A 56431-nucleotide genomic window follows, 5' to 3' on the forward strand; every position below is an offset into this window, starting at 1 on the left:
GAATCATCATTTCAGCCAGGTCCGCATAGGTATCAGCCGTGGCGCTGTCTTCGGACAGCTCGATCACCTTTTGCTGCGCGGTGTACCCATCCTTGAAGTTGCCCGCATTCGTCTCGTGTTGCGCCAGCAACATCTGACCCTGCAAATCGTCCGGCCGGCTCGCAACGGTTTCGCGCAACTGCTTCAGCAGGTTGGCATAGCTTTCTTCCAGCTGCGCAGGTCGAGGTGGGGTCGCCAGTTCTTCCGCGGCGCTTTGGGATGGCCGGTTGGCGCGCACTTCCTTGGCCAGTTCAAGCCGTGCGGTCAGCGGCATGTCAGGCAAACCCACGGCCCCGGTGCGATGATACATCGCCAACGCTCCACCGATCAGAAGCAACGAGATTGCCAGGATCGACAACACCGAAACCGCACGAGATGGCCCGGCGCCGGCACCCTCTTTCTTCATTTGGTCATCTGCGGCCAGAATGCGACGGGAAATTTCCGTGCGCACCCGTTCGGCGTCGGCCTCGCCAATGACACCGCGCGCCAGATCCCGGTCCACACCGGCCAACTGTTCGCGATAAACCCGCAGATCGTATGCCGCCGCGGGTTCATCCCCACGGCGTTTGCGCAGCAGGGTAAAGCTGAGAAAAGCTGCGATCAGCAGCGCGACAAGAAAAATCAGAACCCAGAACGTCATGGTCCCTCCGAGGATGCTGCCCTGACTTAGACCTGTGAGGCGTCCGACAAAAGGGACAAATGGCCGCGAATGAGCGACATGTCGCAATAGTGCGATATTGCGGCGTTGCACGGCAGGGTTAAAATGCCGTCACACGGCATATCTGCGCCCAATCACCGAACCGGATGGATTCGCACATGAAACACTATTCAGCCTTTGCTGTGGCGCGGGAAGCTCTGCGCTATCACACCGGATGGGAGCGCGCCTGGCGCTCACCCGAACCCAAGAAGCGCTATGACGTCATCATCGTTGGTGCTGGCGGTCATGGTCTGGCGACCGCGTATTACCTTGGCAAGAACTATGGCATCCAGAATGTCGCGGTTATCGAAAAAGGCTGGCTGGGCGGCGGCAATACCGGTCGCAACACGACGATCATCCGTTCGAACTATCTGCAAGACCCGTCGGCGGCGATCTACGAGAAAGCGCGCAGCCTCTACGAGGACCTGAGCCAGGAATTGAACTACAACATCATGTTCAGCCCGCGCGGTGTCATCATGCTGGCGCAGACCCAGCACGAGATCCGCGGCTATCAGCGTACGGCCCATGCCAACGCTTTGCAGGGCGTGAAAACCGAATGGATTACGCCTGAGCGTGTCAAACAACTGGTGCCAATCATCAATCTGGACGGCCCCCGGTATCCGGTTCTGGGCGGCCTTTGGCAGGAACGCGGGGGCACTGCGCGCCATGATGCGGTGGCGTGGGGCTATGCGCGTGCCTGTTCGGCGATGGGGATGGATATCATCCAGCAATGCGAAGTCACCGGTGTGCGCTCGGACAACGGGCGCGTTGTCGGGGTCGATACCACCAAGGGTGCCATTGATTGTGACAAGCTGGGCATCGTCGTCGCCGGCCATTCGGGTCAGTTGGCCGAGATGGCGGGCTTCCGCCTGCCGCTGGAAGCCGTCGCGTTGCAGGCGCTGGTGTCCGAGCCCATCAAACCCTGCATGGATGTGGTCGTGATGGCCAACACCGTGCACGGCTACATGTCGCAATCCGACAAGGGCGAAATGGTGATCGGGGGGGGGACCGACGGGTTCAACAACTTCACGCAGCGCGGGTCTTTCCATCATATCGAGGAAACGGTGCGGGCGCTGGTCGAAACCTTCCCGATGATTTCGCGCCTGAAAATGCTGCGCCAGTGGGGCGGGATCGTGGACATGACCGGTGACCGCTCGCCCATCCTGTCGAAAACACCGTTGCAGGGCTGCTTTATCAATGGCGGCTGGGGCACCGGTGGTTTCAAGGCGATTCCGGGCTCGGGCTGGGGGATGGCGCAGTTGATGGCGACGGGCCATTCACCGCTGACCGAAGCCTTCTCGATGGACCGCTTCAAAGAAGGCCGCTTCATAGACGAAAGCGTGGCCGCCGGGGTGGCGCACTAGGGAGATTCCCGAAGGTGCCAGAAAACAGAATTCAGGTCGGCCCCCGCGCTGACCGACCGCCAAAAGGATGACAACATGCTAATCCTGAATTGCCCCTATTGCGGCGTAGACGCCGAAGAATCCGAACTGGCCGCCGGTGGCGAAGCGCATCTGAAGCGTTTCGGCCCGGGCTCGTCGGATGACGAATTCCACGACTATCTGTTCATGCGTGAAAACCCGAAAGGTGTTCATTTCGAGCGCTGGCGACACGCCAATGGTTGCGGCAAGTGGTTCCACGCCGCGCGCTGCACGCAGACACTCGAAGTGTTCGGAACCTACACGGCTCAGACCTCCGAACCGCCGCAAGACATCAAGGATGCCATCACTGCCAAACGGCCCGGCTGGACGTGGAGAGAGTTCTCCTGATGCTTCATCTTTTCAATAATACTCCCGCCGGAGGCTTTGACGCCTCCACATGCGAAAGGTCCGCACAATGAGCACCCGTCTCGCAAAACAAGGCCGGCTGATTGACCGGTCGAAAAAGGTCACATTCACCTTCAACGGAACCTCGATGCAGGGCTATGAGGGGGATACGCTTGCCTCGGCCCTGTTGGCCAATGACCAGATGATGGTTGGCCGGTCGTTCAAATACCACCGTCCCCGCGGCGTTGTCGCCAGCGGCGCGGAAGAGCCGAACGCGCTTGTCGGCCTGGGGCAGGGCAACCGGTTCGAGCCGAACCAGCGCGCCACGACGACCGAGGTGTTCAACGGCTTGACCGCGATTTCACAGAACCATTGGCCAAGCCTTGAATATGATATCGGTGCGGTGAACACGGCCTTTGCCCGGTTTCTGCCGGCCGGCTTCTACTACAAGACGTTCATCCACCCCAAACCCTTCTGGAAACACGTCTACGAACCGTTCATCCGGCAGTCGGCGGGATTGGGCAAGGCGCCCAACAAAGACAACCGGGATGCCGACACTTATGAACATTTCTACGCCTTTACCGATGTTCTGGTGATCGGCGGCGGTGTGGCTGGTTTGCAGGCAGCCAAGGCGGCGGCACAATCCGGTGCCAAGGTCCTGCTGATCGAGCAGACCGCGCATTGGGGAGGTCGCGCGCCGGTTGACGGCGGCACCGTGGATGGTGAGCCTGTGGATAAGTTCGTGGAACAATTGGTTTCCGAACTCGAAACAATGGACAACGTCATCATGCGCACGCGCTGCATGGGAGCGGGTGTTTATGACCATGGTTATGTGCTGGGATACGAACGTCTGACGGACCACACGCCGGGCGTGCAGGGCCCGCGCCATCGTTTGTGGCGCATTCGCGCCAAGCAAATTGTAACGGCAACGGGTGCAATTGAAAGACCATTGTCCTTTGCTGGCAACGATGTTCCGGGCGTGATGCTGGCATCGGCCATGCGCGACTATGTCGTGAACTGGGGGGTTACCCCGGGCGAACGTGTCATCGTCGCCACCAACAATGACGACGCCTATCGTACCGCGATTATCCTGAAACAGGCAGGTGTGGATGTTTTGCGCATTGTTGACGCCCGGGCAACGGCCGGACCTTTGGCGGAAGAAGCCCGCCAGTTGGGTATCCGCGTCGATCCAGGCAAAGCCATTGCCAAGGTCAAAGGCGGCAAGCGCGTCAAAAAGGTAGCCATCTGCAATCAAGAGGGCGTCGGCGGCGCGCGTGAAGAGGTTGAGGCGGATGCAGTCGCCATGTCCGGCGGCTGGTCTCCGGTCGTGCACATGTGGTCCCATTGCGGGGGCAAGCTGATCTGGGATGAGGCAAACGCGCATTTCCGGCCGGATCCCGAGCGTCCGCCGCTGGGGGTAGACGGCAAAGGGTTCGTTGTTGCTGCTGGCGCGTCCAACGGCCCTCTGGCGTTGCAGGATGTTCTGACAGACGCCCATGCGGCCGGTAAGGCGGCCGCCAAGGCGGCTGGCTTCAAGCCCAAGAACACCAAGGCGCCCGCAGGGGACACAACCGCCGAAGCGCCGATGGAAGCGGTCTGGCTGATGCCGGCAAATGCAGAAGTCCAATTGCGTATGAAATCCTGGCTGGATTTCCAGAACGACGTCAAGGTTTCAGACGTCCAACTGGCCGCGCGCGAAGGGTATGAAAGCGTCGAACACACCAAGCGCTATACCACGCTGGGCATGGCGACCGATCAGGGTAAGTTGAGCAACATCAACGGATTGGCGATCCTTGCTGATGCTCTGGAATCCGAAATTCCCAAGGTTGGGACAACCACTTTCCGCCCGCCCTATACGCCTATCTCGATGGGTGCGATCGGTGGTGAGGCACGGGGTGAGGTCTTTCAGCCGATCCGTCGGACACCGATGCACAACTGGCACGACAGGAACGGCGCCGATTGGGAGCCGGTCGGCCACTGGCGCCGGACCTATGCCTATGTCCGCCCCGGCGAATCCGTGCATGACGCGGTGAATCGCGAGGTGAAAAACACCCGCGAGAACCTCGGCCTGCTGGATGCATCGACGCTGGGCAAGTTGATCGTCAAAGGCCCGGATGCCGGCAAGTTTCTGGACATGTTGTACACCAACATGATGTCCACGCTGAAGGTCGGCAAATGCCGCTATGGCCTGATGTGTTCGGAAAACGGCTTTCTGATCGACGACGGCGTTGTCGCCCGCATCGATGAAGACACCTGGCTGTGCCACACCACCACCGGCGGGGCCGAGCGTATCCATGGTCACATGGAAGAATGGCTTCAGACCGAATGGTGGGACTGGAAAGTCTATGTCGCCAACGTGACCGAGCAATACGCGCAGGTCGCCGTGGTCGGCCCCAATGCCCGCAAGGTGCTTGAAAAGCTGGGCGGCATGGATGTTAGCAAAGAGGCGCTGCCCTTCATGGAATGGCGCGATGGCAAGATCGGAGGCTTCGATTGCCGGGCCTACCGCATTTCCTTCTCGGGCGAGCTGTCTTATGAAATCGCCGTTCCCGCCAGCCAGGGTCAGGCGTTCTGGGATGCCTTGATGGAGGCAGGCAAAGAGTTCGGCGTGATGCCTTACGGAACCGAATGTCTGCACATCCTGCGGGCCGAGAAGGGCTTTATCATGATCGGGGACGAGACCGACGGCACCGTGATCCCGCAGGATCTGGGGCTGCACTGGGCGCTGTCTAAGAAGAAAGAGGATTATCTGGGCAAACGCGCCCATTCGCGGACCCACATGGCGGATCCCGAGCGCTGGAAACTGGTCGGTCTCGAGACTGTGGACGGATCGGTTCTGCCGGATGGAGCTTACGCGGTGGGCGAGGGCGTCAATGCCAACGGTCAGCGCAACATGATCGGCCGTGTGACGTCGACATATTACTCGGCCAATCTGGGCAAAGGGATCGCCATGGGGCTGATCAAACACGGCCCCGACCGCATGGGCGAGATCGTCGAGTTCCCGGGCACGGACGGTAAAACCTACAAAGCCAAGATCGTGGACCCGATCTTTTATGACAAGGACGGGGAGAAGCAGAATGTCTGAACCCATCAGCGCATTGAACCACGCCAGCTATGACGGCATCGCCAAGGTCCAGGAATGCGGCCTGCAAGGCATGATAACCCTGCGCGGCAACCTGTCCGACAAGGTGCTGGCCAAGGCCGTCAAGGATGCAACCGGTCAGAAAGTGCCGGGTCAGCGCGAGGTGCTTGTGACCGGCGATACCGGCGTGGCTTGGATGTCGACCGACGAGTTGCTGGTTCTGGTGCCTTATGCCGAGGTCGAAGCCAAACTGGCCGACATGGTCGGTGCCCTGAGCGGCACCCATGCTTTGGCGGTCAATGTCTCGGATGCCCGCGCCGTCTTCAGCGTCTCTGGTGCCAGCGCAAGAGAGGTGCTGGGCAAGGTCGCGCCCGTCGATCTGTCGGCGGATGCATTCCAGCCCGGCCAGATTCGCCGCTCGCGTCTGGCGCAGGTGGCTGGTGCTTTTTGGATGGATGATGAACAGACCTTCCGCGTGGTCTGCTTCCGTTCCGCTGCGGATTACGTGTTCAAACTGCTCAAGGTGGCAGCACAGCCCGGCAGTGAGGTTGGGATCTACTGAACAAAAAAAAGCCCCGGTTCATCCGGGGCTTTTTCTTACTTGACTGTTGAACAGGTCCCGACTCCGAAAGGTTTGTTCGCGAAATTTCCCTGAACGAATGCCATGCGGACGGCGACCGTATTGTCGGTTGTTTTCAGGTTCGCCTGATATCGAACGCGGACATTGCCGCCGGCAACCATTTTCTGATCGAGATTCCAGATAATACGATATCCCTTGGCGCCGCGGTCTTTGAATTTTGCCTTGGCCCAATCCTGGTACGAAGTGGCGGCCATCGCCGAAGATGCGGCGGGGTCGATCCGGAACGCATACTCTGGCGCAATCCAGCCATGGGCGTCCTGTTTGGACATCTTGCAATGATAGGTAACCGTTTCTGCCGCAGCGGTATGTGCAAGAAATGCGGCGACTACAATCGGTAAAAGTCTTTTCATTTTATCTACTTGGGTATGATTCTTGGTGTCTGCAATCAAACTGATACACCTCAATGCCGCAAGCGGGACCTCGCGTGAACGAAGAAAAAAATGCCAGACGTTCTACCCATGCAAGAGAACGGTGTGAAAACGGCTCAGGCCATCTTCGGTCAGCAAGTCCGAAATCTCTACAGGCTGTGACTTGTCATCCGACAGGTTTGCGTAATAACCCAGTTCATCCATCAATGCGCTGACACGTTCGTGCCTCTGGTCTTCCGGAAGCAGAGGTGCGTGAAGAGACAGAAGAAGGGCGGGGCGGCGTTCCTTCAGCCACGCGGACAAAGTGGGGGCAACAATGAATTCCGCGCCCTCGATGTCCATTTTGACCAGCGAAACCCGTGACAGGTCGTTTGTTTTTTCGAATTGGTCCCAGGCGATCGTCAGCGCATCAGACCCATGCGCCCCGTCGTGCAGAAGCGAACTGGTGGAATCCCCGGGTTCACCGCGCACAGAGGCCATGCGTGCCACGCCAAATCGATCTGACAGGGCGACCCCGAATGCCGAAACGTTCTGAATACCGTTCAGATCAAGATTCCATGCCAGATGCCGAAACGCGGTCGGGTCAGGCTCAAAACACCAGACATGCCGTGCCCTTCGCGCACCGTACAGCACCGTCGGGCCAATCCACGCGCCGATGTCCAGATAGTCGCTTTGAGGGGACAGGAACCGGTCAAGAACTGCAAATGTTTCAGGCTCCCAAGCGCCCGCAGTGGCCTTGCGCCAGAATTTCGAATGGTACGGGTCCAGACGAAACGGCTCGCCGTTCAGATTGCCCGCATAATATCCGCGGGCGCGATAGAACATCTTGCGCGCCTGTGTCAGCATCGCCTGCCTCCGGGTTTTCTTGCCACGCCCCTTGACCTGCGGCGGTTGCCAAAGCATTTAACCTTGGGAACCGCAACTTACATTTAAACAGGGGGCCGACATGGCTTTTGAACTTCCTGATCTTCCTTATGCACATGACGCGCTGGCAGCCAAGGGTATGTCCGCGGAAACGTTGGAATATCACCACGACCTGCACCACAAGGCCTATGTCGACAACGGCAACAAGCTGATCGCCGGCACCGAATGGGACGGCAAGTCGCTGGAAGAGATCATCGTTGGTACATACGACGCAAACGCCGTGGCACAAAACGGTATTTTCAACAACATCAGCCAGTTGTGGAACCACAACCAGTTCTGGGAAATGATGGGGCCGGGCGAGTCCAAGATGCCGGGCGAGCTGGAAAAGGCGCTGACCGAAAGCTTCGGTTCGGTGGATGAATTCAAGTCGCAATTCAGTGCCGCCGGTGCGGGTCAGTTCGGTTCGGGCTGGGCGTGGCTGGTCAAGAACGCCGATGGCTCGCTGGCCGTCACAAAAACCGAGAATGGCGTGAACCCACTGTGCTTTGGTCAAACCGCGCTGCTGGGTTGCGATGTTTGGGAGCACTCCTACTACATCGATTTCCGCAACAAGCGCCCGGCCTACCTGTCGAACTTCCTCGACAATCTGGTGAACTGGGAAAACGTCGCATCGCGGATGTAACGTATTGAACCGACGTCGGTTCATAAAGGGCCTGCTGGCGGCGACGCTGGCAGGCCTTGTCACGGCCGCCTACGGGTTCATTATTGAACCCGCGGTTCGGCTGCGCGTGCGCAAATGGCGCATTCAGCGGGACGACTGGACAGCGCCGCCGCTCAGAATCGCCGTACTGTCCGATATGCATGTGGGCGAGCCCTATGTCGGCCTGAACCGCGTAAGGCAGGTGGTCCGCCGAACCAATGCGCTGGCTCCGGACGTGATCCTGCTGTTGGGTGATTTCTTTGCAAGCCACAAAGGTGTCTCGGACACGGTCAAGATGCAGGACCTGGCCCCTGTGCTTGCCGGGCTTGAGGCGAAGAATGGTGTCTTTGCCGTTCTGGGCAATCACGACTGGTGGGATGACAGGTCGGCACAGCGGCGCGGGTCCGGGCCCAATCGCTATGCCGAAATTCTGGAACAGAACGGAATTTCGGTGTTGTCCAATGCCGCGATCAAACTCGAAACTCAGGGCATCTGGCTGGCCGGTCTCGAGGATCAGCTGGCGATCTGGCGCAACGGCAAGCCGCAAGGATTGGACGATCTGGAAGGTACTCTGGCGCAGATCACCGATGACGCTCCGGTTGTGATGATGGCGCATGAGCCCGATGTGTTTCCCACTGTGCCCGGGCGGGTGGCCTTGACCCTTTCAGGGCACACACATGGTGGCCAAGTGCGCCTGTTCGGCTGGTCGCCCGTGGTGCCATCGAAATTCGGCAATCGCTATGCCTATGGCCATGTACGCGAAAATGGGCGCGATCTGGTCGTTTCGGGCGGTATCGGCTGTTCGATCCTGCCGGTTCGTCTGGGCGTGACGCCCGAAATCACCGTTGTCGAGATGTCCGCCTAAAGGGTTGATGACCAGCCGGTGAAAACCCGCCGATACGTGCCCTTTCTGCGTGACGGTATCTTGTTTGCTGTTTTCCAGTACACATCTCTGTAGGGTAGAGGGAGAAACTGCATATCAATTCAAACAATGATCGGGCTGCGCACTGTTCGTGCGTCAACGAACCCGCATGTCCAGCAGGTCGAGGGATACCCAGAACACAACCTAATCAGGAGATCGCAATGGTCGCACTTACACAGGGAACTTGGGTTATTGTTGCAGATGGAGAGAAAGCGCTGGTGATGGAGAATATCACCGATGCCGACGATCCCAATTTTGTCGTCGTCGCTGTCGAAGAACAAGACGGCCCGACCGGAAAACCGACGGACCGCGCAGGTCGTCGCAACGACGGCGGACCAAAACAGAAATCGGCAATTGAAGAACCCACGTGGAAGGCGCACGCAAAATCTCTGTTCGTGCAGGATCTGGCGAACCTGTTGAATCGCAAGGGGCTGAAAGGCGCCTATGATCGGCTGGTTCTGGTGGCCAGCCCCCATGTTCTGGGTCTGTTGCGGCGTCGGTTACACAGCGAGGTGCTGGGAAAGGTCGTGGCCGAGGTCAACAAGACCCTGACCAATCATCCTTTGCACAAGGTCGAGCAGGTGGTGCGCCTCAGTCTGCAACCCAAAGCCAGACTTGCCTGATGAATACGGCGGGCGGTTCAACCGCCCGCACGGTTTCCCATCCTCAGGTCAGCTTGTCCCGCAGGGCGATCATGGCTGTATCGGCGTCTTCGACCCAGGTGATGAAATCCGCCAAAGACGTGTCGGCAAAGCCTTGCCCGATCACCTGATCCAACAATGTGTGCAACGCGTCCCAATAGCCGTTCACATTGACCACGACGATCGGCTTGTCATGCAGGCCAAGCTGGCGCCATGTCAGCGCTTCGAACAGCTCGTCCAGCGACCCCGGACCGCCCGGCAGGACCACGACGGCGTCGGCGTTCATGATCATGACTTTCTTGCGCTCGTGCATTGTCTCGGTGATCACGAAGTGGGTCAGATCCGTTTTTCCGACCTCGCGCTTGACCAGATGCACCGGAATGACGCCGAAGGTTTCACCACCGGCATTCTGCGCGGCGCGGGCCACTTCACCCATCAAACCGACATCTCCGGCTCCGTAGACCAGCCGCCAGCCTTCCTGCGCCAGCAGGCTGCCAAACTGCCGTGCAGTTTCAGAATAAGCCTTCTCGGCTCCATTGCGTGACCCGCAGTACACACAGACTGATTTCTGAGACATCAAAGGGGGGCTCCGGGGTTGTGTCAGGGGTTTTGACCCGTGATAGCGGGATTGATAGATTGGCTCAACTGTCCGTCGGAAAGCTTTTCAACGCATAGCTTTTGCCCGGCGGAGTGAAAGGAAAATAATGGACGCCAAATCGGGAAACGGAAGCTCGGGCAATTTCATCTGGGGGGTGATTGCGGGTCTTGTTGCGATATTGGGCGCGGGTGGATTGTATCTGTCCGGCGTCTTCACCAAAACGCCCGAGCCGAGCGCCCCGCAGGAAACCGCCTCTGCCGTAGCCCCGGAACCTGTAGGGCAGGGTGCGCAGGTTTCGGAACCGGAAGTGGTTGAACAGGCGGCTCCTGCGGATGAAGGGCCCACGACCGAGCCTGCCGAGGACACTAGTGAAACGGCCGACGCCTCTGACGCGGACACCGCCGTTGCCAAGACGGAAGATATCGCGCCCCAGCCAGCGGCCCCTCCGGCCCTGGATCAGATTTTTGTTGAGCCAGATGGCAGGGCGCTGTTGTCCGGCGATGCCGAGCCCGGCAGCCGGATCGAGGTGCTGCTGAACGGCGAAACCCTGCACAGCTTTACCGTGGACGGCAGCGGCCAGTTTGCCGAATTTGTTTCGATCCCGTTCAGCGACGCGGCTCAGGGGTTGGTCCTGCAAAGCAAGGATGGCCAACGGATCACACAGTCCGACGACTATCTGATTGCGGCATTGCCAAAGCCGGTCGAAGAAGCGCCTGTAACTGAAGAATCGCCGGCATCCGATCCGGACACGACGGCCGACGCCGAAGACGCCACGATCGCGACAGCCGATGCAGACGTTGAGCCCGAAACGGCGACCGAAGTTCCAGCGCCAGAAACTGATGTGACCGGAACCGAAACCACCGTGCCGGAGGCCGAGGAAACGCAAACCGCCGACTCGCCGCCGCAGACACCCGAACCGGATCAGCAGATTGCGGTGCTGCGGTCCGGCGAAGAAGGGGTTGAACTGGTGCAGCCGCCTGTGGTGCGGGATACGCCCCCTGATCAGATCGCACTGGATACCATCGGGTACTCTGATACCGGCAATGTCCAGCTGACCGGGCGTGTGCAGGACGGTGCAGCCGTTCGACTGTACCTGAACAATCGCCTGATCGCCGATCTCGACCCGAAAGAGGATGGATCCTGGCGCAGCGATCTGGAGGGGATTGATCCGGGTGTCTACACGCTGCGCGTGGACGCGGTGAATACGGACGGGACGGTGCTCAGCCGGGTCGAAACCCCGTTCAAGCGAGAGCCGGTTGAAGTTCTGGATGCCGCCGTCGCGGCAAGTCAGGCCAACGCGCAGGGCGAAGCAGCTGCCATCCGTTCGGTTACGGTTCAACGGGGCGACACGCTGTGGGCCATCTCGCGCGACCGGTTTGGCGACGGGGTCCTGTATGTACGGCTGTTCGAGGCCAATCGCGACCTGATCCGCGATCCGGATCTGATCTATCCGGGGCAGGTCTTCACCATACCTGAATAAGCATCGCCTTTGGCCCAAGCGGGCCGGGGTCAATCTCTGACCGCAGTTAAGGTACGTGATGAGACGAACACCTACTACGACCCCGGACGATACGGTGCCGCGTGACGAGCGAAGCTCGGGCTGGCGCACGATCCGCAAAGTGGCACCCTATCTTTGGCCACAGGATGAACCATGGGTAAAGCGCCGCGTGGTGATTGCCATGGTCATGCTGGTTCTGGCCAAGCTGATCGCGGTCTATACGCCAATCCTTTACAAAGGTGCCGTTGACGCGCTGGCAGGTGAGGGCGTGCCGCCGGTGGCGCTGGGCGCGGTCGGGCTGACGGTCGCCTATGGCGTGGCGCGGATGCTGACCGTGGGATTCCAACAACTGAGGGATGCGGCCTTTGCGCCCGTAGGGCAAAGGGCTCTGCGGGCGTTGGCGCTTGAGACCTTTCGGCACATTCACAACCTCTCGATGCGTTACCACGTATCCCGCCGTACCGGAGGGCTGAGCCGCATCATCGAACGGGGTGTCAAGGGCGTCGAGTTCCTGTTGCGCTTTCTGCTGTTCTCGATCGGGCCGCTGATCCTGGAACTGCTGCTGGTGGCGATCATCCTGATGTGGCTGTTCGATGTCTGGTATCTGGTGGTCGTCGCCGTCACAATCGGTCTGTATATCTGGTTCACATTTGCCGTGACCGAATGGCGGGTGAAGCTTCGGCGCGAGATGAACGATCAGGACACCGAAGCCAATCAGCGCGCCATCGACAGCCTGCTGAATTTCGAAACTGTCAAGTATTTCAATGCCGAAGCGCGCGAAGCTGAGCGATATGATGTGTCGATGAAAGCCTATGCCGGGGCGGCGCTGAAAACGGCATATTCGCTGGCATTTCTGAATTTTGGCCAGTCATTCCTGATCACTTGTGGTTTGATCGGTGTGATGGTTCTGGCTGCCATCGGGGTTCAGAGCGGAAACCTTACAGTGGGCGATTTCGTCATGGTCAACGCTTACATGATCCAGATCACCGTACCGCTGAACTTTCTGGGGACGGTCTACCGGGAAATCCGGCAATCGTTGGTCGATATGGGCCAGATGTTCGATCTGCTTGAACAGCCCGCCGAAGTCACCGACAAACCCTGTGCGCCCAACCTCAAGGTGAATGGCGGCGAAGTCGCGCTGGACGATGTGCATTTCGGCTATGACCCTGAAAGGGAGATCCTCAAGGGTGTTTCGTTGACCGTTCCTGCCGGGCAGACCGTGGCCATCGTGGGGGCAACCGGGTCTGGCAAATCAACCATCGGGCGGCTGCTTTTCCGGTTCTACGATGTGACCAAAGGATCCTTGAAGATCGATGGACAGGATGTGCGGGATGTGACGCAGTCCAGTCTGCACGCGGCCATCGGCGTTGTGCCGCAGGACACGGTATTGTTCAACGACAGCATCCGGTACAACATTGCCTATGGCCGTGACGACGCCACCCCGGAGGAGGTCGAGGCCGCAGCCCGAGCTGCGCAAATTCACGATTTCATCACCTCGCTGCCCGAAGGCTATGACACTATGGTCGGTGAACGCGGGCTCAAACTGTCAGGTGGTGAAAAACAAAGAGTCGGCATCGCGCGGACTTTGCTCAAGAACCCGCCGATCCTGTTGTTGGACGAGGCGACCTCGGCCTTGGACACAGATACCGAGCAGGACATCAAGGATGCGCTGGCGCGCGCAGGAGAGGGTCGTACGGTTATCACCATTGCCCATCGCCTCAGCACCATTGCCGAAGCGGACCGGATCGTGGTTCTGGAAGCGGGCGAGGTCATTGAACAGGGCACGCATGACGAGTTGCTGGCGCGGTCGGGGCGGTATGCCCAATTGTGGAACCGGCAGCAATCGGACGGGGAAGCGGCCTGAAGATCCAAACATGGAGCGAAACAGGGTAGAATACAAAAAAAACCAGAAGGGTGCCTGTCATGATGAAGCGATTGAAGTCACGACTATCGTCTATTGCGATCGCGATTAGTCTGCCGGTCATTGTGGCGGCCGATCCCATCGTGGGTGTCTGGAAGACTGAACCTGATCGCAAGAACCTGATTTCGCACATCAAAATCACGGCGTGTGGGGATAAGTTCTGCGGTCGGATCCTTTCGGCCTATGACTCTTCAGGCAAGGAAGTCCAAACACCGAATATCGGTAAGAAACTGTTCTGGGACGTGGCGGGTGAAGGCGGAGGAAAATACGGCGGCGGCGAATTCTGGGTCCCGTTGATCAACGTGGATGCGGTGCCACAGATGACGTTGCAGGGGGACAAGCTGCTGGTCAAAGGATGCGAACATGCGATTTGCGCGCATCAGACGTGGTCCCGGTTGTGATGATGGCCAAATGAAAAAGGACCGGAACTCCCGGTCCTTTTCGTTTATTCAGCAGCTTTCAGCGGCGGGCCAGAGGGGCGACCAGACTGATCTGATCGACTGTCCTGTTCTGATCCTTCAAAACGCGAGTCGTCCTCCCACACAATTTCAGTGGCCTGCATCTGCCGGGCAGAGCGCCCTATCGCCATGTCCTGCGCGATCTGGCTGGACCGGCCTGCCGTTACACGGGCCAGAACTCGGCTGAGCCAGATCGCATAGGTTGTCACCCAGACCCGCAAGGCCAGAAGCGATGGGGTGACGATCAGCGTCAGAACAGTTGCAATGCCCAGGCCAAAGACCACCGCTGTGGCCAGCTGTTTCCACCACAGTGCGGTGGGGCTGTCGATGGAATAGCCGCCATTGATGAAGTCCAGCGACAGGCCGAACATCATCGGCGTCAGACCGGCCATCGTTGTCAGCGTGGTCAGCAGCACCGGGCGGATACGGGATTCCGCGGTGCGGATGATCGCCTCGATCCTCGGCATATAGCTGCTGTATTCCTGATAGGTGTCGATCAGAACGATATTGTTGTTCACCACGATACCGGCCAGGGCCACGATGCCGGTCCCGGTCATGATGATCGAGAAGGGCTGTTCCATCACGATCATGCCGATCAGAACCCCGGTGGTGGACAGAACCACCGCCAGCAGCACGAGAACTGAATTGTAGAACGAGTTGAACTGCGCCAGCAGGATCACGAACATAAGCCCCAGAGCGCCCATGAACGCGTTCACCAGAAAGGCGCCGGATTCTTCCTGCTCTTCCTGATCACCAGTCCATTCCCAGCTGATCGCGTTGGCGAACGGGCCGGTTTCCAGCCATTCCGTCAGCACCGCAATACGCTCGTTCGGGTTGATCAGCGCAAACTGAGCATCCCCGTCTTCGATTGCGCTGCGCAGCTGGTCGACACTTTCTGCGCCGGTCAGTTGAACCAGTTCATATGACTTTCCACCCGTACCATTCAGAACGGTGCCGGTCGGTGTGTAGCCTTCCGTCACTTCACGCATGACGGCCAGCCGCACCTGTTTTCCATCGGGGCCTTCGGTCACAACCTTGCTCAGCCCCGGTTCGACATCCGCTTTGACGTCGTAGTATCGCTGCTGGTCGACGCGGTTGATCTCGGCCAGCTTGGCCACGGGTTTGCGCGTTACGAAGTTCGACAAGGGCACCAAACCGTCCGGGGTACGGACCTTGAGTGTATCCAGTGTCGACAAAACGCGGTCTTCTTCGGGCAGGCGAACGCGAATTTCGATCTCTTCGTCATTGCTGTCCGGGCGCATCTCGCCCAGCAATATGCCGCGCGTGACCAACTGGACCATGGCGCCGACGGTTGCCACGTCGGCTCCGAACCGACCGGCCTTGGCGACATCCACGTCAATCTGCCAGTCGATGCCGGGCAGAGGCAGGGTATCTTCGGTCTTGATCAGGCCCGGCGTGGTGTCGAAAACCTCGCGGGCGGTGATCGCTGCCGAGGTCAGGTCTTCCCACCCGTCACCCTTGATGCGCAGATGCACAGGCTTGGCCGAAGCAGGGCCTTGCTCCAACGGCAAAATCTCGACGATGATGCCGGGGATCGTTGCAAGTTGGGTATTCAGCTCATCAATCACGAAGTCGCCATCATATTCGGGCGCCACGAAGTGCCGTTCGAACAGGCCCCACAGGGCCGATTCCGAAACGTTGGGGCGGTCTTCCCAAGGGATGATTTCGAACTGAACCCGGCCCACTGTATCGGCCGGCGCCTGAGCGCCACCGTTATTCTGGTTCAGGCCACCTTCGCCCGCAAAGGCAAAGACGTTGATGACCGCAGGGTGAGTTCCGATGATCTCTTCGGCGGCAAGAACCATCGCGTCTTTTTCCGCCAGGGAAAGGTTCCCGCGGGCACGCACATATGCGGTGGCCTGTTCAGGTTCGCTTTCCACGAAGAATTCAACCCCGCGGGATTCCTGAGGAAACCAGACGAAGGCCACGAAATACACCGCCGTGAAAACCGTCAGCAGGGAAACGATCGGCATGATCGGATTGCCGACAAGGAACCGAACGACGTGGCCAAAAAACGTGTGTTCGTCCGCTGTATGAACGTGGTCCTCTTCGGCGCGTTCCATTTTGGCCGCGCTCAGGGTTACGGACCCGGCAAACGCCCCGAACAGGAACAGCAGCGCCCCGGCGATCGAGCCACCGGGCAGCAGGTAGTTGGGGTTCAGAACCTGCATCGCACCCAGAAAGATCATGTACAGCGACGGCGGCACCATCAGCACCCGGACCCACCATGGCGTGCGCGCCCGCAACCAGGTCGAAGACCGATCGAAGAGGCGGCTCAGGCGGCCGGACACACCGCCCATGACTGGCAGATAGATCAGCGCCACGATCAGCGACGCCGACAGAACGAAGATCAGCGTGACCGGCAGCATTCCCATGAACTCGCCGGGAATACCGGGCCAGAACAGCATGGGCAGGAACGCGCAGAGTGTCGTTGCGGTCGAGGACACGATGGGCCAGAACATGCGCTGGGCGGCCTCGACATAGGCGTGCATCGGGCCCACGCCTTCCTTGATGCGTTTGTCTGCGTATTCCACCACGACGATGGCGCCATCCACCAGCATCCCCACCGCCAGGATGAGGCCGAACATCACGATGTTCGAGATGCTGACACCCATGACTGCCAGAAACGCAAAACACAGCAGGAACGAGGTCGGGATCGCAAAACCGACCAGCAGGGCGGCCCGCGTACCCAGCGAGGCAAGAACCACGATCATCACCAGCGCAATTGCGGTCAGAACCGAGCCTTCAAGCTGGCTGACCATCGAGCCGACGATGCGGCTCTGGTCGTTCGATGTACCCAGATCAACCGCCGCCTGAAGTTCGGGCGGCCACTTGGTCTTTGCATGCGCAATGGTTTCCTTCACCTGCGCGACGGTGTCGATCAGGTTATAGCCCTTGCGCTTGACCACCTGCAATGCGACGGTCGGTTCACCGTTGAAACGGGCCGTCCCTTCGCGGTCTTCGAAAGTGTAGTTGATCTGTGCCAGTTCCCCCAAGGTGACGACCCGATCACCGTTGACCTTGATGGGCAGGCCGTAAACATCCTGTGCGGTTTTGAACGACGACGGTATCTTGACCGAGAAGGTGCCCTGCGCGGTTTCAACTTCACCGGCTGCAATCAACTGGTTGTTGTTCCGTACCACGTTGATCAGCTCGTCCGCCGTCACGTTGTAGGCTTCAAGCCGCAGCGGGTCGATCACGACCTCGAGCATCTCGTCGCGATTGCCTGCGATACCGGCTTCGAGAACGGAATCCAGAGCCTCAAGATCGTCCTGTAGATCCTTGGCGACACGGGCCATCGTGCGTTCGGGAACGGGACCGGTCAGGTTCACGATGACGATCGGGAATTCGGAAAAGTTGATCTCGGTCAGGGAATATTGTTCTGCGCCTTCGGGAAAGTCCGCCTGAGCTGTGTTCATCGCGTCACGCACATCGGCCATGATCGCGGTCTTGTCCCAACCGAAGTCAAATTCCAGCGCGACCCCCGCATAGTTTTCGGCAGCGGTCGATGTCATTTCCTTGAGCCCGTCGAGATCCGCCAGTTCGGTCTCCATCGGCTTGATGAGCAGGTTTTCGGAATCCTCTGCGGAAATCCCGGGAAACTGCACGGATACAAACAGGGCAGGGATTTCGATATCCGGCTCGCCTTCTTTCGGAAGCGAGACATAGGCAAATCCGCCGATAACCAGCGAAATCGCGATAAATGCCAACACCATGCGGGCTCGATCAGCGGCCCATGCGACAACACCGGTCATTGTGACGCTTCCCGATAAGTCGGCGCTACGGTCACACCGCGTGTCACGAACTCTTGTCCGACAATGATTATGTCGGCTGTTTCGGGGAGACCGTCGACCCAGACACCCTCGGCCGTGTCACGCAGAATGCGGACAGGCAGGAAATTCACCACATTGCCGGTGCCGACAGTACGGACACCCAATTGACCCTCGTTGCTTAGGGTCAGGGCGGATTGCGGCAGCAGATGTGCCTTTGTGCCTTCGGCTGCGATGCTGATGGTCGCGGTCTGACCGTCGCGAATGGTCAGATCCGGGTTCGGAACCGTGATTTCAACTTCGAACGTGCGCGTTGTTTCATCAGCCGACCGGCTGAGGAACGTGACGCGGCCGCCAAGCTGCCGACCGGTGACCAGCGTTGCCGATGCCTCGGACCCCACCTGAACACGGTTGACTTCGGTTTCCGGCACGAACCCGACCAGTTTGATCGGATCAAGCTGAATCACGGTTGCGCACAGCGATCCGGGCTGCATCAGGCTGCCCAATTCTGCGGTGTCGCTTTCCAGCAGGCCCTTGAACGGGGCTTTGATGGTCAGGCGTCCGACCTCTCGCTGCGCGGCTTCAACTGCGGCTGCGGCTGCTTCGATTCCGGCCCGGGTCGCCTCCAGCTCGGCTTCGGCGGACTTTACACCTGCTTTGGCAGCGCTCATCGCGGCCTCGCTGGAAATTCGGCGGGTTTCCGAAGCAAACCCGGTTTCCGCCAGTTTGCGCGAAGCCGTCAGATTGATTTCGGCCTCGGCCACACGGGCATGCGCCTCTTGCAAGCGGGCTTCAGCCTCGGGAATGCGGCTTTCGGCTTCGAGTTTTCCGGCCAGCGCCTCGGCCAGTTGCGCCGGGCGCGTGCCGGGGTCGAGTTCACACAGAACATCCCCGGCCTCGACAAAGGCACCTTTGCGCATGGGTTCCGAGATCACCGTGGATGTGGTTTCAGACAAAACCTCGACCTGCCGGTTCGCCTTGGTTTGTCCTCGCAGCAGAACCGCACTGTCAATTTCGCGCGCCTGCGAACGCAGGGCGACCACGCCAACGGCATCAATATCGGTCTCGTCGGATTCGACGGCTTCGGTCTGTACCGCTTCTTCTGCTTCGCCACGTCCGGCGAAAGCAAACAAAGAGTCGCGCTCAAAAACAAGAAAATACAACGCAACAATAACCAGAAGGGCGTTGATGAAAGAAATCAAACGCATTCAGTGTTTCTCCTAGAATTCGGTGCCAACAAAAGCGGGGCCGTCTTGGTATGAAATGGGGCGTCGGCTGTGTAATTTCTACACTAAACTGAATAGTTCGGTTTAGTTTTTTTCGCAAGTGAGAAGCCAAGCGGTGAAAATGCGCAAAATCCGACCCTTGGCTTGGCGTTGGTGCCGGGGTATGACATGGCGCACTTATGCAAGACACACAGCCCAGGGGGCAGGAATGAGCGACACCGACAGTTTCATTGATGAGGTCACGGAAGAGGTACGCCGTGATCGGATGTATCTGCTGCTGCGCCGCTGGGGTTGGGTTGGTGTGGCGGCGGTCGCGCTGATTGTCGGCGGGGCGGCGTTCAATGAATACCGCAAATCCCGCGATACGGCGCAGGCGCAGGATCTGGGTGACTCGATTCTGGCGGCTCTGTCGGAAAACGATTCTGATGCACGGGCGGCCGGTTTGCGGGAAACCGAGGCGCAGTCGCCGGGCGGGAATGCTGTTCTGAACATGCTGCTGTCTGCGTCTCAGCTTGAAGCGGGATCGCGCGAAGAGGCGGTCAACAGTCTGAACGCGGTTGCCGTGCAGGGGGATTTGCCCGAGATCTATCGCGCGATCGCAAGCTTCAAGGCGCTGTTGTTGCAAAGCGACACCTTGCCCGCCGCTGACCGTCGACAGCAGTTCGAAGCGCTGGCGGCGCCGGGTGCGCCCCTTCGACTGCTGGCCGAGGAGCAACTGGCCCTGATCGACGTGTCCGAGGGCAATGTCGATGCGGCACTGGACCGCTTGCAGGCGCTGCGTCAGGACGCCGAGGTCGGTATTGATCTGCAACAACGTGCGGCCCAACTGATAGTTGCGTTGGGCGGCGAACCCGAGCCATTGGTGGCACAGCAGGGCTGACCAGGCGGGACAAAAGACTTAATGACAGGCGAGTTCGGAACATCATGGTAACAAGACTAATTTCCCGCGCGGGATTGCCGGTTGCGGCACTGGCTTTGACCGCATTGACCGCCTGTGAACCTCCCGAAGCGATTTTGCCCGGAGAACGTGAAGACATCCGTCCGGCGTCTGATCTGGAAACAGTGGAAAAGAGCGGCTCTCAGCCCATCAGCCTGCCAGCTCAAAAAGCGAATGCCAGCTGGCCGCAAAGCCCGGGGACGGCTGCTTTCCGAACCACGAACGCGGCACTGCGTGGCTCGCCACAGCGGGTCTGGTCTGTGTCGATCGGGCAGGGCGACTCGCGCAAGCAACGTATCACCGCCGAACCGGTGGTTGCGGGCGGGTTGATTTATACACTGGATGCGGGGGCGACGGTGTCAGCGGTCACGCCGCAGGGCCAGTTGGCTTGGGATACCGATCTGGTTCCGCCAAGTGACGGTGATGCAGACGCCACCGGTGGCGGCTTGGCCTATTCGAACGGCGTTCTCTACGTGTCGTCCGGGTTCGGGCGACTGACCGCATTGGATGCAAAAACGGGCGCCGTGCGGTGGCAGAAGCGATTGGACGCAACCGGAAGCGGCTCTCCGATGGTCAATGACGGGTTGTTGTACCTTGTCGCGGGGGACGAAACCGGGTGGACCATCAACACCAAGGACGGGCGTATCGCCTGGCAAATCGAAGGCACGCCCAGCGTCGGTAACGTTCTGGGCGCACCGGCACCGGTGATTGCCTCGGACCTGGCAGTGTTTGCATTCGGGTCCGGCGATGTTGCGGCCACCTTCCGCCGTGGGGGCATCCGTCGCTGGAATGCGTCGGTCGCAGGCGGGCGGCGGGGACGGGCCGCCGCGCAGATCGTTGACGTGACCGGCAGTCCGATGGTTGTCGGAAACACAATCTATATCGGCAACCATTCTGGCCGGACCGTTGCCTTTGACGCCGCCACCGGTGAACGCCGCTGGACCGCCGATGAAGGTGCGGTTGATACTGTCTGGCCTGCAGGCAACAGCATCTTCCTGATCAGTGACCGCAGTCAGCTGGTGCGCTTGAATGCGGCCGATGGCTCGGTCATCTGGGCGCAGGATCTGCCAAGCTTTGTCAAGGACAAGCGAGGCCGCCGCGGTCCGATCTTTGCACATTACGGTCCGATCCTGGCCGGAGGCCGTATTGTGATTGCGTCCAATGACGGGTATCTGCGCTTCTTCAATCCGGTTAACGGGGCACTGGTTCACCAGGTCGAAGTTCCCGGAGGTGCAACTACGGCTCCGGTTGTTGCCGGGCAAACGCTGTATGTCGTTTCCTCCAAGGGAGATCTACACGCTTTCCGTTGACGGCAAGATGCGCTAAAGGGCGCTTCTTGAGTCTTGAAAGTTGAGTATCATGTCGCTGACCCTCGCCATCGTGGGGCGCCCGAATGTGGGCAAATCCACCCTGTTCAACCGCCTTGTGGGCAAACGTCTGGCCCTGGTCGACGACCAGCCCGGCGTGACGCGCGACCTGCGCGAAGGCGAAGGGCGTCTGGGCGATCTGCGCTTTACCGTGATTGATACGGCGGGTCTTGAGGACGCGACGGATGACAGCCTTCAGGGGCGGATGCGCCGTCTGACGGAACGTGCCGTGGACATGGCTGATGTCTGCCTGTTCATGATCGACGCGCGCGTGGGTGTGACACCAACGGATGAAATGTTCGCAGAGATCCTACGCAAACGGTCCAAGCACGTGATACTTGCGGCCAACAAGGCCGAAGGCAATGCTGCGGATGCGGGTGTTCTGGAAGCTTACAACCTTGGTCTGGGTGAACCGGTCCGCTTGTCGGGCGAACATGGTGAAGGGATGACGGACCTTTATGCGCAGCTGATGCCTCTGGCAGACGCGGCAGAGGAAAAACAAGTCGAGGAAGCCCCGCAAACGGACATTGAACTGGACGAAGACGGTGAGGGCGAGACGCCGCTGATCACCGCAGCCAAGCCCTTGCAGGTTGCGGTGGTGGGGCGTCCAAATGCGGGCAAATCCACCTTGATCAACAAGATCATCGGCGAAGACCGTCTGTTGACGGGGCCAGAGGCCGGGATCACGCGTGACGCAATCAGCTTGCGAATCGACTGGGCTGACCCGGACGGCCAAAGCACGCCGATGCGGATCTTTGACACCGCAGGGATGCGCAAGAAAGCAAAAGTACAGGAAAAGCTGGAAAAGCTTTCCGTGTCCGACGGCCTGCGCGCGGTAAAATTTGCCGAGGTCGTCGTTGTGTTGCTGGACGCCGCGATCCCGTTTGAACAGCAAGATCTGCGGATTGCCGATTTGGCCGAGCGTGAAGGCCGGGCCGTTGTCGTCGCCGTCAACAAATGGGACATCGAAGACAACAAGCAGGAAAAGCTGCGCGAGTTGAAAGAGTCGTTTGACCGGCTGCTGCCGCAACTTCGCGGCGCGCCGCTGATCACGGTTTCCGCCAAGACGGGCCGGGGTTTGGAGCGTTTGCGCGACGCGATCCTGCGCGCCCATGACGTCTGGAACCGCCGGGTGCCGACTGCCGCTCTGAACCGCTGGCTGACGGCCATGCTGGAACAACACCCGCCGCCAGCCCCACAGGGACGCCGGATCAAACTGCGCTACATGACGCAGGCCAAGACCCGACCTCCGGGGTTTGTGGTGATGTGTTCGCATCCCGACAAAATGCCTGAAAGCTATACCCGTTACTTGGTGAACGGTTTACGGCAGGATTTCGACATGCCCGGAACACCGATCCGCCTGACGCTGCGCGGGCAGGGGGACAAGAACCCCTACAAGGGTCGGCGCAAGAAAAACGCGGGCGCATTGGCCAAGCATCTGAAGGGGCGCGGGTAAACTACGCACCAGAATCAGGGCTTTGATGACACAGGCGGACTGACTCAATCGTGCCCAAGTACGAATGCGCGGTTCGCTTCTGCGGCATTGGCGATACCCTCTGACGTCCCATTGCCCTGTTCAATGGCCGTCGCCAGTTCGGTCGCGGCTGAACCTGTCGTAAAGATCGATGCAATTCGCGTCCGACCTCCGAAAAGACCTTTGGAAGCGTCGGCATTGTCATAGGTCAGGTCAAATGTCGAAACCAAACTGACCGCCTCATCATTGGGTCGTTTGTTTTGATCGCGCGATATGGGCGGAACCAGCGTTGTCACGCGGCGCTGTACACCTGCATTGACCTCGACGGGCAGCGCCTTGGCGGGATCAGAGCGCAAGGCGATGTTCACACCGCTGCGTTCCCCATAGACCAAACTGCGATCCTGAATCGAGGTGCAGCCGACAAGGCCAAAGCCCCCGATTGCCAGGAGGATGATCCAAGAAAGTCTTGGGTTGTCAGCCATTGCCATTTCCTCCGGTCGATTGGTTGTCATTGCCCTGTTCATTGCCGGTGTCCTTGTCTTTTCCCTCTTTGTCTTCACCGCAGGTGACCAGTCTCGCGGCACCATCGGTTCGGTTTTTTGTTCCAAGCGTCTTTGCAAGTTTGTTTGCGGCGTCTCCGGTGGAAATGACGTCTGAGTATCGGGTCAAGAAAATGCTCTTGGTTTCCATCCGTGTGCAGCCGAATACGGCCATAGCCTCGCGATCTGTGCGCGATGTGCCGTCGGGACCGACCTTGCCTGGTTCAATCACGGGAACCACGGCAGCGAAATCTCTGTCATAACCGATCACAACCTAGCCTTGCTGCCGATTGGCGCTGACGGCGGCATTGATACCGACAACTGTATCATGCGCGACATTAAGCGTATCGCCACATCCCCAAACACTGCTTAACCCACAAAAAATAAATAATTTTTTCACGTCCCCGTCTCCTTCGTGCACAGAGTGTCATCCTGTTGATCTACGCTGGTTGCCGACAGGTCAGTCAGATCCAGATGCAGGCTGCGGGAGATTTCGGCGCCCTGTGGCACATCCACCAGAACAGCGGCCTGATGGCGGCCAAGGGTCAGGCCGCTCCATCTGCGGCCAAGGGCGATCTCCAGCCCTGTCGTGTCTGTCACGGATGCTGCAAGAGTTTGGTTTTTGATCAGTGCCTGACGGTCTGTCAGCCTTGCCGGGCCATCTTCGCAATTTCCGGCAAAAACCAGAACCTCGTGATAGATGCCCAAGCTGAAGATTGCCGTGCCGCGCATCGTAGCAACATGCAGCCCGCGACCGCGCAGCTCGTGCACAATTGCATTGCCAGTCACGATGGCGGCTGAAGATGAAGTGCCGAAACCGTTATAAGAGCACCCAGCAAGCGAGGCGCAGAACAATGGCGCCAATGGCAATATATTTCTCGAATAAGTCAATCAACATGCCTTAAAACACTGCTTCTTACTCTGACTGGAAGTTTCCCAAGCGTCAACTCAAAGGGAGGTTTCCGAATACTGCTGAAGTGTTTCGCGATATTGCGGGGCTGTTTTCCCGGGCGCTTCCTACTTGCCAGGGCGCGTTATTCGGCGCTGGTGATCGTCACGCAAGCGCGTAACTGCGCCAATTTTCAGCGTTTTCGCTCTGAGGGCGTGACAGCCCCTGTTCTGCGCGCTAGCATTCACGTGTGTGCATCTGTCAGCACATGCATTGCCTGCACGCGGTCAAGCCGCGCCTGGATTTTTAACAGATTAAAACAGGGCCATCGTGGGGAGCGGACTGGATGGATCTGAGAGAATACACAAGACACTACGCAGTTCAGGACAACAGATTGGCTGCACTGAGCTATTTTGGCACGTTCGCGGTGTATTTCGCATCGCTGTCTCTAGCGATCGTGTTCGTGGACCGCTGGTACATCATGATCCCGGCCGGGATCGTCTTCGCCTTTTCGGCGGTACGCCTTTATGTGCTGCAACATGATTGCGGGCACCATTCGCTGTTTGAAACGCGAATGCAGAACGAATGGGCAGGGCATGGTCTTTCGCCATTCACCTTTGCACCGTTCGAGGTGATGAAACAGAACCACAATCTGCACCACGCGGGGATCGGAAACCTCGAGCATCGTGAGACCGGTGAAATTCACACGATGACATTGCGGGAATGGCAGGACGCGGACTGGAAAACCCGTTTGTTTTACAGGTTGTATCGAAACCCTTTCATCCTGGTGCCGGTCGGTGCGCTGTTCACATATTTCATTCGCTATCGCTGGCCCAAGAACACTGTTCGTTTCGGTGTCGCAGGCGTCTTGCTGCACAATGCATCGATCATCGTATTTTTGGGCCTGTTGTACCTGGTGGCGGGCTTGACCGGTATTCTGGTCTGGCTGGTGTTTTCGTTTCTGGGCGGAATGCTGGGTGTGTTTCTCGTGTATCTGCAACACAATTTTGAAGATACCTATTGGGATCGCCGTCCTGACCTGAACCCGCAGACCGCAGCGTTGCATGGATCTTCCGCACTGGATTTCGGATGGTGGTTCGATACCGCCGTCGCCTGTATCACGTTACATGACATCCACCATTACAACGCGCGTATCCCATCGTACCGGTTGCGGGCCTGCCACTATAATCTGCCGCCTGAATTCACGCCTCGTCGGATCAAGTTCCCCGAGGCTGTAGCGGCTTTGAACCTCAAGCTTTGGGATGAGGATGCGAAACGCCTCGTGCCATTCCCGAAAAATGACCGAACCGCTGGGTTGGCGCATAGCTGATCCATTGGTTCCGAGAAGGCAAGTGCTGAACTTGCGGATATGCATATCCAGTGTATATGCGATGAGGCAGGGCGATGGAGAAAGGACCTTTGGATGACTGTAGTGACCGACGTAAAAGGTGTGGGAGAGGCGCTGAAAAAAGCCCTTGCAGCCAATGGCTTTAAGACCGCAGAAGCGATAGCGAAGGCGTCACCCGCAGATCTGGTCAAGGTTCCTCGGGTCGGTGAGAGCCGCGCCGCCCTATTGATCGAAGCCGCAAAAGCGGCAATAGCCGCAACGCTTGCCGCCGGTAAGTCTGGCGCGCGCAAGGCGCCGGCACGAAAGCCAGCGGCACGGAAACCAGCAACCGCAAAACCAGCCGCCCGAAAGCCGGCGACACGAAAAGCCGCCCCGCGCAAGACCGTGGCCGCTGTAGCGGCAGAAAAACGGGCGGAAGAAGCTGCACGCAAAGCGGCAGAAGAACAAGCGGCGGCCGAAAAAGCCGAAGCCGCAGCCAAGAAAAAGGCCAAGGCCAAGGCGAAAGCTGAAAAAGCCGCCAAGAAACGCAAAGAAATGGAAGCCGCGTTTTCCAAAGCCAAGGATAAGGTGAAAGCAAAGTCCAAGAAGGACAAAAAATCGAAAAAGGACGAAAAGAAAAAAGACGCCAAGAAGGGCAAAAAAGACGCCGAGAAAGGCAAGAAAAAAAGTGACAAGAAGAAAGATAGCAAGAAGGACAAGAAAAAGGCGAAGAAATAAATTCCTTCGCCCCGTCTTGCATTGTGAACCGGCGCCTCATGGTGCCGGTTTCGTTTTTCAGGCTAGTGTGCCGTCCAGTTGCAGGGTCAGTTTGCCGCCCAGATAGGGGCTTAGGACTTCGGGCAGGGTCACGGTGCCGTCCGCGTTCTGGCCATTTTCCAGCACGGCAATCAGGCAACGCCCAACAGCCAAACCTGAACCGTTCAGCGTATGGACGTATTCCGGCTTGCCGCCACCTTCGGGGCGGAACCTAGCGTTCATGCGGCGGGCCTGGAAATCACCGCATGTCGAAACCGAGCTGATCTCGCGATAGGTGTCCTGACCGGGTAACCAGGCCTCGATATCATAGGTGCGGCGGGCGCCAAAGCCCATGTCACCGGTACACAGGATGACAGTGCGGTAAGGAATGCCCAGCTTTTCCAGAATGCCCTCGGCGCAGCGCAGCATGCGCTTTTGTTCTTCATCCGATTTGTCCGGATGCGTGATCGAAACCATCTCGACCTTTTCGAACTGGTGCTGCCGCAACATCCCGCGGGTGTCTTTGCCCGCGGATCCGGCCTCGGACCGGAAGCACAGGGAATGCGCGGTGTAGCGGCGGGGCAGATAGCTTTCCTCGATCAAGCTGTCGTTTACGATATTGGTCAGCGACACTTCGGAGGTCGGGATAAGCCACCAGCCTTCGCGGGTCTGATAGCTGTCTTCGCCAAATTTCGGCAATTGGCCGGTGCCCTGCATCATCTCGGACAGAACCAGAACCGGGCCATTCACCTCGGTCAGCCCGTTTTCGGTGATATGCGTATCCAGCATGAACTGCGCCAAAGCGCGATGAATACGGGCGACGCCACCGGACAGCAGCACAAATCGCGAACCCGAGAGTTTGGCTGCGGTTTCGAAATCCATGCCGTGCTGAACGGCTTCGATCTCGAAGTGTTCCTTGGGCGCAAAATCCAGCTCAAGCGGTGTGCCCCAGCGGCTGATCTCGACATTGTCGTTTTCATCCACGCCATCCGGCACATCCTCGGCGGGCAGATTTGCGATCCGGATCAACTGATCCGTCAGCAGGGCATCCAGATCCTTGGCCTCGGTCTGCATCCGCGCGATTTCGGCTTTTTTCTCGGCAACCAGCGCGCGCAGGCGTTCGAATTCGGCTTCGTCGCCTCGAGCTTTGGCAGCCCCGACTTCCTTGGACGCCTTGTTCTGTTCGGCTTGCGCTGTTTCGGCCGCCAGAATCTTGGCGCGGCGGCTTTCGTCCAGCCTGAGCACATCTGACGACACCGGCGCGTCCCCACGGCGCGCTAAAGCGGCGTCGAAAGCGGCAGGGTTTTCGCGAATGGCGCGGATGTCGTGCATGTCTCAGATCCTTGAATGCGTGAATCACTGAAACCGCTTATGCACCATCTGTGGGGCAGGGTGTAGCGCCGGTTACGACTTATCCGCTTCCTCGTGCGATTCATGTGCCAGATGTCCATCCCATTCATCCGCCGGGATTTTTGGTTCTGGCGGATCAGCCATGTAAGATGGCGTCATGATCTGCACTTTGTTCTCGTTGAAAACGGCGACAATGTTGCGATGCAGGTCCGAGCGGATTTTGGGAATGATGCTGCCGCGGGTGGTGTAACCGTTGATCTGATAATTGATGGCGTAGTCGGCCAGCGCCGTCCACAGTACGAAAGGTTCAGGTTTGGCCTTGATGCCCTTGGTGCGGTTGGCCGCCTCGATCAGCATTGCTTCGACCTTTTCGGGCGGTTCTTCATATCCGATGCCAACCGTCGTGTGCAGCAGCAACCCACTGCCATCGGTTTTCTTCGAGAAATTCACAACATCCGAATTCATCAATTGAGCGTTCGGGATCGAAATCAGCTCGTTCTTGATGGATTTCAGATGCGTCTCCATCAGTTTGATTTGAACCACGTCGCCGATATGGTCCCCGATCTGAATGCGGTCGCCAATTGACGTGGAGCGGCGATAGATCACGAAAAGCCCCGCCAGCATGTTGGACACGACCGAGTTGGCACCCAGCGACAGCATGGCGCCGACCAGAATGGTCAGACCCTGGAAGGCGGCCGAATCCGAACCGGGAATGTAGGGAACGGCAAAGACGAGCGCGATCAGAATCACGATAACCCGAGCGATGTTGAACGTCGGATTGACCCAGTGTATTTCAAAATCGCCCATTTCGAACGAACCGGCTTCGACCGCGTCGAAGAACACGCGCATGCCCTTGATTATGTACAACGTGACCCATGCGATCAGGCTGAGCATAATCAGGTTTGGGATATAGCTGAGTATTCCCTTGAATATCAGCAGTACCGGTTCTGTCAGATAGGTCAGCAGCAGTTGCGCGAAATAGCGTGTTTCCGCAAAGGCCAGTAGAACGAAGGACAGGTAGTAGTAGAAGCCGAGAAAGAAGATGACCAACAGGGCAAAATTCAGCCCGTATCGGATCAGGGCGGCGATTGCTTCGGCCTGAACGCTTTTGGCCGTCGCCGTTTCGACATCCTTCAAATAACGCTTTACTAGTTTCAGAGTGCGCCGCCTGATCCGCCGGTGAAGCCAAAGGATAACCAGCACGAAGACGACAAAGCCTAAGGTCCATCCAGCGGCCTCAATCGCTCCGGATACCCGGGCTTGATCTGTACGGTTGGAGCGGTAGGCAAGGATGGCCTCTTCGATGGCCTGACCATGCAGTAAGCCGAGGACGTCCAGCTCCATCTGATCCAGTTCGGCGTCTGCAAGCGTCACGATCGATACGATTTCACCGTCGGCGCGAATGCGTATGCCTAGGTCGGTTTCTTCAAAGGTGATGTCGACGGTGGGGCTTTCAGAGGCTTCGGCCACCTCAATAATCTTGTTCTGCACGCTTTCGGCACGTTCCGGCGCGGGCAGAGCGCTGGAGCCGCGCAGGAAGAACAACATGTCGCCGTCCACGATGACGGGCGCCTTGAAACTTTCGGTTTCTTCCGCCTCGGGTTTGGTGGCTTCGGCAGGCAATTCCTGGGCCTTCACCGGCGCGGCCAGACACAGGATCAAGCTCAGCAAGGACAGCAAAAGCGTCAACGATTGGAATGGTTTGTATCTAGCTCTCATTGCCCCCCCTGATGTTCGACTATAGCCAATTTGAAATACCTGCATAGGACATATCTGCAACGATTTACCGGTTCGTGTGGCACCTTTCTCAGGTTGCGGCCGATCACATGACCACCTTTGCTTGCAAACACGCATTTCAAAGCATAGGTTCCGGCAAAATTTGCGGAACGGTGCCGCAAGATCTGAACAAAGGAATATCCCATGGAAGGTGGCGCAATCGCCCAGTTTCTCCCGCTTATCCTGATCTTTGCGATCATGTATTTCCTGTTGATCCGTCCGCAGCAGAAGAAAATGAAGGAACATCAGGCCATGGTCGATGCCGTGCGTCGGGGGGATCAGGTTGTCACCCAGGGCGGGCTGATCGGCAAAGTGTCGAAGGTCAAGGAAGGCGATAACGAGATCGAAGTCGAGATCGCCGAAGGTGTCAAAGTGCGTGTGGTCAAATCGACCATCGCCCAGGTTCTGAACAAAACCGAACCCGCGAAATAACACCACCTTACAAATCCTTGAAAAGGCAGGGTAATGCTGCACATTGATACCTGGAAGCGGGTTCTGATCTGGCTGGTCTGCGTGACTGGCCTGATCATGGCCCTGCCAAATGCGTTTTACACACGGGTCGAGCAATCAAACGACGCCAAAACCGCGATCGAGCTGGGCGTGGATACGCCCGAGTTGCAGGTCGAGGCGGGGCAATGGCCGAACTGGCTGCCCTCGTCGCTGGTCAATCTGGGCCTTGACCTGCGCGGCGGTGCACATCTGTTGGCCGAAGTTCAGGTGCAGGACGTCTACGAATCCCGGATGGAGGCGATGTGGCCAGATATCCGTGACGCCCTGCGCGATGAGCGCTCGACCGTCGGGACGGTCCGCCGTCAGGAATCGGCCCCAGATGAGATTCGCGTGCGCATCAGCCAGCCTGAGGGCATGGCGCGGGCACTGGAGGTCGTGCGCGGTCTTGCCCGTCAAGTGCAGACCCTGACCGGTGTCGGGGCAACGGATATCGAGGCACGTGCCGAAGGCGACACGATTGTCGTTCAGTTGTCCGATGCAGAAAAACTGGCCTCAGACGACCGCACAGTGCGTCAATCGTTGGAAATCATCCGCCGCCGGATCGACGAAGTGGGCACCCGAGAGCCGACCATTCAGCGTCAGGGTGCCGATCGTATCCTGATTCAGGTGCCTGGCATCGGCAGCGCGGGTGAGTTGAAAGAGATCATCGGTACGACGGCGCAACTGACCTTTAACCCGGTCGCCGGACGCGGCACCAATCCGGATGCCGTTGCAGGCATCGGCGAAGAAATTGTGCCGTCGATTGACGAAAGCGGTGTTTACTACACCATTGAATCCGCTCCGGTCGTTACCGGAGAGGAACTGGTCGATGCGCAGCCCGCATTCGACCAAAACGGTCGCCCTGCGGTCAATTTCCGGTTCAACACGTCTGGTGCGCGCAAATTCGGGGATTATACCCGCGACAATATCGGAGCCCCCTTTGCCATCGTTCTGGACGACGAGGTAATTTCGGCCCCCGTGATCCAAAGTCATATTCCGGGCGGTTCAGGCATCATCACCGGCAACTTTACGGTTGAGGAAAGCACCAATCTGGCCGTCCTGCTGCGAGCGGGCGCACTGCCTGCCGGCCTGGAATTCCTCGAAGAACGTACCATCGGACCCGAGTTGGGGCAGGACAGTATCGACGCGGGCAAAGTCGCCACAATCGTGGCCTTTGTGGCAGTACTGGTTTTCATGGCGCTCAGCTATGGTCTGTTCGGGATCTTCGCCAACATCGCGCTGATCATCAATGTGGGCCTGTTGTTCGGTCTGCTGTCCATGATCGGAGCAACCTTGACCCTGCCGGGTATCGCGGGGATCGTATTGACAGTCGGTATGGCGGTGGACGCCAACGTGCTGATTTTTGAACGTATCCGCGAGGAACTGAAATCCGCCAAAGGTCCGGCGCGCGCAATCGAACTGGGCTATGAAAAGGCGCTGTCTGCCATTCTGGATGCGAACGTGACCACATTCATCACCGCCGTGATCCTGTTTGCCATGGGCAGTGGCCCGGTGCGCGGCTTTGCAATCACTCTGGGCCTCGGCATTCTGACCTCGGTCTTCACCGCGATCTTCGTGACGCGCCTGATGGTCGTGATGTGGTTCGAACGCCGCCGTCCGAAAACGATCGAGGTTTGACATGAGACTGAAACTCGTACCCCAGAACACCTCGTTCGATTTCTTCAACCGCTGGAAGGTCTGGTTGGGCATTTCCGGCCTGATGATGGTGATTGCCTTCACCTCGTTCATGCTGCAAGGGCTGAATTTCGGTATTGATTTCCGCGGTGGCACGACGATCCGGACGCAAAGCGCGGTCGAGATCGATGTGGGCACATACCGAGATGCCATCGCCCCGCTGGAACTGGGCGATGTGACCATCACCGAGATTTTCGATCCAACCTTTGCGGATGACGAAAACGTCGCGATGATCCGCATCCAGGCGCAGGAAGATGCCGAGGCTGTCGAAGCAGCGACCATCACCGCCGTCGAGGACGCGTTGCAGCAGGTAATACCTGATATTCAGTTCGTCTCCGTAGAATCCGTCGGCCCCAAGGTCTCGGGCGAGTTGATCCAGACCGCCGTCATCGCGGTGGCTTTGGCGATTGGCGCGGTGCTTGTCTATATCTGGCTACGGTTCGAATGGCAGTTTGCGCTGGGGGCCGTGGCGGCACTGGTTCACGATGTGATCCTGACCATCGGCATCTTCTCGGAACTGCAAATCCGGTTTGATCTGGCCATTATCGCGGCCCTTCTGACCATCGTCGGTTATTCGCTGAACGATACCGTGGTCGTTTTCGACCGGGTGCGTGAAAATCTGCGGAAGTACAAAAAGAAAGACCTCAAAGAGGTGCTGAACATTTCGATCAACGAGACCCTCAGCCGGACCGTCATGACCTCGGTCACCACGTTGCTGGCGTTGATCTCACTTTATGTTCTGGGCGGCGATGTGATCCGCGGCTTCGTGTTCGCGATGATCTGGGGCGTGATCGTGGGCACTTATTCATCGGTCTTCGTCGCCTCGACCATCCTGTTGTGGCTGGGGGTCAAGCGCGACTGGTCCAAGCCGTCCAACACGGCGGGCAACCAGTTTGCCAATATTGATGCCTGAGGCGTTGCAACAGGCCTTGTCCCTGCCGGGGCTGGGTTGGTTGGTTCTTACCATCGGAGCCGCGGGACTTGTCCGCGGCTTCACTGGTTTTGGCACCGCGATGATCTTTGTTCCGGTGGCCACTCAATTTCTGCCGATTGCCGATGTCGTCTTTCTGATGGCAGCCACTGGGATCGTATCGACCTTTGCGCTGGCGCCGCAGGCATGGCGTGAATGCGACAAGACCGAAATCAGCACTTTGGGCGTTGCAGCGGCATTGACCGTGCCGCTTGGCCTTTGGGTCATGGCACAGGCCGACACGGTCGTTCTGCGCTGGATTGCCTGCGGTATCACCGGCGTGACCCTGTTGGCGATCGTCACTGGCTGGCGCTGGCAAGGACGGCTGGGTGTGCCCGGACGGATGGCCATCGGAGGCAGCGCAGGCGTGATCGGTGGCATGACCGGACTGACCGGCCCGGTCGTTATCGTATTCTATCTGGCCAGCTCTTCAGATGTGCGCAAGATTCGTGCCAACACGATCATCTTTCTGGCGTTGCTGGACGTGGCCATCGTCTTCAGCATCCTGATCGGAGGCGCTGCGGATCTGTCGATCCTTTGGATTGTCCTGCTGCTGGGCTTGCCCTATCTGACCACGACACTGATCGGCAAGGCTCTGTTCGATCCAAAGCTCGAACGGATCTATCGCACTGCGGCTTATTCGGTCATTCTGATAGCAGTCGTGTCCGGTTTGCCGATCCTGGATTGAAGGAGGGAAGGAATGCGCCTCAACCAAGTTACGTTTTCGGATGCCAAGCCGGTTGATGGCTACGGCCCCGGTTTTTTCCGCATTGGCGGTGATGTGTTCGAAGGCGCAGTTCTGACCGGCCCCGCAGGACCTGCCATCTGGGGCGGTTATGAAGATGCGCAACCACTTCTGGAACTGGCTGATGAAATTGACGTTCTGCTTGTCGGCACTGGCAAAGACATGGCCCACATTCCCCAGTCTTTGCGCACCCGGTTGGAGAGTGCCGGTGTCGGCGTCGAAATCATGAATTCTCCGGCTGCGTGCCGCACCTACAATGTCTTGCTCTCTGAAGGTCGCCGAATAGCGCTTGCTCTGATCCCGGTCTGACGGGATCCCTTCATCTGGCCGAAAATATCCCGGGGTGTGTGAGGGGCCGGCCCCTCACTCGGACCTCTTTGCTCAAAGCTCCCACAGCCGAACTGCGGCAAATCCCACCTTTTGCCTCTGATGACATTCCGATAAGCGGGTCTCATGACTCTGATTGTAACCGACCTGTCGATCACCCGTGGTGGCATTCCCGTCCTGGAACATCTCAGCTTTCAGCTGCCTCCGGGCAAAGCGCTGATTCTGCGCGGACCGAACGGGATCGGCAAAACGACCCTTCTGCGAACATTGGCCGGGTTGCAGCCGCCGCTGAAGGGGCAGATCCAGGGCGCAGAAGATCAGATTGCATATGCGTCCCATTCGGACGGGCTGAAACCGACGCTGACTGTATCCGAGAACCTGACGTTCTGGGCTTCTGTCTTTGGCACCAACGGCATCCAGACGGCGCTGGACGCGTTCCAGTTGAACGAGCTGTCGGATCGCCATGCGGGGTACCTGTCGGCCGGTCAGAAACGGCGGCTGGGGCTGGCACGCATGCTGGTCACCGGGCGGCCGATCTGGATGCTGGACGAGCCGACCGTTTCGCTGGACAGAAATGCGGTGCAAATGTTCGCCGATGCAGTCCGCGCGCATCTGGGGCAGGGTGGGTCAGCCCTGATCGCGACCCATATCGACCTTGGTCTGGATGGCGAGGTTCTGGACGTCGGCCCGAACAAGGCCAAACCCAAACCCATTGACGATTTCGACGGAGGTTTCCTGTGATCGCCCTTCTGCTGCGCGACCTGAAACTGGCCTTCCGAGCGGGTGGCGGGTTTGGTTTGGGATTGGCCTTTTTCCTGATCGTGACCGTGATGGTGCCGTTTGCAGTGGGGCCACAATCGTCACTGCTGACCACCATCGCGCCGGGTGTGCTCTGGCTGGGGGCGTTGCTGGCCTGCCTGCTGTCTCTTGACCGTCTTCTGGCGCTGGACTGGGAGGACGGATCGCTGGACCTGCTGGCCACGGCGCCGCTGCCGCTGGAATCAGTCGTGACCATTAAGGCGCTGGCCCACTGGCTGACCACAGGCCTGCCTTTGGTTCTGGCCGCACCTTTTCTGGGGGTCCTGCTGAACCTGCCTGCGCAGGGGTTCTTCTGGCTTGTCATCTCGCTGCTGATCGGCACCCCGGCCATGAGCGTGATCGGAACATTCGGTGCTGCCCTGACCGTCGGTCTCAAGCGCGGCGGGTTGCTGTTGTCGCTCTTGGTGCTGCCGCTTTACGTCCCCACCCTGATTTTCGGGGCCGAGGTCGCCCGGCGTGGGGCAACGGGGATGGACGTGCAGACGTCTTTGTTGATGCTGGCGGGGATCACGGCGGCCACCATCGCGTTGTTGCCCTTTGCCAGCGCGGCTGTGTTACGTATCAATCTGCGGTGAACCGCCCCAACTTTGACTGATGTCAATTGAGAATACCCCCAACTCGGACTAGATAGGGCCCATGTCGATAGCAGCCAAAGCCAATGCCCTCTGGGAATACGCCAACCCGCGCAAGTTTCTTGCGACCAGTGAACGTGTCCTGCCGTTTTTCTGGATCGTCTCGATCTTCTGCATCGTCGTCGGGCTGGTCTGGGGGTTCTTCTTCACGCCGGACGACTATAAACAAGGGTCGACGGTCAAGATCATCTATCTGCACGTCCCGGCGGCGCTGATGGCGATCAATTGCTGGCTGATGATGCTGGCAACTTCTCTGGTCTGGCTGGTTCGGCGTCATCATGTCAGCGCGCTGGCGGCACGGGCGGCTGCGCCGATCGGGATCGTGATGACCTTGATTGCGTTGCTGACCGGGGCGATCTGGGGACAGCCCATGTGGGGCACCTGGTGGGCGTGGGATCCGCGTCTGACGTCGTTTCTGATCCTGTTCCTGTTCTATCTTGGCTATGTTGCATTGTGGGAAGCCATCGAGGATCCGGACACTGCGGCGGACCTGACCTCGGTTCTGTGTCTGGTCGGATCCGTGTTCGCGCTGCTCAGCCGATATGCGGTCAACTTCTGGAACCAGGGCTTGCATCAGGGCGCATCGGTCATGCGCGCGGCAGCCGTGACCGGGGCCGATACGGAAGAGAAAGTCAGCAATATCTACTTCTATCCGCTGTTGCTGTGCATCATCGGATTTGTACTGCTGTTCATCGCTTTGGTGCTGTACCGCACCGGAACTGAAATCCGCGCGCGGCGCATCAAGGCGTTGCAGGCGCGGGAAAGGGTGGGCGGATGATCCCCGATCTTGGAAAATATGCTGACGCGGTTTTGTCGTCTTATGCCGTGTCCATCATACTGCTGGTGGCATTGATCGTGTTCAGCGTGATGCGAGGGCGAAAGGTACGCACTGAAATGGAAAAGATCGAACAAAGGATTTCGCGAAATGGCTAAGATATCGCCCCTGATGATCGCGCCGCCTTTGATTTTTGGCGCTTTCGCCGTGTTGGCCGGGATCGGTATGTTCCGTGAAGACCCCAATGCTTTGCCCTCTGCCCGCGAAGGCCAACCGGCTCCGCCCGTGGTTCTGAGCGAGTTCCCGGAAAAGAAGCTGTTTGATGATGCCACGCTGCGGGATGGAGAGGTCAAGCTGGTCAACTACTGGGCCAGCTGGTGCGCGCCATGCCGTGCCGAGCATCCCAATCTGGAGGCTCTGGCCGCCGAAGGCATCCCGGTCTATGGCGTCAACTACAAAGACCAGTTGGACAACGCCCAAGCCTTTTTGACCGAGCTTGGCGATCCCTACGCCGCGATTGGACGTGATGAGAAAGGTCGCATGGCATTGGATTGGGGCCTTTACGGCGTTCCCGAAACCTATGTGGTTGATGGCGACGGCACGATCATTTTGCGCTTTGCCGGCCCGATTACGCAGCGGGTGATTGAAAACACTCTGCGTCCGGCGTTGGAAAAGGCTGCGGGCGGTTGAGCAATTTGGAAAACGAGGTTTGAGCCACCTTACAAGCGATAGCCTCCGGTCACGCCCAGGACCTCTCCCGTTACGAATCCCGCCGCGTCCGAGGTCAGAAACCGAACGACCTTGGCGATGTCTTCCGGAGTTCCTATCCGGCCCAGCGCCGTTTCCCTGACGAATAGCGATGTCAGATCGTCAGGGCGGGGGGCTTCGGGGATGTTGATGGCACCCGGTGCAACCGCGTTGACGCGGATTCCGTCCGGGCCAAGCTCTTTTGCCATGGCGCGCGTCCAGAGGTTCAGCGCGGCTTTGCTTGCCCCGTAGGTCGCGGCGTCCCGCGGTGGCAATGTTGCGTTCATCGATGAGATGCTGACGATCGAAGCGCCGCGTTTCAGATGCGGCAATGCCGCAGCAAGCAACGCGGCGGGGGCCAGCACGTTGAGGTCAAGAATGGCGCGATGGTCCGCGGCCTGAAACTGTTGTTTCGGAGTGGAGCGAACAAGACCGGCATTGTTTACGATCACGTCCAGTCGCCCGAAGTGATCAATGACCTTTTCGACCACCCGGGTGGGTTGGTTGTCTTTTGTAAGGTCAGACTGAACCGCCAGAACGTCACCTTTCAGCAATTCTGAATCGGGTTGGCTGGCCAACCAGGTGAAGGCGACACGGTGATCACCGCGCAGGTCTTCGACTATTGCCCGCCCAATTCCACGGGCACCACCGGTTATCAGTGCTACTTTTTCCATGAACTCAGATGACCGGCAAAGCGCCCGGGATTCAACGTTGATTTTTGCGCTGCCGGAATGCGGTCACTTGCGCAGCAATATCCAGAGCATTGCCGCGATGAACGCGAAGGTGACAAGGTTCATCAATGTGTCCGTGAGATCACCGATCAGCATTGCGTTGGCCCTCCTCTCTGAGCCCGCGGAACAGGCACACCATCAGCAGGACCGAAATGAAGACAAAGGGCAATGCGCCAAGCGAGATGAGGATCTTCACCGAGTCCACGGATCCCGAAAGGATCATTGCAACGCTCAGCAGTCCCAGCAATCCCCCCCAGATCAGACGCACACGCGGCGGGGGGTTCTCGTCCCCGCCCGTCGAGAAGGTGCCCAGAACAAAGGCTGCGCTTACGACGCTGGTCACGATGAACAGAAAGGCGGCCAGTACCGTTGCAAGCGTGGTGATCACGGAAAGTGGAAGTCGGTCGAGCAGGGCGAAGGTCACGCGTTCGATATTTGTCTGCGTATAGGCCAGCAGTTCGCCCGCACCATTAAGTGCCTCGAACAGGCCAATGCCACCAAAGGCACCGAACCAGAGGATTGAAAACAGCGTGGGGGCGAACAGGACGCCGACCACGAATTCCCGTATCGTGCGACCGCGAGAGATACGCGCGACAAAGACGCCCACGAACGGGCCCCAGGCAATCCACCAGACCATGTAGGTAAGGGTCCAGTCGCTGAACCATCTGGTGACGTCATCGCCGAAGAACGTGAAGGTCTGAAATCCCCTGGGGATGACATTGGTGACATAGTCGCCGAACCCCTGAACGACGGTATTCAGAAGGTATTCGGTGGGGCCAAGGACCACCGTGTAGGCAACAAGGCCGATTGCGATCAGCATGGCGGCATTGGACAGGCGCGCCATGCCTTGGCCCAGATCGATCAAGAGTGCCGGGATATACGCAGCAACCATTGCCAGAAACACGACACCAATCAAAAGGGCGCCGACCGTTTCCCGACCGCCCAGCACTGCGATGCCGTCTGCCACCTGAAACACGCCCATGGCCATGGAGCCACCGACACCAATGGCAATGGCGATGATCGCCATGAAGTCCGAAAGCCACCCGACACGTTCAGCCCAGCGTTTGCCGGGAAACAGGTTTTTGATCGGCGCACTGACCATCATCCCCGTACCGCGCCGAAAGCTGAAATAGGCAATGGTCAGCGCGGTGGAGCCATAAATCGCCCAGGCATGCAGCCCCCAATGGAAATTTGTCGCCAGCATCGCCTGCTGCGCCGCGATGAAATCCGGCGCCATGCCGGAGATGAAGTTGAAATGGGTCAGCGGTTCCGCCACCGCCCAAAACAACAGGCCGACGCCCATACCGGCGGAGAACAGCATTGAAATCCATGTGGGGGTGGAAAACTCTGGCTCCTCGTCATCCCGGCCAAGGCGAATATTTCCATAGGGTGAAAACGCCAGAAACAGGCATCCGATCAACATACCCGAAGCGGCGAGCATCACGAACCAGCCGCGGCTGTGGAAGGTCTGCTGGACGACGCCGCTTGCCCAGGTCACCAGACTTTGAATGTCCACGACACCCCATATCCCGATCACGGCAATTACGCTGAGCGAACATACCAGCAGGGCGTTGGGTTTCTTCATGGCGAATGGTTTTCCGTTGACGACCTTGCCCAACAGTTTCAGGTTTTCGAATAAATGACCAGAAAACAAAAAACCCCCGGCGGGTGGCCGGGGGTTTGAATTGCACGCTTTGGTATCGGTTATGATGCCTTCGCAAGATTGCGCAGGACGTAATGCAACACGCCACCGTTTTCGATATATTCAATCTCGGGCGCGGTATCGATACGGCATTTCAGGGTGATGGTCTTTTCGGTTCCATCGCCATAAACGATGGTGCACGGGACTTCCTGTAGCGGCTCGATCGTATCCAGCCCGTGAATCGAAACGGTTTCATCCCCTTTCAGCCCCAGGGTTTTGCGGGTGTCGCCACCTGTAAACTCGAACGGAATGACCCCCATGCCAACAAGGTTTGAACGGTGGATACGCTCAAAGCTCTCGGCGATAACGGCCTTGACGCCCAGCAGCGCCGTGCCCTTGGCCGCCCAGTCGCGGCTTGAGCCCGCGCCATATTGCTCGCCACCGAATACCACCAGCGGGGTGCCGTTCGCCTGATAGGCCATCGAGGCGTCATAAATTGACGTCTGTTCACCGTCCGGGCCTTTGGTGTAACCGCCTTCGACGCCGTCCAGCATCTCGTTCTTGATGCGGATGTTGGCGAAAGTTCCGCGCATCATCACCTCGTGGTTGCCGCGGCGTGAACCATATGAATTGAATTCACGCGGCTGAACCTGACGTTCGATCAGGTACTGGCCTGCGGGCGAGGTCGTCGCGAATGACCCAGCAGGTGAGATGTGGTCGGTCGTGACCATGTCACCCAGAATGGCCAGAACCTTGGCGCCTTCGATGTTGGAAATCGTGCCCGGTTCGGGGCCCATGCCCTGGAAATAGGGCGGGTTCTGGATATAGGTCGATGTCGGCGGCCAGTCATAGGTTTCCGCATCGGTGGTTTCGACCGACTGCCATTTCTCGTCCCCTTTGAAGACGTCGGCGTATTTCGACTGGAACGCTTCGCGCGTGACAGTCTGTTCGACCAGTTCCGCGACCTCCTGCTGCGTTGGCCAGAGGTCTTTCATATAGACGTCGTTGCCGTCCTTGTCCTGACCGATCGGTTCGGATGTCAGGTCAATGTCCATGGTGCCTGCCAGGGCGTACACGACGACCAGAGGCGGCGAAGCCAGATAGTTTGCGCGCACGTCGGGCGAGATGCGGCCTTCGAAGTTGCGGTTGCCGGACAAGACCGAAGTGGCGACCAGATCGCCTTCCGCAATGGCCTCCGAGATTTCTTTCTGAATCGGCCCCGAGTTGCCGATACATGTGGTGCAGCCGTATCCGACGAGGTTGAAGCCGATCTTGTCCAGATCCTCCTGAAGGCCCGCGGCCTCGAGGTAAGCGGACACAACCTGCGACCCCGGTGCCAGTGAGGTTTTGACCCAAGGCTTGCGATCCAGCCCCAGCGCGGCTGCCTTACGCGCCACGAGGCCCGCTCCGATCATCACGTAAGGGTTCGACGTGTTGGTGCAGGACGTGATCGAGGCGATCACGACCTTGCCCGATTCCATGCCATAGTTTTCGCCTTTGACCTCGACCTGTTTGCCCATCGGGCGATTGAAGGTCTCGGCCATTTCCTTGGCGAATGCGGCCTTGGCGTCAGTCAGCGCAACATAATCCTGCGGGCGTTTGGGCCCCGAGATTGCCGGAACAATCGTGCCCATATCCAGGGTCAGGGTGTCGGTGTAGATCGGCGCATAGTTTTCATCGCGCCAGAAACCGTTTTCCTTGGCGTAGGCTTCAACCAGCGCGATGCGATCCTCGTCGCGGCCGGTGTTGCGCATGTAGCGCAGCGTTTCGCCGTCAATCGGGAAAAAGCCGCATGTCGCGCCGTATTCCGGGGCCATGTTGGCGATGGTCGCACGGTCGGCCAGCGGCAGACGATCCAGGCCTTCGCCGTAGAATTCGACGAACTTGCCGACAACGCCTTTTTCGCGCAGCATTTCCACGACCTTCAGAACCAGGTCGGTGCCGGTGGTGCCTTCGACCAGATCACCGGTCAGCTCAAAGCCCACGACCTCGGGGATCAGCATCGAGATCGGTTGACCCAGCATCGCGGCCTCGGCCTCGATCCCGCCGACACCCCAGCCCAGCACGGCCATGCCGTTGACCATGGTGGTGTGACTGTCGGTGCCGACCAGCGTGTCGGGATAGGCGACTTCTTCACCGTTCTGGTCGGTGTCGGTCCAGACGGTCTGGGCCAAATATTCAAGGTTCACCTGGTGGCAGATGCCGGTGCCGGGGGGGACAACGCGGAAGTTGTTGAATGCACCCTGACCCCATTTCAGGAACTGGTACCGTTCCATGTTGCGTTCGTATTCACGGTCCACATTCATCTGGAACGCGCGCGGGTTGCCGAATTCGTCGATCATCACCGAATGGTCGATGACCAGATCGACAGGGTTCAGCGGGTTGATCTTTTGCGCGTCGCCGCCCAACGCCTTGATGCCGTCCCGCATCGCGGCCAGATCCACCACGGCGGGAACGCCGGTGAAATCCTGCATCAGTACCCGGGCAGGGCGATAGGCGATTTCACGAGGGTTTTTGCCACCGTTGGCGCCCCATTCGGCAAAAGCCTTGATGTCATCGACCGAGACCGAAAACCCGTCATCCTCGAACCGCAACATGTTTTCCAGAACCACCTTGAGTGCGGCAGGCAGTTTCGAGAAATCGCCCAGACCGGCCTCTTGCGCGGCAGGGATCGAATAATAGGAAATGGATTTACCATTCACGCTCAGACTGCGGCGCGTTTTGGCGTTATCCTGTCCGACTTTGATGGGCATCTGTGGCCTCCCTCTCAAATGACTTGGATATTGGGATTTGCTGAGTGTTATCTGCATCACCAAGCCCCCGTGTTCAAGGCTGAACACGCGCCGAGAGGGAAATTTGTATACTATTGTACACTTTTTCGCGGAGGGAATGCGTCAAAGCCTCAAGAAACCTTGATTGGCTGTTGAGTGTCAAAGCAGCTATCCCTGAGATCCAACCGCTCAACCCGAGAGTTCTCATGTTCAGATCCATTGCCTTGACCGCCGTGTTTTCCTGCCTTGTGGCGGTACAGGTCGCGGCCGAGGAAGACCCGGTTGTGGTTGAGCTGTTCACGTCTCAGGGGTGTTCATCCTGCCCGCCGGCAGATCGGATCATGCATGATCTGGCCAAGCGCGACGACGTCATAGGGCTGGCTTTGCATGTCGATTACTGGGACTATATCGGGTGGAAGGACGAATACGCAGACCCCGATCATACGCTCCGGCAGCGGGCTTATGCCCGCGAGGGGGCGCGTTCCATGATCTACACCCCGCAGATGGTGATCAACGGGCAGCACGACATCGTCGGAGCGCAATCCCGTGAACTTGATCGATTGATCGAAGCGCATCTGAAAGCAGCGCCCGAAGCGCTTGTGACGGCCGTGCGCTCAGCCGATGAAGTGACAGTGGATGTGACGCCCGTCGAGTTGCCGAAAGGCGATACCTATGACGTGCATGTGGTTCAGTATTCGCCCATGCGGCACGCTTCGATCCGTCGCGGAGAGCTGGCCGGGCACGAGCTGGACTATGCCAATGTAGTTGAGGCCTGGCAGATTGCAGGGCAGTGGGATGGAACTGCGCCGCAATCATTCACGGTTCAGCTTGGTTTGGACCTGCCGGCTGTCGTTCTGGTTCAAAGGGCCGGGGAAGGGCCGATTGTTGCCGCCACCCGGGTCAGGTGATCAGGGCATCTCTTCCGGCTTGATGCCCAACCCGTTCCAGTGTTTCCAGCGGCGGTGAATCCAGAACCATTGCCCCATATGCTGCCGCACCATCTTTTCCAGATCGTCATTGGTGAACTGGGTCATGGTTTTTGGGTCGGTGTGCGGAACCGGTTCGTGCAGAACGATCTCAAAATCAAGACCGTTGGGCTGACGTACCGCGTAACACGGAATCAGCTCGGCATTGTACTTGATGGCCAACTCGGCGTTCAGCACGGATGTCACTGCGGGTTTACCGAAAAACATCAATTCTTCACCGCCCATTGCGTGAAGATCTGAAACGATGGCAATGATCCCACCCTTTTTCAAGGAGCGCACCATCTCGACCATACCGCGCCGCCCCTGTTCGAACATCGGGGCGCCTGTCTTGTAGAAAGCTTCGACATAAGCGTCGTTGAAATACGGGTTGGCCATCCGCCGATACAGGCAGCCGATGGGCTGACCGCTGTATGTCTGCAAGGCGATGCGCGCTGCAAGGTAGTGACCGAAATGCGCCGTAATCATCATGACCGGACGCCCCTCGGCAACAGCCGCGTCAAATGCAGCGATACCTGGCCCAGAAATCTTGGCCTTGCTCTGCCGTTCGATAAAGTCTTCCGGAGAAAAATGTTCCATGATCGCACGACCGGCATTGTCCGGCACATCGCGGCAGATCTGCCTGACTTCGGCTTCAGGCAAGTCCGGGCAAGTCAGCTTCAGATTCCGACGGACACGTTTGCGAAACCCGACAACAGGTGCCAGAAACCGCACGATAGCCCCCATCGTTGCAATACGCCGCTCATAGGGAAGCATGCGCATAACGCGGATGACCCCCTGAAGAAACAGGTTGGCGACATAGTATTTCCCAAGCTCAAACCGGCTGAGCTCCGACTTTTCAACGGGCATGGAGGTGTCTCACCGCGTGTTGCGAATTGCTGAGAAAGACATACAGCCCGATGCCTGCAAGCTCAAGCGCTCAGACGGGCGGAAAACCTGAACCCGCAGCAGGTGGCCGGATCGCGCAATACCCGCGGGTTCGCGGGGTCAGGCTGCATCTTCCTCGTCATTGTTTTCGATCAGAACAATGGAACCGGCATCGACCAGAACGCGAATGGCGGCCACCACCTGTGTCATGGCATCTTCGGCTTCCGATTGTTTGACGCGCCCACGTTCGGCCATTTCCTCGCGCAGATTGTCGGCCATGCGGGACGAAATGTTTGACAGAATGAATTCAACGGATGCCTTGTCATCATCCGCGGCGGCACCTGCCAGTGCGGTGACAAGAACCGGCTGTTCCACTTCACGCAGGATGGCGGGAACATCGCGGGCCGTGATACGGCTTGGGATATGGGCAAAGGTAAAGATCGACTGGCGTACCAGATCCGCAAATTCGGCGTCGTCCTCGTCCAATGCGTTCAACAAGTCATCGCGTGTCGTGGCCGCCGACTGGTTCAGGATCGCGCCCACGCGTGCGCCCGGACCATTGTCGAAAGCCTGAGCAGGCCGCTGATCCAGTTGCGCGGCCAGCGACCAGCCAATACGTTCAACCGCTTCGGGGGTGACATTTGTTGTTTTCGAGATGGCATAGGTAATGCGCCGCGCAACCGGGCCCGGCATATGGGCCAGCATCTGCGCCGCCTGTGCGGTATCCATCTTTGAAAGCATGACAGCCGCCACCTCGGTGCTTTCCGCCTGAGCCATTTTGGCAAGATCCTCAACGGGTACGTCACGCAGGCGTTGCCATGGGTCGCCGATCTGGCGCACCCCGGCTAGCTTGCGCAGGCGCGCGGCCGTCGATGGTGCGATCTTTCCGTTCACCGCATCCAATGCACCTGCAAGCCCATGTGGAAAAGCCAGCCCGACATTGTCCAGAGCGTCGCTGAATTCCCGGGCCACTGCGCCCAGGGTTACACGATCCACAAGGCCCATTTGCCCAAGTTGATGGGTCAATGTCTCTTGCAGGTCGTCAGGCAGTTCCTCAAGTGGAATATCGGCGCCCTCGTTCAACAGAAGGCGCACGACAACGGCCGCTTTTTGCTGACCGGTCAACGTGCGCGGAACAACTTGCGGCGCGTGTTCATCCCCCGCGGCAATTGGGGCAGCCCCCCCATTTGCCATTTGTATCAAAGCGTTTGTGTCCTGCATCTGCCCGTAGTGCCAAATTTTCCGAACCACGGGCAGATTAACGGGAGTCGGGTTAAATAACCCTGAAGCTCAGTAGCTGTAGGTAAACCCTGTACGGATAGCCTCGCGCAGAGACTTCTCGGCCCAGGTCCCTTCGCCGCCGCGGGCTTTGATCTCACGCCATTGCTCGATTGCCAGATCGGTTTTTCCTTCGGTTACAAAGCCTTGCGCCATGTAGCTGCGCGCCAGAAGATTGTCGGGATTGGCATTGATGGCATTCTGGTAAAAGACGTTCGCCAGCTCCAGCTCGCCCATCTTGCGGTAGGTAAAGCCCCAATAGGTCTGCACACGGTCGTCGTCCTGATCCATGATCCGCAGGATATCCTGCGCGTGCCCGTATTGCCCGTCATAGGCCAGTTCGCGGACGGCGTCGTAAAGCTGATCTTCCGACAGGTTGGTTTTGTTGGGTTTGACGCACCGGCCTCTGGCTTCGTCATAGACCCGACCGAACAAACATTTCTTGGTCGTATTCGTCGGTTTCGGCGGGCTGCTGCTGTCGCCGCCTGCGGCGTGGACCACCGGGGCAAAGGCGAAGGCCTGCAAAGCGAGGGCTGAAGCTAACAAAAGGCGCATATTCTTACTCCGTTCTCGGGGCTGCTCACAAAATCATAGTGCGATCTACAAAAAAGCTAACAGTGGAACGGTTGCTTTTATTCACAAGTCGGACAGAAATTCGTCAGCTGTTGACCGATTTCGTGCAGCTTTGCGTTTCAGTGTCCCAGGTTGTGCCGGGTGCGCAGGATTGCGTCTGTTTGGAATGCCCGCTGCATGCAAGGCCGGCAGATGCCACACAAACAAGTGCAAGTGAGCAAAGAACGGTACGGATCATGGTGCCTCTCCCCAAAAATCATTCGCAGAATAACCGATTTCGGGCAGTCTGGCAAAAAACAAGGCCCGGCCTGCGCATTGCAGACCGGGCCGTGTGAAGGCGGCGTCGAGACGTACCTTATTCGCCAAATACCCGGGCGAAGATCGTATCAACGTGTTTGGTGTGATAGCCGAGGTCGAATTTCTCTTCGATTTCTTCGGGGCTGAGCGCGGCCGTTACATCGGCATCCGCCAGCAGTTCCTGTTTGAAATCGGTGCGGTGTTCCCAAACCTTCAGCGCGTTGCGCTGGACCATGGCATAGGCGTCCTCACGGCTGACCCCTGCCTGGGTCAAGGCCAGAAGAACACGCTGGCTCATGACAAGACCGGGGAATTTGTTCATGTTTTCCAGCATGTTTTCGGGGAAGATCAGCATCTTGCCGATCACACCGGTCAGACGGGCCAGCGCAAAATCCAGTGTAATCGTGGCATCCGGTCCGATCATGCGCTCGACCGAGGAATGCGAGATGTCGCGTTCATGCCAGAGCGCGACATTCTCCATTGCCGGGATCACTGCCGCGCGTACCATGCGGGCCAGCCCGGTCAGGTTCTCGGTCAGTACCGGGTTTTTCTTGTGCGGCATGGCCGACGAGCCTTTCTGGCCCATCGAGAAGAATTCTGCGCCCTCCAAAACCTCGGTCCGCTGCATGTGGCGGATTTCGATGGCGATGTTTTCGATGCTGCTGGCGATGACGCCAAGCGTCGCAAAGAAGGCCGCATGGCGATCACGCGGGATCACTTGGGTGCTGATCGGTTCGGGCACAAGGCCCAGTTTGTCACAGACATGTTCCTCGACGGCGGGATCGATATTGGCAAATGTGCCGACGGCACCGCTGATGGCCCCAGTTGCGATTTCCGCACGGGCGTCGCGCATACGGGACAGGTTGCGGTCCATCTCGGCATAGAACCGGGCAAAGGTCAGGCCCATTGTCGTAGGCTCTGCGTGGATACCGTGGCTGCGGCCGATGCGAACGGTGTCCTTGTGTTCAAACGCACGGCGCTTGAGCGCTGCCAAAAGCCCTTCGAGATCGGCGATCAGAAGGTCCGCCGCGCGCGTCAGCTGGACGTTGAAACAGGTGTCCAACACGTCTGAACTGGTCATGCCCTGGTGCACGAACCGGGCCTCTTCACTGCCGACATGTTCGGCGAGATGGGTCAGGAATGCGATGACGTCATGCTTGGTTACGGCTTCGATCTCGTCGATACGGGCGACGTCGAATTCCACGTCCTTGGCTTTCCAAACGGCTTCTGCATTCTCGCGCGGGATCACGCCCAGATCGGCCATGGCATCGCAGGCATGCGCCTCGATTTCGTACCAGATGCGAAACTTGGTTTCGGGCGACCAAATGGCAACCATGTCAGGGCGGGAATAACGGGGAATCATTGGCGGCAGCACCTTTATGTGATTGGGATGAGGCGTTGGCGCGGGGTTTAGCCGCCTGTGCGCAAGGGAACAAGATGTGAGAGCAGGTATGAGACGGTTTGCCCTGATTTTCGCTCTTTGGCCGGTTGTTTTGGTGGCCGGAGACTTCCAGAAACTGTCCGGAGAGGAAATCCTGTCAGCCTTGGCCGGCAAGAAGCTGGAATACGGCTCGGGTGTTTGGCAGGTTTTCGAAGCCAGCATGACCACGCAGTATTTCTCGGGCGGGCCCAGTGTCGGGCGCTGGGCGGTGAGAGGGGATCAATACTGCTCGACATGGCCACCTGCCGATTTGTGGGCCTGCTACGACGTCTGGCGAAATGGGGACGCGATCCGTTTCGTTGATGATGCGGGCGGCCAGACCGTCGGGGTCTATGCGCAATAGATTTCATGTATTTGTCTGAAAAATTGGGGCGTGATGCTTGCAAGAGGCAGATGACACGTGCGGGGAAGGGAAATACCGGAACGCGGTTTTTCTGGGTCTTTGCAACGCAGTGCTGGACAAGTCGCGCTTTCAGCGGTCAAGCTGAGGGTGAAGAAATCATCAGGTTATTGAAATATGCGTTTATTATCATCTCCAATTCTTGCCGCTTGCGCCGCTGTCTGGCTGGGTGGGGCAGGATCAGCACTGGCCGACACACCAGTGACATATACCGAGGATGGTCGCGCCCTGTTTCGGTTCGACGTGCCAGATTTCTGGGTGCTGCGCACTGGCGGCCCGCGTGAGATCGAAGACACCGGGTTGGATGATCCGCGTGCGGTGGCTCGGGTCATGGGGCTGCGTCCCGTAACCGACGACAACGTCTGGATGGGGTTTGTTTCACCTTCAGGGGTTGCGACCATTCAGGATGGGGTCCGCTACCTGCAGGATATCGACAAGTTTCTGGTCAAAGACCCGACCCTTACCAGCACCAGCGACATCCGCATCGGCGGGTTGCCCGCCCGTGTCTTTCGGGGGACAGGGCGCCGCGATGGCAAGGGGGTGAACTTCACGGCCACTGTCATTGACTTGCCGCGCAACCGTGTCGCCATAGCTGTTGCCATCCTGCGGGATGGGGCAGACCCGGATTTCGCCGAAGACTTGAACGCCGTTTTCGCGTCGTTCCGGTCGCTTCTGTGAGGGGGCAAGATGCGCATAGGACTGACTAAACGGATTTCCCTCGCATTGGGGCTGGGGGCCGCGACTTTGACGTTGTCGGCCTGTGACGGCGTAACGGTCGGCGTCGGATACGGGTATGACCCGTTCTATGACTCGATGCTGTGGAACGACTACTATCGCGATGTCGATGTGAATGTTGATATCAACCGCCCGGACCGCCCAGGTCGACCTGATCGGCCCTTGCGTCCCGAGCGCCCGAATCCACCGGTTGCCAAACCTCCTGCGCGGCCGCGACCCCCGGTGGCCCGGCCACCTGCCGCGCGGCCACCGATCCATCGTCCGGCACCACGCCGCAGATAATCAAAAGGCCGCCTGTCCGGCGGCCTTCTCTCAGGTAAGAAGTTCGGTCGTGATATGCGCCGAGCCTTCAAGTGTCCGGTGAACCGGGCATTTGTCTGCGATTTCCAGCAGGCGCTGTTTTTGTTCCTGATCAAGCGGGCCGCTCAGGCGGATTTTGCGGCGGAACTGATCCACTTTGCCTTCATTCGCCAAACCGGCATCCTGAGCATGAACTTTGTCATGGCAGACATCGACGCTGACACTGGTCAGCGGCCATTTTTTGCGGCGCGCATACATCCTTATCGTCATGGACGTGCAGGCGCCGAGACCGGATGAGACAAATCCATAAGGCGACATGCCCTTTTCCGTGCCGCCATAAGAGGCAGGCTCATCTGCAACGGCATGATGGTGCGGGCCTGCCTGAATATCCTGCATGAAGCCATTCGGATCCGCTTCTGTTACGCGAACGACACCTTCCGGCGCACCCGGGGGCGGCGCGGGTGGGCAAAGTTTCAGATAGCGCGAAACCCAAGCCGAGATGACATCCGCGGCATATTCAGCATCAGAGGCCCGTGTGATCAGGTGATCGGCATCGTCGAGGGTGACGAAGCTTTTTGGGTGCTTTGCAGCCAGAAAGATGGTGCTTGCGTTGTCGATACTGACCGTTTCGTCCCGAGGAGCGTGCAGGATCAGCAAAGCGGCCTTGAGATCAGCGATCGAGGCAGACAGGGCCGACCCCGCAATGTCGTCCACGAACGCTTTGCCAATTCGAAACGGGCGCCCGCCCAAGGTGACCTCGGCGCTGCCCTGCTGTTCGATCTGGGGCAGGGCATCCTCGAAATGATGGGACACGTGGCCGGGATCCGCCGGTGCGCCCAAGGTGACCACGGCCTTGACCGTCGGAATTCCGGCACGCGCCCGCAAAACCGCCGCGCCGCCAAGCGAGTGACCGATCAGCAGGGCAGGGGCCATGTTTCGTCCGGCCAGATATTGCGCGGCCGAGATAAGGTCCTCGACATTCGACGTGAAGGTCGTGTTGGCGAATTCTCCTTCGGAATGACCCAGGCCGGTAAAGTCGAACCGAAGCACTGCAATTCCCATGGCCGCCAGGCGGGCCGAAATGCGCCGGGCCGCAGGTATGTCCTTGGAACAGGTGAAGCAATGGGCAAACAGGGCCGTCGCAAGGACCGGACCATCCGGCAAATCCAGCCGCGCGGCCAATTGGCTGCCGTCATGTCCGGCAAAAGTGATGCGTTCCGTGGGCATGTCGGCTCCTTGAACGGTTCGGGGAAACATCCCCAATACTGTGGTCTAGCCCGCCGGGTCACAACCCTTATGTCAAACGCGTCACGGGAAGGTGAGAACCAAGCGCGCGCCTTGCAATCCGAAAGATGCCCCGGGCGGTGACAGGCGCGGCCGCTATTTTGGGGGTGGTCGGTGTTTCATCAATATTAGTGATAAGATGTGAAACAAACATTCGTTTTGCTTATGGTAAAATCAAGCCCATCTACGGCCTACAGCAATTGATAAAGGAGACGCAGATGGCACATGCAGACGTTGCCGCACATCTTCCAAAGATACTACCCAGTACAGTCATGGCGATTGTTCTGGCTGGCCTCGTGGGTTTTGCCCTCGGGCAATCCCGGCCCGCAGTTTTCAGCGGGCCGCAGGCTCAGGTAAGTCCAACTGTCGAAGACTGGCACGGCAACGTGCGCCGGTCTCATTGGTCAGAATGAGGCGCCGGCCTCACTCGAGCCCCATCAACCGGGCATCGAAGGGGTATTTCGTCAGGTTCTCATATCCGTCTTCGGTTATGAGAACCTGATCCTCCAGCTTGATGCTGAAATCGCCACCCACTTCGCCCACGCAGGCTTCGACACACAAGACCATTCCGGGTTCCAGCGGATAATCGTAGGCCCCTTCAACCGCCTTGTCCGGATAAGCAACCAACGGCCATTCATCGCAAAGGCCGACGCCGTGCATCAGGCAGCCATATTTCTGCGCCTGGAACTTCTTGTCCAGCCGGTGGGAATTTGCGGTCAGTTCAGGGATCATCACGCCGGGCTTGAGCATCTCCATATTGGTCATGATGTGTTCATGGGCGTGCTGCATGGCATAGATCATGTCCTCACGCGGCTTCTGATCGCCGATCCACCAACTGCGGGAAATATCGATGCAAATCCCGTAAGAACCAATCAGGTCAGTGTCGAACGAGATGATCTCGTTCTGCTGGGTGATCCGCGGGCCGCATTCCTGAAACCACGGGTTGGTCCGCTGGCCCGAAGCCAGCAGACGGGTTTCGATCCACTCACCGCCACGCCTGATGTTTTCGGCGTGAAGAACAGCCCAGATATCATCTTCCGAGGTCTTGCCGTCGCCGACATTGGCACGGGCAAACCGTTCCATTTCGGCAACCGCAGTTTCGCAGGCATGGCTGGCGCAGCGCATGGCCAGGATTTCGTCGGGCCCTTTGACGGCGCGGGCCTTCTCGGTCAGCTCTTCGCCTTCCATGATGTCGAACCCCTGCGCCTCGAGCGCGCGCAATCCGTGCAGCATGATCTTGTCGACGGCCAGGCGCATGTTGCCGCCGCCGTGTTCTTCGATCAGTACGCGTACTTCGTTCGAGAACACATCTGCGGCCACGTCAACCTTGTCGCCCCGGTCGAAGTAGAACAGGTCAGCGCCCGAGCGCTGCTCGCGCACAAGCGGGTTGAAGGTGCTGAGGAAGGGGGAGTTCTTGTAATCCCAGATCACCATATAGCCATCCGCACACAGCAGAACCGCCCGAAACGGATTGTGGGTGTTCCACAGCTGCATATTCGTGCTGTCGGTGGCATAGCGGATATTCAGCGGGTCAAAAATCAGCAAGCCGCCATAGCCGCGGTCCACAATGGCCTGTGTCAGCCTCTTCCAGCGGTGTTCCCGCATCCGTGCCAGATTGGGAAGTTCCAGCCCCGCAGCGGCCCACTCGTCAAACGCAAGCTGCGTCGGCCCAATCTCGATCCGGTCATTTTCGTTCGGCGTACCATCGCCCAATGTCGTGCCGCGGCTGGGGTCAATCTTGCGCGTGTCTCGATAGTGCTGGTTCATGGCTGGCCTCATTGCTTGTTCCAATTACAATTCATCCGCCACAACCAATCGTCTGAGAAAAATGCGACGGCGAGGTTGTCGTTTTCGACCGACAAGAAAAGTTGCGCATGCTAAGCCTCCAGCATGACTCGTATTCTGCAAAACAAGATTCCGTATGATGTCGCAAGCCCACGCGCTTTGCCGGGTATTCAACCGGCAACCATGGAAAGCTGGCTAGATCAGGATGAGGCTTTTGCCGACCAAATGCGGCGCCGCGAAGAAATTCTGGCTGAGCGGCGCGACGATGTTCTTGCGCTTGATCCTGGGGCCAAACCTGCCGCGCAAGAGTTGCTGGATCTGGTGCTGACGCAGACATATCCCACGGCCGGGGCAGAGGCCGCAAGGCCGGATGGCGTATCCGTCGCGATCGATCGGGATTGTCCGCTTGATACGCTGTGCAGGCTGGTACAAGAGGACTTCTGCATCCTTCAGAAACGGGGAAATGAGCATGTTCTGACGGGTGCCATCCTGTGTTTCCCTGCCAGTTGGCGCCTGTCCGAGAAATTCATGCGACCGTTGATTGATATCCACGTGCCCGTGGAAAGCTATGACGCCAATGTCGCGAAACGGGTGCAGAGGCTATTTGACGGTATTCAACCCGGTCGCCCGCTGTGGCGCTTCAACGCCCTGTGGTACGAAGACCCGGAGCTGTTCCAGCCTCGCAGTGCAAGTGAGCCGCGCAAAATACGGGACCGGCGTCAAGCGTCTTATCTGCGAAGCGAGCGGCAGACGCTATTGCGTTTGCCGAAAACCAACGCAGTCGTGTTTTCCATCCACACATACGTTCTGGCCGCAAACGCGATCCCAAAAACGGAAAACCCCGCCTGATGGCGGGGCCTCCTAGGAGGGTCTTCGATAATTCCTTTACATGCCCAAGGCGCCCGCTACATCGGCCAACGCGTTGCTGGCGTTCAGTGCGACAATGGCAAATGTGAATACAAGCACCTGTGTGTTCAGGCGGAAATCTTCGCCCCGGATCAGATTGACTGCGGCCATCGATACGGCAATTGGCGCTGAAATGCTGGCCAGAACTCCGGTCAAGCACCAACTGCTGAGCCGCAGGATGTCGCTTGGCTTGTCATCATCCGCGATGGAAGCGCCTGCGTCCTTCTGGGTGGGCAGGTCTACCTCGTCGCTTCGGAACGCGATGCTGAGCAATTGTTCGTCCGTCAGTTGAATTGGACGCGCGGCAGGAGTGTGTAAGGCAGTGATCGTGTCATCCTGTTCAGACTGCTGCATCCCGGCGAACTGTCCGGTCAGTGATTGAAAAATCTGCTTTCGATCCCGGCTTGTTCGGCTTGGTGTCAGGGTGTCAAAGGCGCTCATGAAGTGCTCGACAGTAAGAACCGTGTGTGGCGACAACCATTCAACCCGCCGGGTCGAACAGATATCGACCATGCGATACAGAGTGACCACCAGCATCAGTTCCGAAATCTCGGCGTCGTCCAAAAGTGGCGAGACTGGCGTTATTGTCAGTACCAACCTGTTTTGTGGATGTGACACGCGGGGCTTTGTTATGGTTTTCAACCCCGCAGCGCGATCCATGCGCTCGTATCGGTCCTGCTGTCCGGAGGTGCCTGTATCCAGAGTCATCCGCACAAGATACTGGCTCGAGACGATGCTGGCCTCGGTCGCGCTGAGCAGGGCCTTGCGCTCGACCAGATGACCGTAGTCTTCCAGCGTCGTGGCGACGATCGTTCCAAAGCGCTCTATCGCGCCAGTTGCGTCGCCATCAAATTGCAGGCCGCCATGGTAGCTGTGCTTCCGAGCCACTGCCCTGTCCTTTTTTACATTCTGTCAGCCAAAGGTTAGCACCCCTTCTTGCAGAGAATTTGGCAAAAAATGCAAAAAAGTGAAATTTACCGGCGATTGGTTACGCTTTGGAAACCAAGCAACCAAAGGCTTTTGTTTGTCACTGTGGCGGAAATGTGGCGAAATTGGGCGCAGCGCGTGTTGTCGGTGCGGCGGGGCTAATTGTCGATTCGGGCAGCCATTATTGCGATGGATTGCTGATAGACAGAGGCTGCATTCCACTGCTGCAAGACGCGAAAATTTGGTTCTCCGGGTTGATAGCCGCGTCCCGGTTTCCACCCTTTCTGGCGAAGGAAATTGGCGGTTGAGGCCAATGCATCCGTCATGTTGTAGAAGTCCACGCGCCGGTCGCCCGTAGCATCGACACCATAGGTCAGGGCGTTGCCGGGCAGGAATTGCGTGTGGCCCAGTTCGCCATGTTTTGCCCCTTTTGTCGACATTGTGATACTGCCCATGTCGACCAGTTTCAGTGCCCCAATTGCGTGGGGAATAAAGAACTCTGACCGGCGACAATCATAGGCCAATGTTGTGATTGCGGAAACAACCTGACTGTCGCCCATGAAATTGCCAAAGCCGGTTTCCATGCCGTGAATGGCGATCAAAACGCCCGCAGGAACACCATATTGCCGCTCAAAGGCGGCATAATAGTTCGGGTTGGCGGCTTTGCGTTTGCGCCCCTGTGCGACGATTGTATCAGCGCCTCGGACTCGCATGAACTTGTCCAGCGAGTATTTGAAGCTTTTTTGATTGCGGTCTGCGGCGATGGTGCGCGTGGCATATTGTGTCTGGGACAGCGCTTGCAGACCTTTCTTTTTCACCCCCGCCTTGCGTGCCTGTTTGGCAAAATCGGCCTTCCATGCCTCAAATCCAGCGCTGGTGTTGCCACAGGGTGCGGCCAGAACCGGGGACGTCAGGGAAAGGGCAAGAATGGTGGCAAGTCGAAACATGGGCGTAATCCGATGGAATTGAAATCTGCGGTTAGCCTAGCGTGGGCTGCGTCTTGGGCAAAGCGGTTAATAAAGGTCCAGCTCGCCCTTTTTTCTGAGCGTTTCGAACCATTCCTCTGGGGTGGCATTGATGCGGGCGTGTTTCACCATCATCGCATTCATATTTGGCAGATGGGTCGAATCCGGCCAGTCTTTGGGTTGCCACAGATGTGCGCGGATTACACATTTGGGACAGTGTGCAAATGCTGTCGCGACATGGATGAGCAGCGCCAGTTTGGGCGGGTGCCCGTCAATGGCCATGGTTTCAAGCAAACGGGTGTCAGCACAGATACGGGCTGTGCCGCGAATGCGGAGCGTTTCCATCTTGCCCGGAACAAAGAACAGGACGCTGACGCGCGGATCCTTGAGAACATTGTGAAACGTATCCACGCGTTTGTTTCCCGGCCGATCCGGGACTGCGATCAGGGTATCGGACAGCACCTGAACAAAGCCGGGCGGGTCGCCACGGGGTGACACATCAAGATGCCCGTCGGTGTTGGCCGAAGCGATCAGGCAAAAGGGCGAGGTCGCAATGAAATCGCGACACATCTGATCGAGAGAGGACACCTCCTTGGCGGTGATCTGCGGCAGCGGATGGCCAGAGATCCTCCTCAGCTCCTGTTCGGATGTCACAAGGTTTGAGAATTTCGAGAAAGGTGAGGTATCGCAAGGCATACTGTCGTCTCCGGTCGGGAGTGTTCTCACCAGTCTGTTGGATCAACGGCGGCGCGTCAAACCGTGTGGGCAGACATGACGAGGGCGCCCGAAGGGGCGCCCTGCGAAATCGTTTCCGTACTCAGCTTAGCAGCTGTAGTACATGCCGTACTCCACCGGGTGCGGCGTGTGCTCGTAGGTTTCCACCTCTTCCATCTTGAGCGCGATGTAGCCGTCAATCTGGTCTTTGGTGAACACATCGCCCTGAAGCAGGAAGTCGTGATCGGATGCCAGAGCTTCCAGAGCCTCACGCAGGCTGCCGCAGACGGTCGGGATGTCGGCCAGTTCCTCGGCGGGCAAGTCGTACAGGTTCTTGTCCATTGCCTCGCCGGGGTTGATCTTGTTCTTGATGCCATCAAGACCAGCCATGAGCAGGGCGGCAAACGCCAGATAGGGGTTGGCGGCCGGATCGGGGAAGCGCGCCTCGACACGTTTGGCTTTGGGGCTTTCAGTCCATGGGATACGCACACAACCCGAACGGTTACGTGCCGAATAGGCCCGCAGAACGGGGGCTTCGAAACCTGGGATCAGACGCTTGTAGCTGTTGGTTGCCGGGTTGGTGAAGGCGTTCAGGGTCTTGGCGTGTTTCAGAATGCCGCCGATGAAGTACAGCGCCTCGTCCGACAGGTCGGCATACTTGTCGCCGGCGAACAGGGGCTTGCCATCTTTCCAGATCGACATGTTCACATGCATGCCGGTGCCGTTGTCACCCGCGATCGGCTTGGGCATGAAAGTGGCCGACTTGCCGTAGGCGTGTGCCACGTTGTGGATGACGTACTTGTATTTTTGCAGCTCGTCGGCCTGCTTGGTCAGGCTGTCGAAGATCAGGCCCAGCTCGTGCTGACAGGATGCAACCTCGTGGTGGTGCTTGTCGACCTTCATGCCCAGACGTTTCATGGTCGACAGCATTTCCGAGCGCAGGTCCTGGGCTTCGTCGATGGGGTTGACCGGGAAGTAGCCGCCCTTGACGCCCGGGCGATGGCCCA

The 56431-nt window shown here is 58.4% G+C and carries 56 protein-coding genes and 1 pseudogene (2 of these 57 running past the window's edge); 32 read left to right on the plus strand and 25 right to left on the minus strand.

The window, feature by feature from the left end; translation table 11 throughout:
* Positions 1-679, minus strand: the 5' portion of a protein-coding gene (gene ccmI / locus ACR0LI_RS03095) for a c-type cytochrome biogenesis protein CcmI (RefSeq protein WP_171631330.1). 542 nt of this gene lie to the left of the window's left edge; only the first 679 of its 1221 coding nucleotides appear in the window; its start codon is at positions 677-679; its stop codon lies off the left edge, out of view.
* A 176-nt stretch (positions 680-855) separates the two neighbouring features.
* On the opposite strand from ccmI, the gene ACR0LI_RS03100 reads away from it, so the two are divergent.
* The 4 genes from ACR0LI_RS03100 (at position 856) to ACR0LI_RS03115 (ending at position 6146) form a co-directional block, all read left to right on the plus strand.
* Complete coding sequence (locus ACR0LI_RS03100) at positions 856-2100, plus strand: sarcosine oxidase subunit beta family protein (protein ID WP_171723009.1); 1245 nt, start codon at positions 856-858, stop codon at positions 2098-2100.
* 75 nt (positions 2101-2175) lie between these two features.
* Entirely contained in the window at positions 2176-2505 is a 330-nt protein-coding gene (locus tag ACR0LI_RS03105) for a sarcosine oxidase subunit delta (protein ID WP_171631333.1), read from the plus strand.
* A 67-nt stretch (positions 2506-2572) separates the two neighbouring features.
* A complete protein-coding gene (locus ACR0LI_RS03110) occupies positions 2573-5587 on the plus strand; it encodes a sarcosine oxidase subunit alpha family protein (RefSeq protein WP_480717992.1) in 3015 nt (1004 codons plus the stop codon).
* Positions 5580-6146, plus strand: a complete 567-nt coding sequence (locus ACR0LI_RS03115) for a sarcosine oxidase subunit gamma (RefSeq protein ID WP_480717993.1) — start codon at positions 5580-5582, stop codon at positions 6144-6146. The genes ACR0LI_RS03110 and ACR0LI_RS03115 overlap by 8 nt, the downstream gene beginning before the upstream one ends.
* Positions 6147-6181: 35 nt before the next feature.
* On the opposite strand, the gene ACR0LI_RS03120 is transcribed toward ACR0LI_RS03115, so the two are convergent.
* Positions 6182-6613 carry a hypothetical protein gene (locus ACR0LI_RS03120; RefSeq protein ID WP_480717994.1) on the minus strand — a complete coding sequence of 144 codons (432 nt, stop codon included), beginning with the start codon at positions 6611-6613 and terminating at the stop codon, positions 6182-6184.
* Positions 6614-6676: 63 nt separating this feature from the next.
* Positions 6677-7495: an FkbM family methyltransferase gene (locus ACR0LI_RS03125; RefSeq protein WP_245223415.1), complete on the minus strand. Its 819-nt coding sequence runs from the start codon at positions 7493-7495 to the stop codon at positions 6677-6679.
* A gap of 43 nt (positions 7496-7538) precedes the next feature.
* On the opposite strand from ACR0LI_RS03125, the gene ACR0LI_RS03130 reads away from it, so the two are divergent.
* From ACR0LI_RS03130 to ACR0LI_RS03140, 3 genes are all read left to right on the plus strand, one after another.
* Entirely contained in the window at positions 7539-8138 is a 600-nt protein-coding gene (locus ACR0LI_RS03130; protein ID WP_171228054.1) for a superoxide dismutase, read from the plus strand.
* Between the two features lie 4 nt (positions 8139-8142).
* Complete coding sequence (locus ACR0LI_RS03135; protein WP_209832694.1) at positions 8143-9021, plus strand: metallophosphoesterase; 879 nt, start codon at positions 8143-8145, stop codon at positions 9019-9021.
* Positions 9022-9239: 218 nt separating this feature from the next.
* A complete protein-coding gene (locus tag ACR0LI_RS03140; protein WP_171631353.1) occupies positions 9240-9701 on the plus strand; it encodes a baeRF12 domain-containing protein in 462 nt (153 codons plus the stop codon).
* Between the two features lie 43 nt (positions 9702-9744).
* Here ACR0LI_RS03140 and ACR0LI_RS03145 read toward each other — a convergent pair whose 3' ends face one another.
* Positions 9745-10296 (minus strand): LOG family protein, encoded by a 552-nt coding sequence (locus tag ACR0LI_RS03145; protein ID WP_171167536.1) that lies wholly within the window; start codon positions 10294-10296, stop codon positions 9745-9747.
* 127 nt (positions 10297-10423) lie between these two features.
* Between ACR0LI_RS03145 and ACR0LI_RS03150 the strand changes: the two genes are divergently transcribed.
* From ACR0LI_RS03150 to ACR0LI_RS03160, 3 genes are read left to right on the plus strand one after another with little or no spacing between them, the layout of a single operon-like run.
* On the plus strand, positions 10424-11797 hold the full coding sequence (locus ACR0LI_RS03150) for a LysM peptidoglycan-binding domain-containing protein (RefSeq protein WP_480717995.1): 1374 nt from the start codon (positions 10424-10426) through the stop codon (positions 11795-11797).
* A gap of 58 nt (positions 11798-11855) precedes the next feature.
* Complete coding sequence (locus ACR0LI_RS03155; protein ID WP_171631358.1) at positions 11856-13679, plus strand: ABCB family ABC transporter ATP-binding protein/permease; 1824 nt, start codon at positions 11856-11858, stop codon at positions 13677-13679.
* Between the two features lie 59 nt (positions 13680-13738).
* Positions 13739-14137 carry a DUF2147 domain-containing protein gene (locus tag ACR0LI_RS03160; RefSeq protein WP_171723017.1) on the plus strand — a complete coding sequence of 133 codons (399 nt, stop codon included), beginning with the start codon at positions 13739-13741 and terminating at the stop codon, positions 14135-14137.
* Between the two features lie 44 nt (positions 14138-14181).
* Here ACR0LI_RS03160 and ACR0LI_RS03165 read toward each other — a convergent pair whose 3' ends face one another.
* Complete coding sequence (locus ACR0LI_RS03165; RefSeq protein WP_480487956.1) at positions 14182-17970, minus strand: efflux RND transporter permease subunit; 3789 nt, start codon at positions 17968-17970, stop codon at positions 14182-14184.
* Positions 17967-19193 carry an efflux RND transporter periplasmic adaptor subunit gene (locus ACR0LI_RS03170; RefSeq protein ID WP_480717996.1) on the minus strand — a complete coding sequence of 409 codons (1227 nt, stop codon included), beginning with the start codon at positions 19191-19193 and terminating at the stop codon, positions 17967-17969. The genes ACR0LI_RS03165 and ACR0LI_RS03170 overlap by 4 nt, the downstream gene beginning before the upstream one ends.
* A gap of 226 nt (positions 19194-19419) precedes the next feature.
* Here ACR0LI_RS03170 and ACR0LI_RS03175 point away from each other — a divergent pair, with 226 nt between their 5' ends.
* From ACR0LI_RS03175 to der, 3 genes are read left to right on the plus strand one after another with little or no spacing between them, the layout of a single operon-like run.
* A complete protein-coding gene (locus ACR0LI_RS03175) occupies positions 19420-20091 on the plus strand; it encodes a hypothetical protein (RefSeq protein ID WP_171631369.1) in 672 nt (223 codons plus the stop codon).
* Between the two features lie 44 nt (positions 20092-20135).
* On the plus strand, positions 20136-21458 hold the full coding sequence (locus ACR0LI_RS03180; protein WP_171723020.1) for a PQQ-like beta-propeller repeat protein: 1323 nt from the start codon (positions 20136-20138) through the stop codon (positions 21456-21458).
* 49 nt (positions 21459-21507) lie between these two features.
* The gene (gene der / locus ACR0LI_RS03185) at positions 21508-22971 is read left to right on the plus strand and encodes a ribosome biogenesis GTPase Der (protein ID WP_171631375.1); all 1464 of its coding nucleotides are present in this window, start codon (positions 21508-21510) and stop codon (positions 22969-22971) included.
* Positions 22972-23015: 44 nt separating this feature from the next.
* Here der and ACR0LI_RS03190 read toward each other — a convergent pair whose 3' ends face one another.
* The 4 genes from ACR0LI_RS03190 to ACR0LI_RS03205 form a co-directional block, all read right to left on the minus strand.
* The gene (locus tag ACR0LI_RS03190) at positions 23016-23471 is read right to left on the minus strand and encodes a hypothetical protein (protein ID WP_171631377.1); all 456 of its coding nucleotides are present in this window, start codon (positions 23469-23471) and stop codon (positions 23016-23018) included.
* The gene (locus tag ACR0LI_RS03195; RefSeq protein WP_480717997.1) at positions 23464-23658 is read right to left on the minus strand and encodes a hypothetical protein; all 195 of its coding nucleotides are present in this window, start codon (positions 23656-23658) and stop codon (positions 23464-23466) included. The genes ACR0LI_RS03190 and ACR0LI_RS03195 overlap by 8 nt, the downstream gene beginning before the upstream one ends.
* A gap of 144 nt (positions 23659-23802) precedes the next feature.
* Entirely contained in the window at positions 23803-23928 is a 126-nt protein-coding gene (locus ACR0LI_RS03200; protein ID WP_480717998.1) for a hypothetical protein, read from the minus strand.
* Positions 23925-24317 (minus strand): hypothetical protein, encoded by a 393-nt coding sequence (locus ACR0LI_RS03205; RefSeq protein ID WP_171723023.1) that lies wholly within the window; start codon positions 24315-24317, stop codon positions 23925-23927. The genes ACR0LI_RS03200 and ACR0LI_RS03205 overlap by 4 nt, the downstream gene beginning before the upstream one ends.
* A 446-nt stretch (positions 24318-24763) precedes the next feature.
* On the opposite strand from ACR0LI_RS03205, the gene ACR0LI_RS03210 reads away from it, so the two are divergent.
* From ACR0LI_RS03210 to ACR0LI_RS03220, 3 genes and pseudogenes are all read left to right on the plus strand, one after another.
* Entirely contained in the window at positions 24764-25747 is a 984-nt protein-coding gene (locus ACR0LI_RS03210; RefSeq protein WP_171631384.1) for a fatty acid desaturase, read from the plus strand.
* A 93-nt stretch (positions 25748-25840) separates the two neighbouring features.
* Positions 25841-25996 (plus strand): annotated as a pseudogene (locus ACR0LI_RS03215) (helix-hairpin-helix domain-containing protein); the annotation flags it as partial.
* Positions 25997-26149: 153 nt separating this feature from the next.
* Entirely contained in the window at positions 26150-26482 is a 333-nt protein-coding gene (locus tag ACR0LI_RS03220) for a hypothetical protein (RefSeq protein ID WP_254705383.1), read from the plus strand.
* A gap of 57 nt (positions 26483-26539) precedes the next feature.
* Here ACR0LI_RS03220 and serS read toward each other — a convergent pair whose 3' ends face one another.
* Together serS and ACR0LI_RS03230 are read right to left on the minus strand one after the other, a co-directional pair.
* The gene (gene serS / locus ACR0LI_RS03225; RefSeq protein WP_209832713.1) at positions 26540-27832 is read right to left on the minus strand and encodes a serine--tRNA ligase; all 1293 of its coding nucleotides are present in this window, start codon (positions 27830-27832) and stop codon (positions 26540-26542) included.
* Positions 27833-27904: 72 nt separating this feature from the next.
* The gene (locus ACR0LI_RS03230) at positions 27905-29569 is read right to left on the minus strand and encodes a mechanosensitive ion channel family protein (protein WP_480717999.1); all 1665 of its coding nucleotides are present in this window, start codon (positions 29567-29569) and stop codon (positions 27905-27907) included.
* Between the two features lie 201 nt (positions 29570-29770).
* Here ACR0LI_RS03230 and yajC point away from each other — a divergent pair, with 201 nt between their 5' ends.
* From yajC to ACR0LI_RS03280, 10 genes are all read left to right on the plus strand, one after another.
* On the plus strand, positions 29771-30058 hold the full coding sequence (gene yajC, locus ACR0LI_RS03235) for a preprotein translocase subunit YajC (RefSeq protein WP_117868574.1): 288 nt from the start codon (positions 29771-29773) through the stop codon (positions 30056-30058).
* Positions 30059-30091: 33 nt separating this feature from the next.
* Positions 30092-31753 carry a protein translocase subunit SecD gene (gene secD, locus ACR0LI_RS03240; RefSeq protein ID WP_480718000.1) on the plus strand — a complete coding sequence of 554 codons (1662 nt, stop codon included), beginning with the start codon at positions 30092-30094 and terminating at the stop codon, positions 31751-31753.
* A 1-nt stretch (position 31754) separates the two neighbouring features.
* Positions 31755-32723, plus strand: a complete 969-nt coding sequence (secF, locus tag ACR0LI_RS03245) for a protein translocase subunit SecF (RefSeq protein ID WP_171115306.1) — start codon at positions 31755-31757, stop codon at positions 32721-32723.
* On the plus strand, positions 32704-33468 hold the full coding sequence (locus tag ACR0LI_RS03250; protein ID WP_371732213.1) for a sulfite exporter TauE/SafE family protein: 765 nt from the start codon (positions 32704-32706) through the stop codon (positions 33466-33468). Before secF ends, ACR0LI_RS03250 begins: the two co-directional genes overlap by 20 nt.
* A 12-nt stretch (positions 33469-33480) precedes the next feature.
* Positions 33481-33834, plus strand: a complete 354-nt coding sequence (locus ACR0LI_RS03255) for an Mth938-like domain-containing protein (RefSeq protein ID WP_171631397.1) — start codon at positions 33481-33483, stop codon at positions 33832-33834.
* Between the two features lie 144 nt (positions 33835-33978).
* Positions 33979-34593 (plus strand): heme ABC exporter ATP-binding protein CcmA, encoded by a 615-nt coding sequence (gene ccmA, locus ACR0LI_RS03260; protein WP_171723029.1) that lies wholly within the window; start codon positions 33979-33981, stop codon positions 34591-34593.
* Positions 34590-35246 (plus strand): heme exporter protein CcmB, encoded by a 657-nt coding sequence (gene ccmB / locus ACR0LI_RS03265; protein ID WP_171631417.1) that lies wholly within the window; start codon positions 34590-34592, stop codon positions 35244-35246. The genes ccmA and ccmB overlap by 4 nt, the downstream gene beginning before the upstream one ends.
* Before the next feature lie 61 nt (positions 35247-35307).
* The gene (locus ACR0LI_RS03270) at positions 35308-36081 is read left to right on the plus strand and encodes a heme ABC transporter permease (protein ID WP_152458361.1); all 774 of its coding nucleotides are present in this window, start codon (positions 35308-35310) and stop codon (positions 36079-36081) included.
* Positions 36078-36236, plus strand: a complete 159-nt coding sequence (gene ccmD / locus ACR0LI_RS03275) for a heme exporter protein CcmD (protein WP_209832714.1) — start codon at positions 36078-36080, stop codon at positions 36234-36236. Before ACR0LI_RS03270 ends, ccmD begins: the two co-directional genes overlap by 4 nt.
* Positions 36229-36768: a DsbE family thiol:disulfide interchange protein gene (locus tag ACR0LI_RS03280; RefSeq protein WP_171631422.1), complete on the plus strand. Its 540-nt coding sequence runs from the start codon at positions 36229-36231 to the stop codon at positions 36766-36768. The genes ccmD and ACR0LI_RS03280 overlap by 8 nt, the downstream gene beginning before the upstream one ends.
* Before the next feature lie 29 nt (positions 36769-36797).
* Here the strand turns inward: ACR0LI_RS03280 and ACR0LI_RS03285 are convergent, their stop codons facing one another.
* The 3 genes from ACR0LI_RS03285 to acnA all read right to left on the minus strand — a co-directional run bounded on the left by ACR0LI_RS03285 (position 36798) and on the right by acnA (position 41951).
* Positions 36798-37499, minus strand: a complete 702-nt coding sequence (locus ACR0LI_RS03285; RefSeq protein ID WP_480718001.1) for an SDR family NAD(P)-dependent oxidoreductase — start codon at positions 37497-37499, stop codon at positions 36798-36800.
* Between the two features lie 139 nt (positions 37500-37638).
* Entirely contained in the window at positions 37639-39141 is a 1503-nt protein-coding gene (locus ACR0LI_RS03290) for a BCCT family transporter (RefSeq protein WP_480718002.1), read from the minus strand.
* Between the two features lie 119 nt (positions 39142-39260).
* On the minus strand, positions 39261-41951 hold the full coding sequence (gene acnA, locus ACR0LI_RS03295) for an aconitate hydratase AcnA (RefSeq protein ID WP_209832720.1): 2691 nt from the start codon (positions 41949-41951) through the stop codon (positions 39261-39263).
* A gap of 224 nt (positions 41952-42175) precedes the next feature.
* Between acnA and ACR0LI_RS03300 the strand changes: the two genes are divergently transcribed.
* On the plus strand, positions 42176-42877 hold the full coding sequence (locus ACR0LI_RS03300; RefSeq protein ID WP_480490483.1) for a DUF1223 domain-containing protein: 702 nt from the start codon (positions 42176-42178) through the stop codon (positions 42875-42877).
* Here the strand turns inward: ACR0LI_RS03300 and ACR0LI_RS03305 are convergent, their stop codons facing one another.
* The 4 genes from ACR0LI_RS03305 to purB all read right to left on the minus strand — a co-directional run bounded on the left by ACR0LI_RS03305 (position 42878) and on the right by purB (position 47330).
* Positions 42878-43801, minus strand: a complete 924-nt coding sequence (locus tag ACR0LI_RS03305; protein ID WP_171631433.1) for a lysophospholipid acyltransferase family protein — start codon at positions 43799-43801, stop codon at positions 42878-42880.
* 138 nt (positions 43802-43939) lie between these two features.
* On the minus strand, positions 43940-45013 hold the full coding sequence (locus tag ACR0LI_RS03310; RefSeq protein WP_480718339.1) for a flagellar motor switch protein FliG: 1074 nt from the start codon (positions 45011-45013) through the stop codon (positions 43940-43942).
* A gap of 96 nt (positions 45014-45109) precedes the next feature.
* A complete protein-coding gene (locus tag ACR0LI_RS03315; RefSeq protein ID WP_480718003.1) occupies positions 45110-45652 on the minus strand; it encodes a tetratricopeptide repeat protein in 543 nt (180 codons plus the stop codon).
* Positions 45653-46025: 373 nt separating this feature from the next.
* Positions 46026-47330, minus strand: a complete 1305-nt coding sequence (gene purB, locus ACR0LI_RS03320) for an adenylosuccinate lyase (protein ID WP_480718004.1) — start codon at positions 47328-47330, stop codon at positions 46026-46028.
* An 88-nt stretch (positions 47331-47418) separates the two neighbouring features.
* Here purB and ACR0LI_RS03325 point away from each other — a divergent pair, with 88 nt between their 5' ends.
* The 3 genes from ACR0LI_RS03325 to ACR0LI_RS03335 all read left to right on the plus strand — a co-directional run bounded on the left by ACR0LI_RS03325 (position 47419) and on the right by ACR0LI_RS03335 (position 48825).
* The gene (locus ACR0LI_RS03325; protein WP_171631440.1) at positions 47419-47751 is read left to right on the plus strand and encodes a hypothetical protein; all 333 of its coding nucleotides are present in this window, start codon (positions 47419-47421) and stop codon (positions 47749-47751) included.
* Positions 47752-47925: 174 nt separating this feature from the next.
* A complete protein-coding gene (locus ACR0LI_RS03330) occupies positions 47926-48486 on the plus strand; it encodes a hypothetical protein (protein WP_171204978.1) in 561 nt (186 codons plus the stop codon).
* 9 nt (positions 48487-48495) lie between these two features.
* The gene (locus ACR0LI_RS03335) at positions 48496-48825 is read left to right on the plus strand and encodes a hypothetical protein (RefSeq protein WP_480619700.1); all 330 of its coding nucleotides are present in this window, start codon (positions 48496-48498) and stop codon (positions 48823-48825) included.
* 30 nt (positions 48826-48855) lie between these two features.
* On the opposite strand, the gene ACR0LI_RS03340 is transcribed toward ACR0LI_RS03335, so the two are convergent.
* Positions 48856-50070 (minus strand): bifunctional alpha/beta hydrolase/OsmC family protein, encoded by a 1215-nt coding sequence (locus ACR0LI_RS03340; RefSeq protein WP_480490478.1) that lies wholly within the window; start codon positions 50068-50070, stop codon positions 48856-48858.
* Positions 50071-50345: 275 nt separating this feature from the next.
* Here ACR0LI_RS03340 and ACR0LI_RS03345 point away from each other — a divergent pair, with 275 nt between their 5' ends.
* Positions 50346-50540, plus strand: a complete 195-nt coding sequence (locus tag ACR0LI_RS03345) for a hypothetical protein (protein WP_210092519.1) — start codon at positions 50346-50348, stop codon at positions 50538-50540.
* 10 nt (positions 50541-50550) lie between these two features.
* Here the strand turns inward: ACR0LI_RS03345 and dddP are convergent, their stop codons facing one another.
* Entirely contained in the window at positions 50551-51894 is a 1344-nt protein-coding gene (gene dddP / locus ACR0LI_RS03350) for a dimethylsulfonioproprionate lyase DddP (RefSeq protein WP_480718005.1), read from the minus strand.
* A 123-nt stretch (positions 51895-52017) separates the two neighbouring features.
* Between dddP and ACR0LI_RS03355 the strand changes: the two genes are divergently transcribed.
* On the plus strand, positions 52018-52761 hold the full coding sequence (locus tag ACR0LI_RS03355; protein WP_480718006.1) for a heme-dependent oxidative N-demethylase family protein: 744 nt from the start codon (positions 52018-52020) through the stop codon (positions 52759-52761).
* 36 nt (positions 52762-52797) lie between these two features.
* Here the strand turns inward: ACR0LI_RS03355 and ACR0LI_RS03360 are convergent, their stop codons facing one another.
* The 4 genes from ACR0LI_RS03360 to glnA form a co-directional block, all read right to left on the minus strand.
* A complete protein-coding gene (locus tag ACR0LI_RS03360) occupies positions 52798-53706 on the minus strand; it encodes a hypothetical protein (RefSeq protein ID WP_171723040.1) in 909 nt (302 codons plus the stop codon).
* Positions 53707-53903: 197 nt separating this feature from the next.
* Positions 53904-54692: a lytic murein transglycosylase gene (locus ACR0LI_RS03365; protein ID WP_171631486.1), complete on the minus strand. Its 789-nt coding sequence runs from the start codon at positions 54690-54692 to the stop codon at positions 53904-53906.
* Between the two features lie 66 nt (positions 54693-54758).
* Complete coding sequence (locus ACR0LI_RS03370; RefSeq protein WP_171723041.1) at positions 54759-55406, minus strand: MSMEG_1061 family FMN-dependent PPOX-type flavoprotein; 648 nt, start codon at positions 55404-55406, stop codon at positions 54759-54761.
* A 126-nt stretch (positions 55407-55532) separates the two neighbouring features.
* Positions 55533-56431, minus strand: the 3' portion of a protein-coding gene (gene glnA, locus ACR0LI_RS03375) for a type I glutamate--ammonia ligase (RefSeq protein ID WP_480718007.1). 508 nt of this gene lie beyond the right edge of the window; 899 of the gene's 1407 nt are visible here — the last part of the coding sequence; its start codon lies beyond the right edge, outside the window; its stop codon occupies positions 55533-55535.

It is taken from the genome of Ruegeria sp. CL7 (genome assembly GCF_056536445.1).

Coding starts and splice junctions, on each gene's coding strand:
- ACR0LI_RS03280 (WP_171631422.1), top strand. CDS start 36,229: ATGGCTAAGATATCGCCCCTGATGATCGCGCCGCCTTTGATTTTTGGC.
- ACR0LI_RS03180 (WP_171723020.1), top strand. CDS start 20,136: ATGGTAACAAGACTAATTTCCCGCGCGGGATTGCCGGTTGCGGCACTG.
- purB (WP_480718004.1), bottom strand. CDS start 47,330: ATGATTCCCCGTTATTCCCGCCCTGACATGGTTGCCATTTGGTCGCCC.
- ACR0LI_RS03150 (WP_480717995.1), top strand. CDS start 10,424: ATGGACGCCAAATCGGGAAACGGAAGCTCGGGCAATTTCATCTGGGGG.
- ccmA (WP_171723029.1), top strand. CDS start 33,979: ATGACTCTGATTGTAACCGACCTGTCGATCACCCGTGGTGGCATTCCC.
- ACR0LI_RS03115 (WP_480717993.1), top strand. CDS start 5,580: ATGTCTGAACCCATCAGCGCATTGAACCACGCCAGCTATGACGGCATC.
- ACR0LI_RS03125 (WP_245223415.1), bottom strand. CDS start 7,495: ATGCTTTGGCAACCGCCGCAGGTCAAGGGGCGTGGCAAGAAAACCCGG.
- ACR0LI_RS03190 (WP_171631377.1), bottom strand. CDS start 23,471: ATGGCTGACAACCCAAGACTTTCTTGGATCATCCTCCTGGCAATCGGG.
- ACR0LI_RS03370 (WP_171723041.1), bottom strand. CDS start 55,406: ATGCCTTGCGATACCTCACCTTTCTCGAAATTCTCAAACCTTGTGACA.
- ACR0LI_RS03155 (WP_171631358.1), top strand. CDS start 11,856: ATGAGACGAACACCTACTACGACCCCGGACGATACGGTGCCGCGTGAC.
- ACR0LI_RS03170 (WP_480717996.1), bottom strand. CDS start 19,193: ATGCGTTTGATTTCTTTCATCAACGCCCTTCTGGTTATTGTTGCGTTG.
- ACR0LI_RS03270 (WP_152458361.1), top strand. CDS start 35,308: ATGTCGATAGCAGCCAAAGCCAATGCCCTCTGGGAATACGCCAACCCG.
- ACR0LI_RS03110 (WP_480717992.1), top strand. CDS start 2,573: ATGAGCACCCGTCTCGCAAAACAAGGCCGGCTGATTGACCGGTCGAAA.
- ACR0LI_RS03175 (WP_171631369.1), top strand. CDS start 19,420: ATGAGCGACACCGACAGTTTCATTGATGAGGTCACGGAAGAGGTACGC.
- acnA (WP_209832720.1), bottom strand. CDS start 41,951: ATGCCCATCAAAGTCGGACAGGATAACGCCAAAACGCGCCGCAGTCTG.
- der (WP_171631375.1), top strand. CDS start 21,508: ATGTCGCTGACCCTCGCCATCGTGGGGCGCCCGAATGTGGGCAAATCC.
- ACR0LI_RS03315 (WP_480718003.1), bottom strand. CDS start 45,652: ATGCGCCTTTTGTTAGCTTCAGCCCTCGCTTTGCAGGCCTTCGCCTTT.
- serS (WP_209832713.1), bottom strand. CDS start 27,832: ATGCACGACATCCGCGCCATTCGCGAAAACCCTGCCGCTTTCGACGCC.
- ACR0LI_RS03310 (WP_480718339.1), bottom strand. CDS start 45,013: ATGGCAAATGGGGGGGCTGCCCCAATTGCCGCGGGGGATGAACACGCG.
- ACR0LI_RS03140 (WP_171631353.1), top strand. CDS start 9,240: ATGGTCGCACTTACACAGGGAACTTGGGTTATTGTTGCAGATGGAGAG.
- ACR0LI_RS03300 (WP_480490483.1), top strand. CDS start 42,176: ATGTTCAGATCCATTGCCTTGACCGCCGTGTTTTCCTGCCTTGTGGCG.
- ACR0LI_RS03290 (WP_480718002.1), bottom strand. CDS start 39,141: ATGAAGAAACCCAACGCCCTGCTGGTATGTTCGCTCAGCGTAATTGCC.
- ACR0LI_RS03210 (WP_171631384.1), top strand. CDS start 24,764: ATGGATCTGAGAGAATACACAAGACACTACGCAGTTCAGGACAACAGA.
- ACR0LI_RS03165 (WP_480487956.1), bottom strand. CDS start 17,970: ATGACCGGTGTTGTCGCATGGGCCGCTGATCGAGCCCGCATGGTGTTG.
- ACR0LI_RS03105 (WP_171631333.1), top strand. CDS start 2,176: ATGCTAATCCTGAATTGCCCCTATTGCGGCGTAGACGCCGAAGAATCC.
- ACR0LI_RS03130 (WP_171228054.1), top strand. CDS start 7,539: ATGGCTTTTGAACTTCCTGATCTTCCTTATGCACATGACGCGCTGGCA.
- dddP (WP_480718005.1), bottom strand. CDS start 51,894: ATGAACCAGCACTATCGAGACACGCGCAAGATTGACCCCAGCCGCGGC.
- ACR0LI_RS03355 (WP_480718006.1), top strand. CDS start 52,018: ATGACTCGTATTCTGCAAAACAAGATTCCGTATGATGTCGCAAGCCCA.
- yajC (WP_117868574.1), top strand. CDS start 29,771: ATGGAAGGTGGCGCAATCGCCCAGTTTCTCCCGCTTATCCTGATCTTT.
- secD (WP_480718000.1), top strand. CDS start 30,092: ATGCTGCACATTGATACCTGGAAGCGGGTTCTGATCTGGCTGGTCTGC.
- ACR0LI_RS03330 (WP_171204978.1), top strand. CDS start 47,926: ATGCGTTTATTATCATCTCCAATTCTTGCCGCTTGCGCCGCTGTCTGG.
- ACR0LI_RS03325 (WP_171631440.1), top strand. CDS start 47,419: ATGAGACGGTTTGCCCTGATTTTCGCTCTTTGGCCGGTTGTTTTGGTG.
- ACR0LI_RS03340 (WP_480490478.1), bottom strand. CDS start 50,070: ATGCCCACGGAACGCATCACTTTTGCCGGACATGACGGCAGCCAATTG.
- ACR0LI_RS03345 (WP_210092519.1), top strand. CDS start 50,346: ATGGCACATGCAGACGTTGCCGCACATCTTCCAAAGATACTACCCAGT.
- ACR0LI_RS03230 (WP_480717999.1), bottom strand. CDS start 29,569: ATGAGAGCTAGATACAAACCATTCCAATCGTTGACGCTTTTGCTGTCC.
- ccmD (WP_209832714.1), top strand. CDS start 36,078: ATGATCCCCGATCTTGGAAAATATGCTGACGCGGTTTTGTCGTCTTAT.
- ACR0LI_RS03100 (WP_171723009.1), top strand. CDS start 856: ATGAAACACTATTCAGCCTTTGCTGTGGCGCGGGAAGCTCTGCGCTAT.
- ACR0LI_RS03285 (WP_480718001.1), bottom strand. CDS start 37,499: ATGGAAAAAGTAGCACTGATAACCGGTGGTGCCCGTGGAATTGGGCGG.
- ACR0LI_RS03365 (WP_171631486.1), bottom strand. CDS start 54,692: ATGTTTCGACTTGCCACCATTCTTGCCCTTTCCCTGACGTCCCCGGTT.
- ACR0LI_RS03305 (WP_171631433.1), bottom strand. CDS start 43,801: ATGCCCGTTGAAAAGTCGGAGCTCAGCCGGTTTGAGCTTGGGAAATAC.
- ACR0LI_RS03160 (WP_171723017.1), top strand. CDS start 13,739: ATGATGAAGCGATTGAAGTCACGACTATCGTCTATTGCGATCGCGATT.
- ACR0LI_RS03335 (WP_480619700.1), top strand. CDS start 48,496: ATGCGCATAGGACTGACTAAACGGATTTCCCTCGCATTGGGGCTGGGG.
- secF (WP_171115306.1), top strand. CDS start 31,755: ATGAGACTGAAACTCGTACCCCAGAACACCTCGTTCGATTTCTTCAAC.
- ACR0LI_RS03255 (WP_171631397.1), top strand. CDS start 33,481: ATGCGCCTCAACCAAGTTACGTTTTCGGATGCCAAGCCGGTTGATGGC.
- ACR0LI_RS03145 (WP_171167536.1), bottom strand. CDS start 10,296: ATGTCTCAGAAATCAGTCTGTGTGTACTGCGGGTCACGCAATGGAGCC.